Origin of the sequence: Micromonospora sp. NPDC048830 (genome assembly GCF_043198215.1) — a bacterium.
In the GTDB taxonomy this organism is placed as follows: domain Bacteria; phylum Actinomycetota; class Actinomycetes; order Mycobacteriales; family Micromonosporaceae; genus Micromonospora.
On the sequence record NZ_JBICUP010000045.1, the window covers coordinates 1 to 50,671 of the forward strand.

A 50,671-nucleotide genomic window follows, 5' to 3' on the forward strand; every position below is an offset into this window, starting at 1 on the left:
GACCCTGCCCCACAGCAACGGCCCGATCGAAGGGACCAACACCAAGATCAAGTTCCTGAAGCGGCAGATGTACGGCCGAGCCGGCTTCGCGCTCCCACGACAACGAATCCTGCTCGCATAGACCAGTCACCCCGACCACCGTTTCTGTGCCAGAGCCGAAAATGGCTCTGGCACGGTCTTGGTGATCGCGAATGGTCGATCTCAGTCGGCGAGCAGGATGCGGCGGCGGAGTAGGTCGTGGTTTGCGCGGCCGTACATTTGCCGTTTGAGCATTTTGATGCGGTTCACGGCGCCTTCGGCAGCGCCTGAGCTCCATACCATGCTCAGGCCGGCCTTGACCGCGTCCCAGTCCTTGCGCAGTCCGCTGGCGAATGAGCGGATCTCGGCGATTTTGCCCTGTTCGGCCTGCTCGACCCACGCGGTCAGGCGTTCGCCGCCGCGGGTGCGCACGAGGTCGGTGAATCCGCGGGCCAGGTCACGGATGGCGGCCAAATCGGGACACAGGCCGCACAGCCGCTCCAGTTCCGCTTGGTGTTCGTCGGTGAGCTTGTCGACCGGGCGCATGATCCAGCCGGTGATGTCCCGGGTTGGCGGGGCCGGTGGCGGCACCGGTGCTGGTTCGTTGCGGCCGCGGATGCTGATCAGGTAGCGGCGCAGCGTCCGCTCGCCACCTTTGTAGCCACGCGCCCGGATTTCGGCCAGGAGCTGGTTGGTGCCGGGGACTCCTTCGGCGCAGCGTTGCTGCAGGTAGGGCTTGAACGGGTCGAGGATGCTATCCCGGACGGTGCCGTTCGGGCCGAGCAGCGTCTCGGGATCGGCGGCGCCGGCGTAGCGGCGCACGGTCTTGGGATCCAACCCCAGCCGGCGGGCGATCGTATACACGCCCAGGCCCTGCTCGCGTAGGGCGTGGACCTCGGCGTGCCGGGCCCGGGTGCGCTGCACCCGTAGCCCGTCGGGCGCCGCCGGCACGGCGGCCGGGGTGGGGTTGGCCTGAGCCGGTGCCTCGGGCGGGGGTTGCAGGCAGCGGCGGTGATGGGCGACGGCCTTGTTCACCGCGTCGGACAGGTTGTGCAGCAGGTGCCAGCGATCTGCCACTTGGATGGCGGCGGGCGCGCCGCGGGCGGCGCCTTCGGCGTAGCAGCCGGCCCGGTCCCGGCAGATCACCTCGATCCCGGGATGGGCGTTGAGCCAGGCGGCCAGGGAGTCGGCGGACCGGTCATCGAGCACGTCGATCACCTGGTGGGTGGCCATGTTGACCAGCACCGTGCCGTACGTGTGGCCACGGCGCCAGGCGAAGTCGTCGACGCCCAACACGACCGGCGCAGGTGTGGGCGGCTCGGGCAGGGCGCGGACCAGGCGCAGCAACGTCATCCGGCCCACCTGCGGCCCGAGACGGCCGGTCAGCCGGGCGCCGGCCCGTCCGCCCAACGCCAGGGCAACGGCCTCCAGCATCCGGCGGGCCAGGGCGCTGTGGCGGCCGTGTCGCACGGTCAGCCCGTCGACCTGCTCGGCGAAGATCCTGCGCACGCAGCCGGCGAAGGTGCAGAAGAAGCGCCGTACCCGCAGGTGGAGCACGGTCTCCCGGCCCGCGACCGCACCGTCGAGCAGCCGCCGCTCATACCGGCTATGCACCCGCCGCGACACGCTGGAGCAGGCCGGGCATCTGGCCGCGGCGCTGTTGGTCTCGGCATGGACCCGCACCGTCGAGCCCTTGGCCAACACGTTCGTGATCCGCAGCCCGGCCAGGTGCGGGAAGAAGACCGCTAGAAGCTCCACTATAGACACAAAGCAGGATCTACCATCAACGATCCGCGATCACCAAGACCGTGCCAGAGCCACTTCGTCCTGACCCTTGACAGCTGTCTGTCCGGTCTGTCGTATGCCGGTCATGGGAGTTGCCCTATCCGATCACACTCGGTACATCACGATGCGTCGTTGTGTGGCTGGGGAGGATGACGTGGATCTGGGCTTGCTCGCGCAGCTGGGTACGACCGGCGCGTTGGTGTTGGTGCAGGCGGCCGCGACGGATGTGTGGCAGCTGGCCCGGGCAGGGTTCACCCGGCTGCTCGGCCGTGGCGACCGGGAACGTGAAGCCGTCGCCGAACGGCGGCTGGACGCCCTGGCCGCCGAGGTGGAACAGGCGCTTCCGGCGCAGCGTGACGAGGTACGCCGCCGGCTGCTGCCGGCCTGGCAGACCCGCCTGGGGGATCTGATGGAGGAAGACCCGGCCGCGGCCGACGCCCTCCAGGTCTTGCGTGACGAGTTGCTGGCGCGGCTGCCCGCCCCGCAGCAGCAGTGGGTACAGAACATCACCGCTTCCGCGCCCCGCGCCACCGCCCAGGGGGCGATGTTCGGCAACATCATCAACCACCCGAACCCGGCCACGGACCCGGGTGACCGGGCGGACGGTGACGGGTCGCTGCGGTGAACATCGCGTCGGGCGCCCCAATCCACCAGAACGTCACGGCGGTCGCCGGCACCGCTTACGGGGTGATCGGCGCTGATCTACATGTGTTCGGCGATGGCACACCGCTGTATCTGTTGGAGGAACATCGCCCTCCAGAGGCACTGGACCGGGCGTGGTTGCGGGAGCTGCCGTCTCGGATGCTCAACGCCCGTACCGGTGTGGTCACTTTCACCGGCCGTGACCGCGAGCGCGACGAACTGCGCACCTGGCGCGAATCGGAGCCCAGGCTGGCGGTGCGGTGGCTGCACGCCCCGGGCGGGCAGGGCAAGACCCGCCTGGCCGACCACGTCGCCGCCCACGCTACCGCCAACGGATGGAAGGCGGTCATGGCCGTGCCCGACGTTGGTACGGCCGGGCCGTTGCCGGGCAGCCAGGACCTGCGCCTGGACGGCCACCGGGGGGTGCTGCTGATCGTCGACTACGCCGACCGGTGGCCCTTGTCCGCCCTGATCTGGCTGCTGCGTAACTCGCTGCTACACCAGCCCGGGAAGCCGGCGCGGGTGATGCTGCTGGCCCGCGGCACCGCGGCGTGGCCGGCACTACGCGCCACCCTGGAAGACCACCGGGTGCGGGCCAGCACCTCCGAGCAGTATCTGGACCCGTTGGCCGCCGACAACAACGACGGCGGTCGGTCGGCGATGTTCACCGCCGCCCGGGATGCTTTCGCCGCCATCTACCAGATCCCCGACCCCGCTTTCGTCGCCCCACCCATCAGCCTGGACCGTCCCGAGTTCGGGCTCACCCTCACCGTGCACGTCGCCGCGCTGGTCGCCGTTGACGCCCACGCCACCGGTAACCAGCCGGCCACCGACCCCGACCAGCTGACCCGCTACCTACTCGACCGCGAACGTGAGCACTGGGCCCGTCTGTACGAGAGCCACACCCGCGGGCTGGACCACCACACCCCCGACAGCGTCATGGCCCGCACTGTGTTCACCGCCGCCCTCACCGGCCCCCTGGCCCACCCCGAGGCCACCACACTGCTGCGCCGGGTAGAGCAGGAGTTGCCAGCGGAGCGGATCCTCACCGACCACAGCCGCTGCTACCCACCCACCGACCGCGACCGGGCCACCGTCCTCGAACCGCTGTACCCCGACCGGCTCGCCGAAGACTTCATCGCCCACACCCTGCCCGGCCCCAACCACCCCGCCGAACCATGGGCACCCACCCGGCTGGACGAGCTACTACAGCCCCCACCGCCGTCGTCGAAGCGGCGCTGGTGGCAACGTGACCCGTCCGCGCTGCTGGCGGGCCCGGTCTACCTGGCCCGAGTGATCACCTTCCTCGCCGCTGCGGCGGCCCGTTGGCCCCATGTCGGTCCTGTGCACCTCTATCCGCTGTTGCTGGCCCGCCCACGGCTCGCGCTCAACACCGGCGCCGCCGCTGTCACCGCTCTGACCGCGATACCCACCATCGACATCGCTGTCCTCGAAGCCATCGAAGCTCTGCTGCCGAAGGATGGTCATCGACATGTTGACCTCGATATCGCCGCTTGCGCCATCACGGACCGGCTTACCCCCATCCGCCTCGCCACCAACAGCGACCCCGCCGAACACGCCCACCTGCACGCCCTGCATGCAGTGCGGCTAGCCAATGCAGGCCGCCAGGAGGAGGCTCTGGCCCCAGCCCAGGAAGCCGTGACCATCCACCGGCGGCTGGCCGAAGCCAACCCGGACACCCACCTACCCAGGCTCGCGGGCTCGTTGAACAACCTCGCCAACTACCTGTCCGAGTTGGGTCGGCGGGAGGAGGCTCTGGCCCCAGCCCAGGAAGCCGTGACCATCCACCGGCGGCTGGCCGAAGCCAACCCGGACACCCACCTACCCAGGCTCGCGATGTCGTTGGACACCCTCGGCAACGTCCTGTCGAAGTTGGGTCGGCGAAGGGAAGCTGCAACCTCGGCCGAGGAAGCCGTGACCATCTACTGGGAGCTCATCGAAGCCGGCTCAGCATCCCACGGCCCCGACGTCGCAAGATCGTTGAGCAATTTCGGTTCCCGCCTGTCGGAGTTGGGCCAGTGGGAGCAGGCACTTCCTCTGGCCGAGGTAGCCACCCACCTGTACCGGCGGTTGGCTAAGGACGACCCGGCCACCTACCTGCCCGAACTGGGCATGTCGTTAAGCAACCTCGGCCTCATCCTGTCGGAGTTGGGCCGGCAGAAGAAGGCTCTGGCCCCGACTGAAGAAGCCGTCACCATCCGCCGGCGGCTGGCCAAATCCAACCCAGACGCCCACCTACCCGACCTCGCGGCGTCGTTGAACAATCTCGGTCTCCTTCTATCAAGGCTGCGGCGGGACGAAAAAGCTCTGGCTATGACTGAAGAAGCCGTCACCATCCGCCGACGGCTGGCCGAATCCAACCCAGACGCCCACCTACCCGTCCTCGCGAGGTCGTTGAGCAACCTCGGCCCCCGCCTGGCGATACTGGGCCGGCACCAGGAAGCCCTGAGCTCAGCGGAGGAAGCCATTGGCCTGTTCCGGCGGCTGGCCGAAGCATATCCAGCCGCCCACCTGCCCGAACTCACGCAGTCACTGCACGCCTATGTATTGATTTCGATATTGACAGGCGCCAAACTAACGAAGGCGCTCACAGCCATACACCAGGCGATCTCTCTTTACCAACTGGCTGAGCAACAATCCAAGGCGCCCAGCGAGGACCTGTGGTCGAAGTACCACACCCTCGCAGATGACCTTGATCGCTCCGGTCGCCCCGGCGAGGCCGCTGCCCTACGCCAGCAGCTCCGCCGAATTGGCCAGCAACGAAGACGGTGACCTGAAAGCTTCGTACTAGACGTGCAGTTGTCTTCGCGGAAGGTCCCTTCTGTGAAGGCAACCGTACGATGAACCGGTGACCGCACCTGCGCGACCAGCAACGCCGCCTGAACCGACCCGGCCGGATCGGCGCAGATTGCCTTCACGAAAGGTTGTGCCGCTGCCGATCGGTGGTCTCGCTGCCCCGGACGCGATCGAGGCATGGGCCAGCCGCTACCTCGACGCTGCCGTCCGCGGCGTCCGCTCGGCCGAGGTCGCCGATAAGATCGCCCTGCACCTGGCCCGGTTCCGCGACCACTTCCACGCCACCCACGGCCACGACCGGCTGTCCGCCGTCGTCCAGCGCGAGGTGATCGCCTGGCGCACTCACCTCACCACCGCCCGGGACGCCGACGGGCTCGGCTTGGCCCCAACGACGGTCAACACTCACCTCGCCTCGCTGTCCGGGTTCACCACCTGGGTGTGCACCCACGACCCGGCCGCCCTGCCGCTTGGCAACCCGTGCGCGAAGGTCGGCGACCTGCCGCTGCCCCCGCTCGAACCCCGTGCTCTGACCCCCGGCCAGGTCCGCACGCTGAAGAACCTGCTCGACCGGCTGCCCCGCTTGCATCAGCACAAGGGCCGCCGCCGCAGCGCGGTCGGCGAGCTGCACGGCCACGCCAGGCCGCTACGCGACTGCGCGATCGTGCGCACCCTGCTCGGCACCGGCCTGCGCCGAGAAGAGCTGGTCAACCTCGACCTGGACCAGCTCACCCCGAACACCCCGGACGCACTGCGCGCGGCGAAGAAGGCGAAGATCAGCGGTGTCCAGGGCAAGGGCGGCACCAGCCGCACCGTGTTCCTCGGCGCCGACGGCCGCACCGCCCTGGCCGACTACCTGGAACACGAGCGTCCCGTCGACGCCGGGCCGGCCGCGGCCGCGCTGTTCCTGTCCGCCGCCTCGATCGGCTCCCGACGCCCCGACGGCCGTCTATCCCCGCGCTCGATCAACCTGATCTGCGAGCAGATCGGCCGGTGGCACGACGCCGAGCACACCGACCCGGCCCGACACATCAGCCCGCTACGGCCCCACGACCTGCGCCACTCGTTCGCCTTCGCGCTCGCTGCGGCCACCGGCAGCGACGCCTACGAGCTCGAACGCCGGCTCGGCCATCAGTCCCAGCGCTACATCCACCGCTACACCAACCCGCCCGAGGACATCGCCGCTGGCTACGTCGAACAGATGTGATCGCCGCCGTTTGCGGCTGGTGACACGGTTCTTACCGACACCCCGATAGGCGTGCGTGAGAGCGTCCCGCAGGTGACCCATCCGCGACGACGTGATCGGCAACGGGCCACCCGCGGTCCCCTTGACCGGCTCGGAGCCCAGGCCCAGGTCCAACTCGCCCTGGCCAGCGGCCAGCCGCTGCCGGGCGACCGCCCGCAAGACCTCCAGCTCAGCATCGTCGTGCGCCGACCCGATGTGCTCGATGTCCCGCGACCCACGCCGTGAGGAGTACACGATCTGCACCGCCCTCGCGCCCGACGCGGTCTTCACCGTGCGCACATACGGAGACATCAGCCCACCCTACGACCCTCCGATTAGTGCGCAGATCCGCTCACGACGAACCAAGAACCCGCTGGTCAACGCGACAACCCCGCCCGAGACCCATGATCGTGAGCCAAAGTCAGGTCAGACCGATGCGCGGACTCCGCACCGACCGCACCGCGCAAACGATCATCGCCGGCCATGCCGTCGTTCAGAACCCCCGACGCGGACACTACGAACTCGCCGCTGACGTCCCGCCCGGTCTGCGGGTGACCGCCGCGTTACGGAACTGGCCCGAGTCATCTGACAGTGCCCGGTGACGCGGCTCGGCGTGTCCACCGATCCGCCAACGCAACAGCGCCCCCAGGGCTGATATCAGCATCTGCCGCACCACTTACCGGCAGCAACCCACGAGCCGGACTCGCAGGCCCCTCATCAGTACGCGTGGGGACATCTACCGGCGAGCTGTGTCGGCGTCGACCATTCCAGTCGTCTCCTTCGTGGTAGCTCGTCTCCATACCAGCGGCACTGCAGGCTTGCGCACCGCGGCGGGGCGCGACCCTGCAGTACCGCCGATGTCCGGACAGAACGGAGGACTCAAATGTCGGTGACGCGCAGGCCGGCGTGCGCTCTGTAGCGTCGGTTGATGCTGATCAGGTTGGCGGTGAACGCCTCGACCTGGTGCGAGTTGCGCAGCCGGCCGCCGTAGATGCCCCGCATGCCGGGAATCGTGGCGGCGAGTTGCTGGACGAGCTCGGTGGCGTCGCGGTCGTCACCGAGCACCAGCACGTCACCGTCGACGAACTCGACCGTCGGGTCGTCAAGCAGTGCGGCGCTGACATGGTGAAAGGCCGCGACGACCCGGCTCTCGGGCAGCAGGGCCGCGGCCTGCTCAGCCGCCGAGCCCTCCGGTACGCGATGCGCGAACGCACCCTTGCCGTCGAACCCGAGCGGGTTGACGCAGTCCACGACCAGCTTCCCCGCCAAGACCGGCGCCAGCTCGCTGAGGAGTTCCCCATGTCCCTCCCACGGCACCGCCACGATGACGATCTCGCCGATACGAGCCGCCTCGTGGTTGGCCGCTCCCTCCACCTGCCCGCCCGTCGCGGACGCGAGTTCCTTCGCGGCTGCCTGCGCCCGCTCGGCGTTGCGGCTGCCGAGCACTACCGGCAGGCCGGCGGCGGCGAACCGGCGCGCCAGCCCACGCCCCTGCGGACCGGTGCCGCCAAGGACGGCTACGGTCCGGATTCCCAGATTCGTCAACGCATATCTCCGAGGATGTAGTCAGGATGTGGTCAGGACAGGTCGGCCAGCGCGGTGCTGTGGTCGGGATGGGTCAGCATCTCGGTGTAGCCGGCCTTGATCTCCCAGGTCACCGGGCCGAACGCGCCTGAGAGAGGTACCCGACCGTCGACGCTGCCGACCGGGATGACCCCGCCCGCAGTGGAGGACAGGAAGACTTCGTCCGCGGCGTAGATATCGGTGAGGGTGAGCCGGTCGCGGCGCAGTGGAATGTTCTTCTCCTGAGCGATGAGGCCGACCGCGTGCTGGGTCACACCTTGCAGGGCGGACGCGGTCCATGGGGTTCGCAGCGAACCGCCGTCGACGACGAAGACATTATAGGCGGTCGCCTCTGCCACCTCGCCCTGATCGTCGAGCAGGAGCGCGTCGTCGCACCCCGACTCGATCGCCTCAATCTTTGCCAAGATCGAGTTGAGGTAGTTCAAGCTCTTGACCTTCGCGTCCACGGACCCCGGGGGCAGCCGGCGGATCGCGGACGTCTTCAGCCGCACTCCGGCGGCCTCCGCGTCTGCGCCGACCAGACTGACCAGCGGCTCGGCGAAGATGATGATGTTCGGCGTGAGGCCGCGGGGATCCATCAGCGGCGTGACGCCTTGGCCCCGGGTGACGACGACCTTGACGAAGGAGCTCTCCAGCGCGTTGGCCGTGACGGTCTCCGCGATCGCCCGAGCCCATCGGTCAGCCGGCCAGTCGACGTCGATGTGCAACGCACGCAACGACCGTTCTAGGCGCTGCAGATGCTCGTACAACTTAAACACCCGGCCCGCGGTCACCTGGACGGTCTCGAAGCAGCCGTCACCGTACAGCAGTCCGTGGTCCAGGACCGAGATGGCTGCCTCGGCCCGCCCGACCAGCTTACCGTTCACGTTGATGTACGGAGCTGCCACGCTTCCCGTGTTATTCACGAATGCTCTCCCTCGTCATGCCGAAGTTCCGACCGGTTGCGCCAACCGCTGCCCGGCCACCACGATGCTGTTCACGTTCGGTACGGCGGCGGCCTGCAGCGACGGCGCCGCCGGCATCCGCAGATCGTTGACGCCGAGCCGGACCGGCGGCACCTCGAGTGCCGCACCGGCTTCGACCACTCGCGACACCACCTCGGCGCCGAAGCCACTGGACACGTTGGCCTCATGCACCACCAGCAGGCGCCCGGTCCTGCCCACGCTCTCGGCGACCGTGGTCGTGTCGAAGGGCCGCAGCCAGCGCAGGTCGATCACCTCGGCCTCGACACCGGCGGCCGCGAGTTCCTGCGCCGCCACGAGCACCTGGTGCTGGATCGCGCCCCAGGTCACGACGGTGATGTCACCCCCTCGTCGCCGGACAGCGGCCTTCCGGTCGCCAGTCACCGCGCCGTCGAGCCGGACGTCGGCGCGCAGCGTGTGGTATAGGCCACGGTTCTCGACGACCACCACCGGGTCATCGCAGCGGACGGCGTCGAGCAGGATGTCGTAGGCGTCCTGCGGGGTGGCCGGCATCGCGACCAGCACGCCCGGGATGTGCGCGAAGAATGCCTCCAGACACTGTGAGTGCTGGGCGCATGAGCCCGGCAGGGCGCCCTGCTGCGTGCGGATCGTGAGCGGGGCGGTCAGCTCACCGCGCGAGACGTACCGCGTGTTGGCGATCTGGTTGACCAACTGGTCGAGGGCGACCAGGAAGAAATCCGCCCACATGATCTCCACGATCGGCCGGCGGCCCATCATTGCCGCGCCGAGAGCACCGCCCAGGATCACCGACTCCGAGATCGGGGTGTCGAAGACGCGCTCGCCGAACTGCCGTCGCAGCCCCTTGGTCACCCCGAACACACCACCGGGCTTCGCCACGTCCTCACCGAACAACAGCGACTCGGGGAACTCATCCAACGCCCGCCGGAGTGCCCGGTTGACTGCTTCGGCGTAGCTGAGCTCCTTCACACGCACATCAGGCATACAAATGCTCCTTCAACAAAGTGGCGTCGGCCGGCGGGTCCGCCATCGCCGCACCGACCGCCGCTGACACGTCAACCTGTGCCTGGGTGTGCACGTCGCTCGCAAGCTGCGCCGGGGCACCGAGTGCGAGCAACTGCCGTTCGATCACCCGCACCGGCTCGAACTCCTGGATCCGATCGACCTCGCCGGCCGGCCGGTACAGCTGGGCATCGCCGATGTAGTGGCCGACCAGGCGCTGGGTCATGGCCTCCAGCAGGACCGGTCCCCGGCCCTCCCGGCACCGGGCGATCGCCGCGGCGACGTTACGGCGGACCTCGCTGACGTCATTGCCGTCGAACCGCCAGCCGGCCATCGCGTACGCCTGCGCCCGCTTGTACAGCTCGGCATCCCGTGTCGTGTCCCGGATCGGTGTCATCTCCGAGTAGAGGTTGTTCTCGACCAGAAAGATCACCGGCAACGACAGCGCGGCGGCGAAGTTCATCGCCTCGTGCACAGCGCCCTGGTTCATCGCGCCGTCGCCGAAGACCGAGACGATCACCCGGTCCGTACCGTCGAAGCGGCCGGCCATGGCGGCACCCGCGGCGATCGGCGCGCCCGCCCCCACGATGGAGTTCTCCCCCATGAACCCGTACCGGGAGGCGCTGAAGTAAGCCGATCCTCCCCGGCCGCCGTTGATGCCGGTCTCCCGGCCCAGCAACTCGCTGAAGAGCGGGTGGAGCGGCACCCCGCAGGCCAGCGCCCAGCCGTGGCCGCGGTAGGTGGCGAACACCCGGTCGGTGGGCAGGTTCAGCTCGGCACACGTCCCAACGGCGATGGCCTCCTGCCCGTTGCACAGGTGCACCGAGCCCACCACGTCGCCGGCCAGCCGCAGCCGGGTCACCTCTTCCTCGAACATGCGGATGCGCCAGATGGCACCCAGCGCCAGCGAAAGCTCCTTGATCTGCGCGTCACTCATCGGACCGCCCTCCATTTACCATCGACACATCAAGCCTGGGCACAAGCTCCGCGGCGATCAGGTCGAGCTGCCGCGGCTCGTCGTAGACCGGGTTGAGGACGATCAGGTCGGCCCCCGCGTCCCTGATGCGGGCCAACTGCTCCGCGCAGTCGTCGGCCGTGCCGTACAGCCCAACCCGCTCGGTTAGCTCGTCCGGATCGGCTAGCCCCGCCCAGTGCGCCCGGAACCAGGCACGCAGGCGGACAAACGCCTGCTCCCGGGTGGGCTCCACGGCCATGTAGACCTTCTTCGCGACGGTGAACGACTCGCGTCCGCCCGGTGGGAGCAGTCCTACAAGCACCTTCACCAGTTCGCGGAACTCCGCCTCCGACGCGCCACCCGCGCTGATCCAGCCGCTGCCGATCCGCACGGTCCGCTGCAGGGCGGCGTTGCTCCGCGCGGCGAACCAGAGCGGAGGATGCGGCTTCTGGACCGGCTTGGGCTCCATCGCCGCTCCGTCGAGGACACAGTCCACTCCAGAGTAGGTGACGCTGGACTGAGTCCATAGTGCACGGCACACATCCACCACCTGTTCGAGCCGGCGCACCCGGCGGCTGAGCGGCACTCCGGAGGCGTCGTAGAGGGCCGCCATGTCACCAAGTCCCAGCCCGACCGTCAGCCGGCCGCCGCTGAGCTGGTCAATCGAGGCGAGCTGTTTGGCGAAGACCACCGGATTCCGGACCGGTGCGATGAACGCACCGGCGCAGAGCCGGATCCGGGAGGTCAGCGCGGCCACGTAGGCGAGGTTGACCATCGGCTCGAAGCTCGTGTCGCGGCCGAGAATCTGCTCCTGCACCCAGAGACTGTCGAAGCCGAACGACTCGGCCTGCCGGACGAAGGCGCTCAGAGCGGTCACCGTGGCCTGCGGCTCGGTGTAGGACTGCGGCACCGCGATGCCTAGCCGCAACTCACTCATTGACGGTCCACAACTCGTCGCGCGGCAGCGACGAAAGGATCTCGTATCCGTCCTCGGTGACCCGCACGATCTCCTCGACGCAGAAAAAGCCGTACTTCTCCACGTCGTAGAGCCACGGCTCGATCGCAAAGACCATGCCCGGTTCGAGAACCTTTGAGTCGTACGGGGTCAGGATCGGCGGCTCGTGCACGTCGAGCCCGATGCCGTGACCCATCATGTCGAGCGTCTTGCCGTACCCGTAGTCCTGCAGGACCTTGTGACCGGCGTGGAACAGCTCGTTCGAGGTGGCGCCTGGGCGGGTCGCTGCCAGGACCGCCTCGTGGGCGCGGACGACGGCATCGTACATCGATCTGTGCTGGTCCAGCGGTTTGCCGACATGAGCGACGTAGGCCACGTCGGTGGAGTACGTGTGCCGGCGCAGCCCGACGTCCATGAGGAGCATCTCGCCCGGCTCGATGGGGCGGGCGACGGGTAGCGAGTCCGCGCAGGGGTATCGGGGCAGCCCGGCGCGGATGTTCATGAAGGCCGGACCGTCGGCACCACGCTGGCTGCCGCGTTCGATCACCCAGCCGGCGATGTCCTCTTCGGTGACACCGATTGCGAGGCGGGATTTGGCGTACTGCAGCGCGTCGTCGGTCACCGCGGTGATGAATCGCATCCGCTCGATCTCGAGGTCCGACTTGATCGTCCGGCAGCCCCAGATGACGTTCGCACCGCTACGGAAGTCGGCAGAGAACAGCGTGTCCCGCATGTGGTGGTAGTCGAGCAGGTTCCAGCCCGAGGTGAGATTCTCACCGGCCTCCAGGCCGATGGCTCCGGTAGCGCACTTGAGATCGGTAATGGTGGCCACCACTTGCCGGGCGAAGCCGCGGGGCTGCGCGTGCGGCTCCGTGAAGTGCACGCGGCGAGCCATCCACGAGCTCCGCGACGCGGTGCCCTCGAAGAAATCGGGGACGATCAGCACCGGCTCGCCGGTCGCCGGAATCAGCACCGCGCCGCAGGCGAACGTTCTGATCGGCCAGTGGCCGGTGAGCAGCCCGGAAAAGTACTCCACGTTCTCCCGCTGCGTCATGACCAGGAGGTCCAGCCCCTCCTGGCGCATCAGCTCCTGGGCCCAGGCCGTGCGGCGCTGGTACTCCTCCGGCGGGAAGTCGGCGTACGGCGGGGCGGTGGGGTTGTTCTGGGTGAGCAGCATGGTCCTCCTTTGATCGTGGCGGGGCTCAGGCGTTCCCGCACAGCGACGCGAGGGCGTCCAGGACGTCGTCGTGGTGTGCCGGATCGGCTCCGGCGTCGATCGCGGCCACCGAGATTCCGGCCTCGGCGAACCGCAGCAGGCTGCGCGCGCAGTCCTCTCTGGTCCCTGCGACGCAGTACTCGTCGACCATCTCGTCGGGAATCAGGGGCCGCGCGTCCTCGCCGCGGCGCACGAGTTCGGCCACCCGGCGCAACTGTTCCCGGTCCATGTCGCTCCAATCGGTGAACAACGCCGACAGGAACGCGACCTCGGCCCAGCGGGCGATGAAGTAGATCAGCAGGTCCTTCATGCGCGCCCGCGCTCGATCGCCGTCGGTGTCAACCGCCATCGGCAGGTAGGCGACCACCGGCGGTGGCTCCTCCCGGCCGGCTTGCTTCGCCGCGGTCCGGACGGCCTCGGTCGACCAGGCCGCCTGGCTGCGGGAGCACATGATACTCAGGATGACACCGTCCATTGTGGCACCCGCCTGGGCGAGCGCCTTGGGGCCGACGGCGGCGACGTAGAACGGCGGCAGCTTCGAGGGTGGTTCGCCGGTCAGCGTGAGGCCGCGCGAGACATGCGGGGGCCCGTCCTGGTCGAGTTCCACACCGCGCAGCAACGCCCGGACCGCATCGACGCTGTGGCGGACGGTGGCCACGGGTGGCAGCGAGTCGAAGCCGAGCTTGGCGACGCGCTCGTTCACCCCGGCACCGATGCCCAGCAGCACTCGGTCACCGGCGAGGTCCAGTAGCGACCGGACCTCCATCGCGAGCGCGGCGGGGTGGCGAAGCTGCGGGGCGATGACCCCGAAGCCGATCTGCGCCCGTTCGGTGTGGGCGGCGACCGCCCCCGCGAGCGAGAACGCACCGCGGTAGAACAGATCCTCCGACAGCCAGATGGAGTTCACTCCAGCCTGCTCGGCCTTCTTTGCCAGCCGCAGCGCCGACGCGGCGCTGCCGTGGTTGGCGATGTGCAGCCCCAGGCGGGGTAATCCGTACACTCGTCATCCTCCTGAAACGTGTGAGGTCGCTCAACAGGGCAGCTGGCGCGCCCGGCGGTTCGTCCACAGCCGGGTCGCCAACGCGCCGAGCACGGCGCCGACCAGCAGGGGCGTCTGATTGGTCCGGACCCAGCCGGCGACCTGGCCGCGAACGATGGCGAGCGGGTCGATCGCGGCGGCCGGCTCCTGCTGACCGTCGCCGGACAGCACCGGGTCCGGCGTCACCGTGCCCGGCGACCCGGCTGCGGGGCCGGCAAGCGGCTGCACCGCCGCGGCCGAGGCGCCTACCAAGCCGCCCTCGACGCGCAGGGCACCGACCCGGCCGACGTTCTCGACGAACTCCTGGATCAGTTTGTCCGCGACACCCTGGACCGCGTTCCCGCCGATCTGGGCCACCAAGCCGCGCAGGCGCAGGTCGGTGACGAGTTCGACGCTGCTCACGTCCTGGCGCACCGCGTTGACCGTCACGGCAAAGGTGACATCCACTCCGCCGTGCCCGCCCGCGTCCCTTCCGCTCGCGCGAATCACGATCCGGCAGGCCGCCTCGTCGCGCTCGAGCACCGTGGCCGTCCCCTGATACCGGGTTGTGATGGGGCCGACCTTGATGGTCGCTTCACCGGTGTACTCGTTGCCGAAGCCGTCGATGATCCGGGCGCCGGGAAGGCATCCGGCGACCCTTTCGGGGCTGCTGACGAAGGTGAAGACGTCAGCGGCCGGCGCGGCCATCTCCACGACGTGCTTGAGCTGCATCATTTCTCGCTTTCTGCGTTGCGGGCGTCGCGGACGTTCTGCACGGCGCGGACGATTTCCCGGCATCCCGTGCACCGGCACAGGTTCGATGCCACCATTTCCTGGATCTCGTCGTCCGTCGGGTTTTCTCGCGTGCGCAGGAACCAGGTCGACAGCATGAGGAACCCTGGCGTGCAGAATCCACATTGAACGCCGTGCTGCGCGATGAACTCCTGTTGCAGATCGCTGAGCTGTCCTGCCTCCGCGAGCGACTCGACCGTCTCCACCCGGCGGTCGTCGGCCTGCACCGCGAGAATGAGACACGAACGCACCGGCTCGCCATCGACGAGCACCGTGCACACACCGCAGATTCCCTGTTCGCAGGTGATGTGGGTGCCGGTCAGACCGAACTCTTCGCGCAGGACGTCGCCGAGCGGCCGCCGTGGTTCCACCACCACGTCACGTGTGGTCCCGTTGACGTTGAGGCGAATCAGGTGCTCCTCAGCCATTGCGGGCCTCCTTCTTCAGGTCGTCGCGGGCGGCAAGCAACGCGCGTTTCACCAGCACGCCGACCAGGTGACGGCGGTACTCGGCGCTGGCGTAGATGGTGGATGCCGGCTCGATCAGCGTCGACACCTGCCAGGCCGCGTCCTCGATCAGGGCTTCGTCGAGGAGCGCACCGGTGAGCAGGGTCTCCAACTGCTCCAGTCGTACAGGTACGGAGGCAACACCACCGAGCGCAACCCGCGCATGCGTGCAGACGCCGCCCTCCGCGGCGAGGACCACTGCGGCCGAAGCGATGGCAAAGTCACCGTAGGAACGGGTGAACTCGATGAACCGGCTGACCCCGGGCGGCGGATCGATCTCGATGCCGGTGACCATCTCGTCCGGGTCGAGGGCGGTGGCGAGGAAGCCGTGGAAGAAGGCCGCCGCGGGGATGCGACGTTCACCGCGGGAGCTGCGGGCGACGATCGTGGCGTCCAGCAGCCGGGCGACCAGGCACCACTCCGCGGAGGCGTCCGCGTGGGCGACGCTGCCGCCGATCGTACCGCGGGTGCGGATCGGCAGATGCCCGATGTGTGCGGCGGCCTCGCCGAGCACCGGAAGGAGTGAGCGCGCCGGCTCGCCCACCGGCCCGGCCTCCAGGTCGGCGTGGGTGGTGAGCGCGCCGATGGCCACCCGGGAACCGTCGATCCGCACCCCGCGTAGCCCGGAAATCCGGCCGATGTCCACCAGGAGTCGCGGTCTGGCCAGCCGCAGGTGCATCATCGGCACCAGGCTCTGCCCGCCGGCGAGCAGCTTGGCCCCGTCGCCCTCGGCGCTCAGCACCGCCAGGGCATGCTCGACGTCGTCGACGCGGATGTAGTCGTGCGCGGCGGACCTCACAGCGCCAGCCCTTGGGCCGCGACGAGCACGGAGGACTGTGCCGCCGCCCAGACCCGGTCCGGTCGTAACGGCAGATGGTTCATGGGCGCCTGCAACGCGTCGGAGACCGCGTTGGCAAGTGCCGCCGCCGGGCCGACCGTTCCGGCTTCCCCGCAGCCCTTCGCACCCAGTGGTTGGAAGGGTGAGGGCTTCTCCTGGTGGCTAATCTCGACCGTGGGTATCTCCATGGCGGTCGGGATCAGGTAGTCCATCATCGTGCTCGTGGTGAGCTGACCCGCGTCGTCGTAGACGAGTTCCTCGAGCAGCGCACCACCGAACCCCTGGGCCGCACCGCCGTGAATCTGCCCGTCGACGATCTGCGGGTTGATGACAGTGCCGCAGTCGTGCACGACGAGGTACCGCTTGATCTCGATCGCGCCGGTCTCCCGGTCGACCTCTACCATGGCGAGGTGGACCCCGCTGCCGAAGGCGGTCATGGTCGGTGACGGCTCGTAGAACGATTGCACCTCGAGGGCCGGTGGCGTGTCCAGGGTGGCGCGGTGACGCCTCGCCGCCTCGACACTGAGTTTGGCGAAGGTCAGCTCGTGCGACGGGTTTCCCTTGACCTGCACGCGACCGTCCCGCAGGAGGAGATCGTCGGGATTGGCCGCCTCCAAAAGATCTGCGGCTACCTCACGGATCCTCGTTGCCAGCTCCGCTGCCGCCTTACGCGTCGCAACGGCTGCGGCGAGTGCGCTACGGCTGCCGATGGATCCGCGATTGCTGTGCGGCACGAGATCGGTGTCGCCGGCGACGACCGTGACATCCTCCGGGCGCAAGCCGAGTTCGTCGGCGCACACCTGGGCCAGCGCGGTGCGGATGCCCTGCTCGATGTGCGAGGCACCACTGTAAGCGACGACAGAGCCGTCCTGACCGACCCGGACCAGCACCCCTTCCCGGCCGCCGACCTGGTCGCCGCGCGCGGCCAGCCCTTTGAACGACCCGGTGCCGGTGGCCTCGGTGTACAGGGCGATGCCGACGCCAACCAGCCGGCCGGCGGCGCGCGCCACCGTCTGCTCGGTTCGCATCGACCGGTAGTCCGCGTTGGTGAGGACCGTGTCGAGCAACCGGGGCAGGTCGGCGCTGTCCATCGTCACCCCGCTGGGCAGCCGGTGCGGGAACTCCTCGGCGGTGAGCAGGTTGCGCCGCCGGATCTCCGCCGGATCCAGATCCAGCCGGGCGGCGGCGGTGTCGATCAGCCGCTCCAGGACGAAGGTCGCCTGCGGTTGCCCGAAGCCTCGGTACCCGCCGGAACGGACCTTGTTGGTGAATGCACACCGCAGGTCGATGTCCACCTTGTCGATGCGGTAGCCGCCGGTCATGTAGTTCGCCGTGTACGACGACGGGCCGATCCCCGAGTAGCCTACGAAGGCACCGATGTCGGAGACGAGCAAGTCGCGCAGCGCGAGGATGCGGCCGTCCTCCGACAGCGCGAGCGCAGCCCGGTGATACTGCTGCCTGGCGTGCACCGTGCTGAGGAACGACTCCGCCCGGTCCTCGATGAACGACACCGGGCGCCCGAGCCGCTGCGCGGCCCAGGCGACGAGCAGGTCTTCGGGGTAGACGTCGTAGTAGACCCCGAACGTCCCGCCCATGTCAGGCGCCACCACCCGCACCTGCTCCACCGCGAGGCTGAGCAGCTCAGCGAGGTGATCGCGGACCATGTGCGGGTGCTGGACGGTGGCCCAGACGGTGAGACGCTGACCCGCCGGGTCCGGCTGCGCAACGAACCCCCGGCGCTCCATCGGGACACCCGTCTGCCGGTGGATCGAGAGATCCGCCTCCACGATGACCGGCGCTGTCGCGAAGGCCTCGTCCACCCCTGGTGAGCGGATCTGCATCTGGAAGGCGAGGTTGGACTCGATGCCCGGCTGCACCCGCGGGCTGCCCGGGGCCAGCGCGTCGAAGGCGTTGGTGACGGCCGGTAGCTCCTCATACTCGATCTCGACCAGCTCTGCCGCGTCCTCGGCCAGTTCGCGACTGGTGGCGACGACGGCCACCACCGGCTGGCCGACGTAGGCCACGTGCTCCGCCGCGAGCGCCGGATAGTGCGGGATCGTCTGCCCCGGTGAGCGCCAGGCCACCGGCACCGGGCCGTTGCGGTCCCCCAGGTCGGTGGCGGTGAAGACAGCGACGACCCCCTGCGCGGCCCGTGACTGCTCGGTCCGCACCTCGAGCACTCGGGCGTTGGCGTACGTCGCCCGGACGAAAGCGACGTGCAGGGCGCCGTCGACACGAAGGTCTCCCAAGTAGCGGCCGAGCCCCTGGACGAGCCGGACGTCCTCGCTGCGGGGGATGCTCCGGCCCACCGAACGCTCACCGGCGAGTACCGTCTCCCAGCCGTCCGGCCGGTCTGTCATTGTCACGATCCGTACCTCATTTCTTCGCCCGCCGCGGACTTGATGCGAGTGGCCCGCGGCGCCTAGCCCGTGCCCAGGTACCGGAAGCCGAGCGCCTCGACACTCAGGAAGTCGTCCGGCGCGCCCGAGCCGACGATCCGGCCCGACTCGATGACGAGGACGCGGCCGGCGCCCTCGATCGAGGGACCGACCATCTCTGCTCGATGAGCAGGGCCGACACGCCACGGGCGCGGATCGCCTCGTTCGAGGCGTAGAGGTCGTTGACGACGACGGGTGCAAGGCCCAGCCACGGCTCGTCGAAGGTGATGAGACTGGGTTCGGCCATCAGCGCCCGCGCCACGGCCAGCATTTGCTGCTCCCCACCGCTGAGGCTGCCGGAGAGCCGGCAGGACAGTGCCGCCAGCTTCGGGAAGACCTCCTTGATGAAGCCGGGCGTCTCGACGCCGGCTTGCCCACGGGCCGCGTCGAGCGCGATCGCCAGGTTCTCCGGCCACCGCCGAGACCGTATAGACATTTCGCTTCATTAGCGCCCTTGCATTTGTCGAGTCGTACTGTGGAAGCCCAACCGGGCTCACCGCTCTCCGGCGGTATACGCCAAGTTCGGCTGTCCGGCCGACCTTGGCGTCGCGGATGTTGGTCGTCCTACTCGCGTGAGCGGGTCAGCGGGTCGGGCCCGTCCGAGATGTTCATGGGCACTCGCTGGGCACGTCGTCCGTGGAGCCCTGAGAGCCCCGAGCCTAACGACGCGCCCTGCCGGGTTCATTGGCCATGACGTACAACTTGGCAACGTGCCGCACCACTTGGGCCAACTGATTCGGCGGTGTGCGCGGAAACCAGTTCCCGCACCTCCAGCGCGAGCCACAGTTCGAGCCGGTCACGGGCGTCTTCCAGGCTCCGCCCGGTCACCTGCTCGACGCGCAGCAGCCGCTGGCGCAGCGTGTGCCGGTGCACACCCAAGCAGACGGCCGCCGCCTCGGCGCTCCCCGTGTGTGCCAGGAACTCGCGCAGCGCCGGCAGGAGATGGGCACGGCGCGCCTGCTGGTCATGGGCGTCCAGCGGGGCGAGGATCGCGTCGGCGAAGGCCGACAGCGTGGACGGATCGCCGAGCTCGAGCAGTGCGCGGTAGCTGTGCACACTGGTCAGCTCGAGCACCGGCACGCCTTGGGCCTGTGCCGCCGCCGCTGCCCGGCGCGCCTGCCTGATGCTGAGCGTGACATTCCCCAGCGAAACGGTGCCACCGATTCCGGCGTGCCGGCCGGCGACGATCTCGGCGAGTCGCTCGTTGAGCTCGGGCGGCGGATCGAAGGCGAGTGCCACCACCTCGCCGTTTCGGTGTTGTGCCAGCACCGGGTGGCGCGCCGGCAGCATCACGTACTCCAGCAGTTCCACCAGCTCGCCGGGTGGTGGGTTGGCTCCCGTCCCGTCGGCGCCGGACTCGATGACGACCGCCTTGACCTGCTTCGCCCGGATACCCCGGTGAGCCAGCCGGGCCGCCGCCTCGGCATCGGGCACCGGGCCCTTCATGAGCCACTCCAGCAGCAGCACCCGTTGCTGGCGCGCAGCCTCGTGTACCGCATAGCCGCGCTCGAGCTCCAGCGAGAGCAACGACGCGGCGCTGGCCAGGAGGATCCGGTCGTAGGGGTCGAACACTCCGGCCTTGCCCGCCAACAGGAACCCCCGGACCCGGCCGGCCACGCCGAGCGGCAGGATGACCGAACTCACCGCCACGTCCACGAGCGCGGTCGCACTGCGCAGTCCTCGCGTACGGGCGTCCCGCAGTTGGGGCAGCAGCGGCTGGAGCCGGCGCCGGGCTTCCGCCGACGAGGCTGCCAGTTCGTCGCCGCGCACGTCGCACACCACGCACCAGATCCGCGTCGCCGCCGACAGAGCACCGACGATGCCGCTCACGCCGCCGGGCGAGACCACCGATGCCGTCAGCGCGCGCTGGGCGTCGAAGGCCCGCCGCATCGGTTCGTTGCGCTCCTCCTCCAAGGCGTGCGCAACCGCCCGGATGATGGCCTCGAGCGGTACGGCCTCGGGCACGTGAACGAGTGGCAACTCAAATTCGTCGGCCGCCTGGATCAGCGCGGCGGGAACCTCCTGGTGCGTGACGCATGCTCCGGTGCTCAGCCCGAGGGCGGCGACGTTCGATTCGGCGAGCTGACGGATGTAGGTCCGGGTGCTCGCCGCATTCGCAAAAAGTTGGATTCCCGTGGTGAGGAGCAGTTCGCCGCCTTCCAACCACGGCGCCGGTTCCTGAAGCTCACTGACATGTGCCCACCGCACCGTCCGGTCGAGTCCGGCAAGGCCCGCAATTACCGTGAGCTCGAGTCCACGTGTCTCAACGATGCTACGAAGGGTGACTGCCATCCGTGTATTCGACTCTTCCCCGAACGTTAACGCAAGATTGCCGGCGGCGCGTTTTCCCTTGTCACACCGCTTGTACCGGGTAGACCAGTTCCGCCCGACAACCCGTGATCACCCGGACATATCCCCGAAATATGTCATTTACGACGTCTTGCCCTGTATCCACCAATAGTGGGCGACTACCGAGCGTAATAAGCTTTTCTTCGGGACAGACGACAAGAATGCCCTGACGGCCGACCCGGCTCAGGACAGATGGGCTGATCTGCTGGTTTCCCCGGCCAAAAAGAAAGCCCTGCCCGCCGATCGGCGAAACCACCACGACCGATCGATTATCGATCAGCTGGAGCACTTCCTGCTCGGACAGGTCCGTTCCGAGGAGGCGCCCGTCGGCCACCACGTCCACGCCCAGCAGCGACCCCTGCAGGCCGAGTGCGCGGCTGACGGCCGCGGTCGTCATGCCGGGTCCCAGGACGTAGCGCCGTCCCGGTTCCATCCGCTCGACAACCTCCCGGGCTGCGCCTTCCAGCGAACCGGCGGACCGCACCGCGGAGCCGACCTTCCGGGCCTGGACCTTCTCGGGCAGGTACGGCACCGTCAGCACGCCGAACACCGCCGAGGCCAGAACGCCGGCGCGTCGGGCATCCTCGTCGAGGTCGACGACCTCGCGCTCGGCGAGGCTAACCCGGCGGCCGCCGGCCATGGCGATGACGATCTCGGCGCACGCCCGCGGGGACACACCGAAGACCGCCGAGTGCATCTTCACGCCGGACGGCACACCGAGCGCCGGGAAACCTGTGCCGACGGCCGCGCAGACGTCCCGGGCCGTGCCGTCCCCGCCGACGAAGAGCAGGATGTCCACCCCGGCGCCCTGCAGTGCGCGTGCGGCGGCCCGGGTGTCCTGCGCAGACGTCTCCCGGCCTGCCGGAGGGCGCCACACGACCTCCGGGCACAGCCCTTGGCGGAGGAGCACCTGCTCACCCATCGCGCCGCCCACCGTCACCAGAGGTGGCAGCGGATCGAGGCACGCCAGCCGGGCGAGGACAGCCCCGGCCCGGTCGGCGGCCGGCGACACCGCGCCGCGGGCCAGCGCCTGCCGCCGGACCGCAGCGCTGTCGCTGCCGTGCAGGCCCACCCGCCCGCCGAGACCGGCCATCGGATTGACGATCAGCCCGATGCGCAACGTTCTACCGATGGCGCGCCTTCTCCCGAACGGACCGCTGCGGCCGATCCCCTCCCGGGGACCACCGGGGCGGCTGCGGCATCTGCTCACCGAGGTACTTGCGCCGGTACGCACGCCACGTGATCGCCCAGGTCTCCGGGTCGCCCATCGCGTCGTGGTCGATCTGGTGGATAGTGCTCGCGTGCGGAGCGCCGTGGATCACCTCGGGGCGGGTGCGCGCCTCCTCGGCGACGGTGCGCATGATCGCGGCGTACTCGTCGATGTCCGCCTTGGAGTAGGACTCCGACGGCTCCAGCGTCGCTGGCTCGGGCACCACATAGGGGTGGTGGCTGGTCCAGTAGTGGACACCGAAGTCGGCGGCCCGTTCGCCGATCTGCGCCGAATGGATTCCGGTCTCCTCGGTGAGCTGCTGCCAGCTGTAACGAGCCTGCTCGATGCGACGCCGGCCATCGGCGTACGGCGCGGTGACGCCCGGAATCTCCAGCATCTTCCGCATCAGGTAGTTGTTGTTCAGCACCGCGGTCTCTGCGACCTGCCGCAACCCCTCCGAACCCAGGCTCATGATCCAGGCGTACGCGCGCAGCAGGTTCGGCGTGACACCGTGGAAAGGCCGTACCTTCCCGATCGACATGGGCCGGTCGTGGTCCAGGTAATACCGGGTGCCGTCGAACTCCACGGTGGGCCGCGGCAGGAACGGCGCGAGCTCTTCGGTGACACCGCACGCCCCGGCAGCCGGGCCGCCACATGCGTGCGGTGTGGAGAAGGTCTTGTGCAGGTTGAAGTGGCACATGTCAAAGCCGGCCTCACGGGCCCGGGTGATGCCGAGCAGACCGTTGGCGTTCGCCTGGTCGTAGATAGCCAGGCCGCCCACGTCCCGCACGACCCGCACGAAGTCCGCGATCCTCGGGTTGAAGATCCCGGTGTCCTCCGGGTTCGTGATGAGCAGGGCGGCCGTACGCTCCGAGACGGCCTGCTTGAGCGCCTCGATGTCCGGGTACCCGTTGACGTCCGGAAAGAGGGTGATCACCTTGTACCCGGCGGTCTTCGCACACGCCGCGTTCGAGGGGTGCGAGAAGATCGTCGTGATGACCTCGTCGCGCTGCTCGGCCTCACCACGCGAAGCATGGTATGCCTGCATCATCCGGATATTGGTGTAGATCGCCGCCGACCCGGAGCCTGGTTGGAGGCTGAACCGGTCGAGGCCAGAAATTGCGCAGAGCATCCGCTCCAGGCGGTGGATGACCTCGAGCATCCCCTGCACGGTCGACTCGTCCTGCAGCGGGTGGAGGTCTGCGACCTTCGAGGAACGTACGAAGCTGTCGTTGACTTTCGGGCTGTACTTCATCGTGCATGTGCCCTGCCCGATGTCGATGTTGAGATCGACCCCGAGCGTCTCCTGCGACAACCGCAGATAGTGTCGCAACACATGCATCTGGGACAGCTCGGGCAGCGTCGGTGGCGCCGTGCGCCGCAACCCGGCCGGCAGCTCCGCCCGCGCCCCGACCGCCTGCGCAAGCTCCGGCTCCGCGAGCGGCGGCAGCACGCCGCGCTCGCCCGACGTACCCTGCTGGAAGATCATCGACTCGTCCCACCGGGCCTGGTGGAACCGCCGCAACTCCGGCTTGTCGAAAAGCTGCTCTCCGCTCATCGCAGTATGTCCTTCAGAGCCTCACCGAGACGATCGATATCGACCATCCGGGTCGTTTCGGTCACGCAGTACAGCGCGCTCTGCCCGAGCGCGGAGAAGTCACAGCTGAGGTCCTTGCCGCCGAAGATGCCCTGGGCGAGCAGCCCCGCGTTGAGCTCGGCCACGGTTACACCCGGCCGCTCGATCCGGACGACGAACTCGCGGAAGTGACTGCCCGCCACGAACGGGACAGTGAGGCCCGGCACTCGCGACACGACGTCCATCGCGTACCGCGTCCGGGCCAGAATCGTCTCCCCCAGCTCCGCCATACCCCGCGGGCCCATCAGGGCCAGATAGCTACCGGCCGTGATGCCCCACAGCGCAGCGGCCGTCCCGACCCACTCGTTCGCCTCCTCACGAACCGCCAACGACGTGCGCTCATAGGCGACGTCGGTAAACCCCAACTCGCCGGGTACCGCCGTCGGCGCCAGACCGAGCAACCGGGACGGAAGCTCCATCACCAGAATCGGGTCGTCATGCAGCGCGAGGTAGCCACCGTGCCCGCCCCCGAACTGCAGATGGATGCCAAGCGACTGAATGTCGCCGCAGACGATGTCCGCGCCGTACGACGCCGGGGGCGCGAGCACGCCGAGACTGATCGGGTCACAACTGACGACAAAAAGCGCGTGGTGCGCGTGCGCGATCTCGCCGATCGCGGCGAGTTCCGACTCAACCATCCCGAAGTGGTTCGGGACCTCGACGTAGACCGCAGCCACGTCGGCACCCATGGCTGTAGCGAGTTCGTCAACCAGCGCGGAGCCGCCGGGGCCGTCGGGCGACAGCGGCTCGAGGTCGAGGGCGGGGCGCGCATAGTCGCGGATCTTGGCCATCTTGTCCGGGTCGACTGGGCCCAGGACGAGCACGCGGCGACGGCCAGTGGCCCGACCGGCGACCCGCAACGCGGTGGCGCTGGCCTGGAAGCCGTCGTACGTGGGGACCGTGACGACGTCCATTTCGAGCATTTCGCCCATCATGCTGGTGTACTCGAACAACGCCTGGAACTTGCCGTGGTCTTCATACGTCTCACCGGCATAGGCGGTCAGGAACTCCGCACGACCGTTGATCTCGTCGCACACTGTCGGGACAAAGTGGTCGTAGCATCCCGCGCCGAGGAAGCTCAGGTATTCCCGGATGGTCGTGTTGCGGTTGAGCAGCCCGTGGACGTGCCGGGCGAGATCCGCCTCCGCCGGCAGCGGCGCTGGGAGGTCCAGCGACTCCGTCATCCGCAGGGCTTGCGGGATCTCCGTGTAGAGGTCCTCCACCGTCTCGGCCCGCACCGCGGCCAGCATCTCCGTTCGGACGGCGGCTGCGCTGTTGGGGATGTAGGGGTGAACTCGTTGTGTTCGGTTCACAAGCGAACTCCTGTCGGCACCTTGTCTTTCGCCCCGCAAGGGCGTCAATCACCGGCGTTCCGTACCGGCGCTGGGAAGCCCGTACAACTCGCCCGGGTCGATCGACCCGCCAGCCAACGGACGACAGCGACGCTCAGCACTCGATGACGTTGACGCCCGAGCCGCCGCGCGCGGGCTCCTTGTAGTAGTGCAGGACAGCCGAGACGATGCCGGCCGCACCGTTGGTCGCGACGATTCCGACCATCAACCGCCTCAGACTGAACTGGTCGACGGCGGCCAGCGCCTTGGCCAGCCGGATCGGGCTGGTGACCCCGGCCAGGTAGGACAGGGCCACCAGCGGCTCGCAGCTCGGATCAGTGCCAACGAGCTGTTCTGGCATCCACAGGCGTGCAGACCGCCGGAGCTGGCCAGCTCGGCATGGCTCAGGCGTCCACCATGCGAAGTTCGTTTCGCGGAATGCTGGACAGGGTCTCCAACCCATCCTCGGTGACGTGCACAATTTCTTCCACGCAGAACAGACCGATGCGGCTTGTGTCGTAGAGCCAAGGCTCCATGGCGAACAGCATCCCTGGCTCGATGATGCGTTCATCGTACGGGGAGATGATGGGCGGCTCGTGGACATCCATCCCGATGCCATGCCCCATCATGTCGATGTACTTGCCGGAGCCGAAGTCCGCCAGAACCTTCCGGCCGATCTCGTAGACGTCCTTGGCGCGTACGCCGGGCCTGAGCGCCGCCAACATCGCCTCGTGCGAACGGATGACGGCGTCGTAGAAGCGTCGGTGCTCGTCGGGTGCCTTGCCGATGTGGGCGACGTAGGCGACGTCGGTCTGGTAAAGGCGCTTCTGCAGGCCTACGTCGACCAACAGCATGTCACCGAGCTCGACCGGCCGATCCACGGGCAGCGAGTCGGCACACGGGTAGCGGGGTAGCCCAGCCCGGATGTTGAGGAATGACGCGCCGTCCGCGCCGAGTTCGGCACCGGTCCGTGTGATCCACGAGGCGACCTCGATCTCGGTCGTGCCTTCATGGGTGTGGTCGAAGGCCCGGAGGATACCCTGATCCGTCATATGAACGATCTCGCGCATCCGGTCGACCTCGGCTGCCGACTTGATCGCGCGGCAGCCCCAGATCACATCCTGGGCGCTGCGGAACTCGGCGGCGGGCAAACCGTCTCGGACGGCATGGTAGTCGGCGAGATTCCAGCCGCCGGCGAGGTTGTCACCCATCTCGATGCCGATGACACCGGTGCTGCTGCCCAGTTTGCGGATGCCGTCGATCACGAAATCGGCGAATCCCCGGGGGCGGGCATGGCACTCCGGGAACATCACCATGTTGGTGATCCATGAGCTACGGGTGGCGTTGCCGACGAAAAAGTCCGGGATCACCAGGATCGGGTCGGCGTTCCGGTGTAGCAGCACGGCACCGGTCGCGAAGGTCTTCGACCCCCAGTGTCCGGTCAGGAACCCGGAGAAGTACTCGACGTTCTCCTGCTGGTTCAGTAGCAGAACGTCGATCCCGTGCTGGCGCATCAGCAGTTGTGCGCGCTGCACTCGTGCCTGGTACTCGACGGTGGGAAAGTCCGAGTACGGGGGATCGAGGACCATGCCAGTTGCTGTCATGTCAACTCCTGAGCGGTGTGGTGGGCAGGACGGGCTCGTGCCGGTGCTGCGATCAGTGTGGTGAGGGCTCGAAGGACCGACCCGATCTCCGGTTCAGAGGCCATCTCCTCACCGCGATCAAGGCTGACCGAGGTCAACCCGGCGGACTCCAGCGAGCGCAAAAGGTTGGCAACCTCCTCTGGCCTGCCGGCGGGACAGTGGGCCAGGGCGACCTCGTCGGGGAGGGCGAGCGCGACCGGTGTGCCGCGGTGCAGCCGGTCCGTGAGCGCGTCGAACTCCTCGTCGGTCAACAACCCGGCCGTCCGTGAACAGGGAACGCAACGCGGGGTCGCCGGCCCACCGGACCGAGCCGTGGTTCGATGCGTGACAATCGACGACTAGCATTTCCACTCATTTTCCACTCATGGCGGCGTCGACGATCTCGTTCGTGACCGCTTCCGACACGTCCACATGCCTCTTGGTGACCTTGGCGGAGAGCAGATCTGCCTCCTCGGCCTGCCAAGCGTCCAAGTCCTGCGTGCCGAGCGAGCCATTGGCCGCCTTCACGTACGGCTCCGAGAGCTTCCACCGCGCCACGATCATGTCTGCCTTGACATCCGGGTAGGCCTTGGCCATCAGCTGGCCGGCTTCGTCGGGGTGATCAAGGGTGTACTGAAGGCCCTTGAGTGTCGCCCGCATCCAGCGGATCAACAGCTCCTTATTCTTCTTGACAGTGTCGGCTCGAACGAAGTAGCCGGTGGACGGCCAGCCGACACCGGCGTCGGCGAAGCTGAGGGTGTTGAGGTCGTCCTTGTATTCCAACGGTGCGAGGTTGGCGACGAACACGCACGCGACGTCGATCTCGCCGCTCGGCAGGGACTTGAGGTCGGCCCCTGGAGGCAGGTTGACAAACCTGACCGCGTCGGGGTTGACGCGCTTGTTCTTGAACGCCGCCAGCATCGCGGCATACGTGGAGCTGGTGAAGGAGATGCTGATCTTCTTACCCTTCAGGTCACTCCAGTCCTTGATTCCGCTCTGCTTCATCGAAGCCAACACCGTGGAGTTGCGCTGGAACTGGGTGCCGATGTTGACCAGATCCATGCCATTGGAGCGGGAGGAGATGACCGTGGAGGCCTCGCCGGTGCCGATCAGCACGTCACCGTTGGCGACCAGCTTGGCAGCCGTGGCACTGCCGTCACCGACTTGGTCCTGCAGGTCGATCTTCTCCTCGCGGTAGAAGCCTTTTTCCTTGGCCACCATGATGGGCAGCGCGACGTCGTCGGGGATCCACGAGTGCCGCAGTTTGACGACGGTCATTCCGTTGACGCCGGTCTCAGGCTCCGAGCCGGACCCGCAGGCGGCCGTGGTAAGGGCCAGGATACCGACAGCAGCGCTGGCCGCGATCTTCTTGAATTGCAACATGAGCTCCTTCCGTGCGCGGGTACGGGAGTATTGCTCCCAGCTCGCTGGCCAGGCGGAGAGGGAGAAGGTTGGACGGGTCGGCGTCACATCGACTGGCCAGTGACCGACTCGTGGGGTTGGTGTGGCAGAGACAGCCGCTCCAGCACTCTGACCACCATGAACAGCACGATGCCCATGAGGGTGATCATGACCAGCCCGGCGAAGGTTTCGGCTGTCCGCAGCTGGCTGTTGGCCTGCAGGATCTGGTAGCCCAGGCCCTCAGATGAGCCGACCCATTCACCCACCAGGGCACCGACCACTGCCAGGGTGATACCGACCTGCAGGCCGCCGAAGATGTGCGGAAGGGCGGTGGGCAGTTCGACCATGCGGAAGATCTGCAGTCGCGTCGCCGATACCGAAGCCATCAGTTGGCGAAGCCGTGTGTCGACGCCCTTGATTCCGGTGACCGTGTTGATCAAAACCGGGAACAGGCAGATCAGCGCCGTGATGGCCACCTTGGGGGTGAGCCCGGCGCCAAACCACACCAGAAACAGCGGCGCCAAGGCGAGCTTGGGAACGGTCTGGGTAATGACGACGGCCGGGTAGACCAGGCGCTCGACAAGGGGTGAGTAAGCGATCGCGATACCGCCGAGCAGGCCGATCAACGAGCCCAGCACGAAGCCGACGGTGGTTTCCACGAAGGTGACCCACGTATGGTGCAGCAACAGTGCCCAGCCGTCGACCATTGCCGCAGCGATCGCGGTCGGGGGCGGGAGGATGTAGGCCGCTACCAACTCCAGCCGGCAGATAAGCTCCCACAGGGCGAGCAGCAACAGATAGAACACGGCGGTCACCGGTGTGCCCATCCGGCGACGGTTCACGAACTCACGGGAGGCCCGGGAGGCCTCGGCGTCGGGCGGAGTGTGAGTGATCGTCATGCGTCCAACATCCTTCGCAGTTCGCGGACGTACTGGTGGTACCGCGGGTCGTCGCGTTGGTCGGTGGTGCGCGGCCGGGGCAGCTCGATCGGCACCACCTCGGCGATCCGGCCGGGCCGGGCGGAGAAGACCAGCACGACGTCGGAGAGCAGCACCGCCTCCTCGATACTGTGCGTCACGAACAGCACCGTGCTGCGCTCGGCGGTCCAGATGCGCAGAAGCTCGAAACCCATACGGTCACGGGTGATCAGATCCAACGCACCGAACGGCTCGTCCATGAGTAGCACGCCCGGCTGGAAGGACAGAGCCCTTGCGATGGAACAGCGTTGCTGCATCCCGCCGGAGACCTGATCCGGGTAGTGGCCCAGGAAGTCGCCAAGCCCGACCAGCTCGAGCAGTTGCCGACCGCGTTCCCGGCGCTCGGCCTTACCGACGCCAAGGACCTCCAGCGGCATGGTCACGTTGGCCAGCAGGGTCCGCCACGACAGCAGAGTCGCCTCTTGGAAGACAAAGCCGTAGGCGTGCTGCTTGCGAGCTGCGGTGGTGCTCTGGCCATCGATGGTGATGGTGCCGGTGCTCGGCTCCAGCAGGCCGGCCACCATGCGCATCACGGTGGTCTTACCGCAGCCTGACGGCCCGATCAGAGACACGAACTTTCCGGGTTCGGCAATGAAGGTCGCGTCTTCCACGGCATGCGTGATCCGCCCACCGGTGCGGAACGTCTTTCCGACCGACGAGACCACGACCTTCTTGCCGAAGCCGGCGTCGCCACCGCTATGGGCTGTTGGGGTATCTTTCCCGGGTGACGTGACCTGGGTTGAGGATCGCGATTGATGCACGAGACGACCTCTCTGCGTAGCGGAAATCTCTGTCCCGGCGTAGTCCCCCCCCGACAACGACTGCGGCTCGGTCCGGACGGGTCATCCGCGGAACCGTGAAATGGTCTGCCGAGACTAACGTCGGCCCTCCCCGCTTTCATTGGCCAGGACGTACAACTTGACAACTCAGCGCACCACTTGGGCCAACTGGCTCACCTCTGTGCTCCGAACCAGTTCCCGCACCTTGAACGCGAGCCACAGTTCGAGTCGGTTCCGCGCGTCGTCCAGGCTCGGGTCCGTCGTTGAAACGGTATAACTAGGAACAAAAGGGCCGCCGATATGGGAGATATGAAGACCGCTTTAACGGTCATGACGGACGCTTGACACACTGGCGGCGGCGGTCCAGGCCGGCCGTTGGCGGCACAGGCCCGGGCGCAGGGGCTGGGTCTGCTGGACCGCGACGGCTGCTGCGGCAGTTGACCAAGCATTCCCGGAAGCCAAGCTGGACGCGGAGATGGACGAGCACCTGGGCTACGGCAAGCACGACCCAGCCGAGCGAGGAGGGCGGCTGTCAGCGCGGGGCTCGATGCCGGCTGATGCCGACGGCGATCGACTCGATCCGGGCCAGGTCGACCGCCAGGCCCAGGCCGGGTCCGGGCGCTGGGGAAACGTATCCCTCCCTCGCAATGATCGGCGGATCGACGACATCGTGTGCGAAGTACTTGTCGGAGCCGGAGAGGTCGCTCGGGTAGTCGAAGGCGGGGTCGCACGCGAAGGCGATGTTGGCCGCACGGCCCACTCCGAACTCGTGCATGCCGCCGCACCAGACGCCGACGCCGTTGCCGGCGCATTGCCGGGCGAGGGCCAGCGCGGGCGTCAGGCCGCCCACGCGGGAAACCTTGATGTTGACCACCTGTGCCGCGTCCAGCGCGAGCATTGTCTCCAGGTCGGCAGCGTCCTCAACGGACTCATCGAGGCACAGCGGTGTCGCGATCCGCTGCCGCAGGCGGGCGTGGGACACGAAATCCCGGCCGGAGTACGGCTGTTCCACCATGGCCAGCCCCAGCCCGTCCAACTGGCGCATCACCTCGTCGGACTCGGCTCCCGGCCGGTAGGCGCCGTTGGCGTCGACGTGCAGCAGGAGGTCGGGGTACGCGCACCGCACCGCCCGGACCGGTTCGACGTCCCAGCCGGGCCTGATCTTGAGTTTCACCCGGTGGTATCCCTCGTCGAGATAGCCGCCGACGCGCTCGACCAGGCGCCGGCTGGACTCCTCGATGCCGACCGAGACGCCGACCGGGATCGTCCTCGGCGACGTACCGAGAGCCACCGTGAGCGGTACTCCGTCGCGTCTGGCCGACATGTCCCACGCCGCGCCGTCGAACCCCGCCTTCGCCGCCGGGTGCCCGGCGATCCCCGACCACTGCGCGTTCAGTTCGCTGGGATGCCGCCACTCCTGGTCGAGCACTGTGGGGGCGAGGAACTCCGTGGCGACGGCCCAGGCGGTCGAGACGTACTCCGAGGAGAACCACGGTCCGTTACCGCACGCGATCTCGCCCCAGCCGTCGAGGCCCGACTCGTCGTGGAAACGGACGAGGATGTGCTCAATCGCGTCCTTGCGGTGGGAGCTGGTCTCGAAGGTCGACCTTAGCGGCAGCCTGACCCGATAGAGATCTATGCCGATGACCCTCACCCGTGTGCCTCCGGCGTCACCGTCATTCCAGGTACGTGTCGAGCGCCTGGTGCAGACGCTCCCGTTCGGCGAGCCTACGCCGCGCGCCCTTCGCGCTCGCCGTGGTCAGCGTCGTGAGCAGGTGGATGACCGCGGCGACGGCGGTCGGTGAGTCCGCGTAGGAGGCGCTCACGGTGGGTACGACGACGACCTCATGCGCGAACCGGGCGATCGGCGCGTCTGGAGCATCAGTGATCCCGATCACGAGTCCGCCCTGTGCCGCGAACTCCTCCGCGACCGTCACCGTGCGGCGCTGGTACCGGCGGAAGGAGAAGGCGACGAGGACGTCGGTGGGGCGCACGTCGAGGAGCACGTCGAGGGAGCGGACGGTGACCTCGTCGACCAGCAGCACCTGGCCGAGGCCGGCGGCGAGGTCCCAGGCGAGCAGCGTGGCGTGGGCGAGGCTCTTGCCCGCGCCGATGATGAAGCGGCGCCTTGTGCTGACGATGCCGCTCGCGGCCCGCACGAGCGAGTCGTCCTCGCCCAGGTGGTCGAAGGTCCGCTGGAGGTTCCGCAATTCGGCGTCGAGCACCCGAGCCCGCAGGTTCGCGGCGGACATGTTCATCTGTAGCCGTGCCGCATAGCGGTCCTTTGGGCTGATCAGGCTACGGTTGTCCGACTCCGTGCTCTGGATTTGCGTCTCGTCGAGAGTCAATGTCGTCCTTCGGTCATCGCGGCGCCCGCAGGGAGACGATAGCGTCAGCGCCCCGTGGCGGGGTCTTTACTGTGTCGCAGGGACGAAGTGTGCCAGGAGGGGCATCACCTCGGTGAGGTTGAGTTTCCCCGCGACCGGGATCGGGGCCAGCGCGATCTCGTCCACGCCGGCGGTCGTGTACGCGAGGAGGCGCTCTCGGCATGACGCGACGGTGCCGTAGGCGACGAAACGCCCGACGACCTCCGGCCCCAGCCGCAGCCGCAGGTCGTCGACCGGGCGGCCCAGCAGCGGCTCGATCTCCTCCCAGAGTCCGCTTTGGGCAAGGGTGGGTGCCACCCGGCCGGACGCGAGCCGGGCGGCGACGAGTTCCCGCGCGTTGCCATAGGCGACCTCCTCGTCGTCGTGGACGCTGGTGTAAACGAACGCCGTGATCGGCAGGTCCACGCCCCGTTTGGCGAGCGCGGGCGCGATCTCTTGGCGTACCCAGGAAACGTATGCGGGCGAGGAGAGCGCCGAGAGGATGAGCCCGTCCGACTCCCGTGCCGCCATCCGCAGCATCCCGGGGGACTCGGCGGCCACCCAGAGGCGCGGGGGTCTCGTCGCGGGATAGTCCAGCCGTACACCGTCGAGGTTGTCGAACTCGTCCCGCCAGCGTGTCTCCGCGCCGCAGAGCAGCGAGCGCAGGAGCCGGACGCGGTCGGTCAACGACCCGATGGCCTTGTCGGGCCGGCGGCCCAGGGCGTCGAGGGCCCGCAGGCTGCCTAGCCCGATGCCGGCCTCGAATCTGCCCGGGAACATCGCGTCGAGGGTGGCGATCTCCATGGCGAAGGTGGCGGGACTTCGCACGTACGGGGATGCGATGCCGAGGCCGACCTCGATGCCGCCGGTCGCCGTGAGCACGGCTCCGGCGGTGGAGAAGGCGCCCTTACGGAAGTAGTCCTCGGTGATCCAGAGTCTGGAGTAGCGGGATCGTTCGGCGAACCGGGCGACCGCGAGGGTCTGGTCGGGCGGGACCGCGCTGCTCAGCATCAGCGACATCCGGGGGGCGCGCTTCTCCATCATCGTCCGCGCGCTCTCAGGCCGGCCGGTCGAGGGTGAAGGTGTAGGTGATCGGCTCCCCGTACGGGTTGCCGCCGAGACCCCGGTCGGTCAGTGTGTCACCGAAGGCCGGGCGCGGCTCCTGGAAGGGCTGGAGCGGTCCGGAGTGGAAGTGCCACATCTTCCACTCTGGCACGCCCTCGCCGTTGTCGCGGTGGTAGATCTCGGTCGCCTTGCTGCCGAAGGTCTGGTCGACGTCGGGGATTTCCCAGTGCCGTTCGGTCTGGACGGGGGCGACGCGCCGGTAGGTGAGTTCGCTGATGACCCAGGCGGTGTCGGCGCGCGCCTCGATGCGCAGGACGGCCACGGTCTGCGTCAGACGGGGCGGGATGCCGGTGTCGATGAAGTGCTGCCAGAGCTTGGTCACCTCGTCGACGCCGAAGTAAGTGAAGCTGTTGCGGTTGAACATCGACAAGGCGTTGCCTGAGGGGAAGCACTCGCGCATGGCCGGGACGTCGAGCCCGACGTTCGCCTTCCACCACTGCTTGTGCAGGGCCAGCACCTGCCGCTTGTCGTACTCGATGGTGTCCATTCCCATGGGGTTTCTCTGGCCTTTCTGTTGGCTTCCTGTGTCTGTCACTGCTGCCTCTCCTTCAGGTCCCGGCCGGACGGCGGTCGGGCCAGCGGTATTGCCGTTCGAGCCGCCGGCCCAGCCTCAGAAGTGAAGCCTCGGAGAACGGGCCGCCGACGAGTTGGACGCCGAGCGGGGCGTCGCGCGAGTCGGTGTGGGTCGGTAGCGAGATCGCCGGCAGCCCGGCGACGTTGACCCATCCCGTGAACGCCCCGACCGCCTTGAGAGTCGGTTGCCCCTGGTCGGGGTTGTTGTGTTCGTGAGTAACCACGCCGTGCGGCGGGGTGCGGACCGCGCTCGTCGGCGTCAGTAGGACGGCGAAGTCCTCAACCCAGGGGCGCACCAGGTCGCGGGTCAGCCGCTTCATCTCGGCCACGGCGCGCACGTAGTCCCGTACCGACATGTCCTCGATGTGGCGCAGGCGCGCCCGTACGCCCGGCTGCATCGGCTGACTGAGGTCGTAGTCGAGCAGGTGGCTGCCGGCGGGGCCGACGAAGCGGCGGTAGAGGTCGATCGCCTGGCTCTGCGCGATCGTCGGCGATACCTCGACAATCTCGTGCCCGTCCCGGGCGAGCCGGTCCGCGACCTCGCGGGTCGCCGCCACGCACTCCTCGTCCACCTCGATGTCACCGGGCGCCCGCAGGAGCAGTGCGATCCGCAGCGGCGGCGGATCGTCGCGGAGGGCCCGCCGATAGTCCGGCGGCGGGGTCGCGGTCACCGTCCACGCATACGGGTCGGGAGCGGCGACGAAGTCCAGGATCGCGGCGGTGTCGGCAATGGTCCGGGTCAGTACGCCGTCGACGGACGAGCCCTCCCAGTTCGGTGTCCGCTGCGGGAGCAGTCCGCGGGTGGGTTTGAGGCCGACGAGGCCGCAGGCGGACGCGGGAAGGCGGATCGAGCCGGCACCGTCCGTGGCGGTCGCCGCCGGCACCATGCCCGCGGCGATCGCCGCCGCCGACCCGCCGCTCGACCCGGCCGGGCTCACCTCCGGGTGCCACGGGTTGCGGGTGACGCCGTGCTTGATGCTCTCGGTCGTCGGCGTCGCCGCCAGCTCGGACGAGGCGGTCCGGCCGATCGGGGTGAAGCCGGCGGCGAGCAGCCGCTCGACGAAGATGTCGCCACGCACCTGTGGCGCGGCCGAGACGGCCAGCGACGACTTCGTGTTCGGCTGTCCCGCGACATTCTGGACGTCCTTGATCGCGATCGGCACGCCGAAGAATGGCGGGAGGTCGCGGCGGTCTGCCAGGTCCCTGGTTGCGCGCTCGGCACGGTCGAGGAACGCCTCGTCCAGCCAGACGATCGCGTTGAGGCGGTCGTTGAGCCGGTCCACACGGTCGCGGTAGAACCGTGCCACCTCCAGCGGCGTCACCCTCCGCTCCCGGATGCGGCGGGCGACCTCCGTTGCCGGGGCGAGCGGGTCAAGCGGCTCAGCCACGGTCGTTTCCTGCCCGGGGGTCGAGCAGTTCGGCGAGGAGCGCGGCGACAAGGGCGATGCGGTCGACGAAGCGGTCGCGGCTGACCCGCTCCTCGCGGGTATGCGCGCCGCCACCGACCGCGCCGAGCCCGTCCAGCGTGGGGATGTCCAGCGCGGCGGTGAGGTTGCCGTCCGAGCCACCGCCGACCGAGACCTGCTTGAGCTCGGGCAGGTCGAGTGAGCGGTTCACCCGCCGCGCGGTCTCGTAGAGTGCCGCGGACGTCCGCGCCGTCATCGGGGGGCGGTTCGGCCCGCCCACCAGCTCGATGCCGCACCCAATGGGGGACGGCTCTGCCACCAGCCGCCGTAGCGCATTGTCGACACGCTGCTGTTCGTCGGGGTCGGCGGCGCGCACGTCGAGAGAGATCTCGGCGAGGTCGGGAACGGTATTCCTGGACGTGCCCGCCGTGACGAGGGTCGGTGTCACGGTGGTTCCCCGTGCCGGGTCGGACAGCCGCGCTGCCGCGATGGTCAGGCGGGAGGCTTCCAGCGCCGAGTTCACGCCTCGTTCCGGCTCTAGGCCCGCATGGGACGCCTTGCCGTGCACGCGGAGCACGTAGTGTGCGGTACCTTTGCGGGCGGTCTTCAGCGCGCCGTCCGCTCCGGCACCCTCGAAGACGAGCGCGGCCCGGCAGCCTTCCGCCTCCATCTCGATCAGCGCCCGCGACCCGCCGGACCCGAGCTCCTCGTCGGCAGTGGAGAGCAGGCAGATCCCGTCGAGCGCGCGGTCGCCGGCCACCTCCCGGAGCACCGCCAGCGCGTGCACCGCGATGACGATCCCCGCCTTCATGTCGAAGCTTCCCGGTCCGCGGATTAGGCCGTCCTCCTGTGAGAAGGGGAAGTCCACGAGCGTGCCCAGGGGCCAGACCGTGTCGAAGTGGGTGAGCATCAGGACACGGTTGGGCGAGCCACCCCACCGCCACCGCAGGTGCGGCAGTGCCTCGCCTCGCGACTCGGACCGGCGACCAACGCGGGTGAGGACGAGGCCCTCGATGTAATCGGCGCACTCGTGGAGCGCGGCCGGGACCGCCGACGGGGACTCGCACTCGACTAGCAACTTCAGGTCGTCGAGCATCTGCGGCAGACGGCGCGCCGCGGCTGACAAAAGGCGTGCCGGCCGGGGCCGGGACAGTGTGGGCACGTATCAGTCCTTCTTTACGCAGGCCAGCAGCCGGCCACCGGCGACCTCGACGAGACGGGGATCGACGGCCGCGCACTCCGGGCCGGCGAGTGGGCACCGCCCTTGGAAGGCGCACCCCGTGGGGATGGCCGAAGGGCTGGGCGTCTCGCCCCGCATCGGGGTAATCTCCCACGGTTCGTTCGGCGTCACCCGCGGTTCGGATTCGAGCAGGCCGCTGGTGTACGGGTGCATCGGGTTGCGAAAAATCTCGGCGGTGGGTCCTACCTCGACGATGCGCCCCAGGTACATCACAGCGACGCGGTGCGCGATTCGGCGCACGCTGGCCAGGTCGTGGGAGATGAAGACATAGGTCATTTTCCGTTCGGCCTGCAGGCGCTGCAGGAGCGACAGCACTCGCGACCGCACCGACTGGTCCAGGCTTGCGGTGGGCTCGTCGAGCACGACGAGCTGGGGGCGGGTGATCAGGGCGCGGGCGATGGCCACGCGTTGCGCCTGCCCGCCGGAGAGGTCGCGCGGTCGCCGGGTCAGGTACTCGTCACCGAGCCCGACCTCGGCGAGCGCGGAAACGACCCGATTGTGGGCGGCACCGCGCCGCATGCGGTGCATCCGGGCCAGTGGCTCGGCGACGATGCGCTCGACCGTCCACATCTGGTCGAGTGACTGGTCGGAGTGCTGGAACACCATCTGCACGAGGTGGCGCAGCCTGGGGTCGCGGGCGATGGCGCCGACGTCATGCCCGGCCATGCGCACGCGACCGGTGGTGGGCGCCTCGAGCCCGGCGATCGCTCGGGCGGTCGACGACTTTCCGCATCCGGACTCGCCGACCAGGGCGATCGTCTCCCCCGGCTCGGCGGCAAAGCTCACCCCGCGTACGGCGGGGACGCGGCGCCGGCCGTTCGCATAGGTGATGACGAGGTCGTCGACCTCAAGCAGTGGGCTCACGACACACCCCGGTGGTGGCAGTTGACGGTCCGCGTCCCGCTCCGGCGTACAGGTGGGGGCTCACGGTGGCACAGGTCCGTGCTGAACGGGCACCGCTTCGCGAAGCGGCAGCCGGCAAGCGAGAAGTCCACCGAGGCCTCCGTCACCCGGTCGCTGATGTCGTCGGCGCTCGGGACGTGGTCTTCGAGGCTTTCGAGTAGGAAGCGGGTGTAGGGGTGCACGGGGTCGTGAAAGATGTCCTGCGTCGGGCCCACCTCCATCACCTGGCCGCCGTAGAGGATGATCACCTGGTCGCACATGCTGTTCACGACGGCGAGGTCGTGGGTGACCATGAGGACTGCCCGGTCGCCGTCGGCCATCAGCTCCTTGAGCAGCAGCAGGATCTGCGCCTGGATGGTGACGTCGAGACCGGTCGTGGGTTCGTCGGCGATCAGCACGGGTGCCTGGACAGAGAGGGCCATCGCGATGACGACCCGCTGGCACATTCCTCCGGAGAGCTGGTGCGGGTAGGCGCGCTCGACCCGCAGCGGATCGGATATGCCCACCTTGCGCAGCAGCTCCCGGGACTCGTCCCGGGCCTGGACCTTCCCCATCCGGCGGCGTTGCCGCAGCACGCGTACCATCTGTTTGCCGATCCGCATAGTCGGGTTCAGGGCGGCCCGCGGGTTCTGGGACACGAGCGCGATCAGGTCCCGTGCGGCGGTGTCGTAGGAGCGTGACGCGCCGTGGAAGACCGGCCGACCCGCCACCTCCGCCGTCCCGGCGGAAACCTCGATGCCGTTTGGCAGTAGTCCCATGAGGGCCAGCGAGAACATCGACTTGCCGGAGCCGGACTCGCCGACCAGGCCGACAATGGAACCGCGCTCGATGGAGACGGTGACGTCGCGCAGCAGCGTCCGCCCGGTCCGGGCGATCCGGAGATCGAGGTCGTAAACCGCGAGAAGACTCATGAGTTCTTCCATTTCGAGAGCCCGTCGCCGATCAGCTGGAAGGCCAGCACCGCGATGAGCATGAACAGGCCGGGGAAGAACGCGGGCCACCATTTGCCGGTGAGGATCTCGCTGTAGCCCTCCGAGATCATCGTGCCCCACTCGGCGGTGGGTGGCTGGACGCCGACGCCGAGGAAGGACAGGGCCGCGATGTCCAGGATTGCCCATCCGGCGGTGACGGTGGTCTGGATGAGCGGCGCCCCGATCGTGTTGGGCATGATGTGCCCGAAGATGATGGCGCCGCTTCCGCTGCCGGCCAGCTTGCTGGCGGGGATGTAGTCGAGTTCCCGTTCGGACAGTGCTCGGGCCCGGGACAGCCGGACGAAGTGGGGCATCGATCCGATCGTGACGCCGATCGCCATGAACACCAGGCTGTTGCCGGTGAAGGCAACGACCATGAGGGCGAGTACGAAGCCGGGGAAGGCCAGCAGCGCGTCGGTGAAGCGCATGACCACCTCGTCAACGATGCCGCCGAGGTAGCCGGCGACGGCGCCCAGCAGCGAGCCGAGCAGCATCGCGGCGACGGCGACTCCGATGCCGAGCACGAGGTCGAGGCGGAACGCGGCGACCGTACGGGCGAGCAGGTCGCGGCCGTACCGGTCGGTGCCGAACAGATGGTCGGGGCCCGGTGGCAGCAGCGACTGACCGGTCGCCGTCGCGTTCGGGTCGGGCAGCAGCAGCGGGCCGACCAAGCCGATCAGCACGAGGATCGCCAGCAGCAGCAGCCCGAGCCGCAGTCCGAGGTCGCCGTGACCATGCAGCCGAGCCAGCCGGCGTGGTCGCGCGGAGGCGGGCACCGTGGCGGTCGTCATCCTGCTCTCCTCAGGTCGATGCGCGGGTCCGAGACGACGTACAGGAGGTCGACGACGAGGTTGATAAGCACGTAGCTGACGCCGACGACGATCACGAAGCCCTGCACGACGTCCAGGTCGCTCTGCGAGATCGCGGTGCTCAGGTACCGCCCGATTCCGGGCCACGAGAAGATCTGCTCGACGATGATGTTGCCGGCGATGAGATGCCCAGCAACGAATCCCATCGATGTGACGATCGTCGGCAGCGCGTTGCGGAAGCCCTCCTGCAGCAGGATGTGCCGGCGCCCCAGGTTCAGGCCACGCGCGGCCCGCGTGTGGCTCGCGCTGAGGGCGTCAATCATCGCCGTACGAGTGATCCGGGCGAGCGCGATCGAGCTGAGCGTCCCTAGCAGGAGCGCCGGCAGCGCGAGCTGGGCGAGCGCCGACGTGGCCAGGGCAGCGTCGCCGGCGATGAGCGCGTCGATGGTCAGGAAGCCAGTGTGGCGCGGCGGCGCGCTCGTGCCGAGTGGCAACCGTCCCACCGGGCTCGGGAAGAGGCCCAGGGAGTAGACGAGGACGAAGATGGCCATGAGGGCGAGCCAGAAGCTGGGCATCGAGCCTCCCACCGCGGTGAAGCCGCGTGCCGCCGCGTCCGGCCACCGCCCTGCCTTGGCGGCGGCGACCATTCCGATGGTGACGCCGATCAGCACGGCGACGACGAACGCCAGCAGGCTCAGTTCCAACGTGGCGGGAAGGAACGTCAGCAGGTCCGCGGAGACCGGGTTGCCCGTCCGTACCGACGTGCCCAAATCCCCGTACAGCAGGCCGCCGACGTAGTGAAAGAACTGCTCGTACAGCGGAAGGTCCAGACCGTGCTCGGCGCGAATCCTCGCGATCAGCTCCGGCGTGGCGTCGTTACCGGCACGGATGACTGCGGGGTCGCCGGGCAGCACCCGGGAGGCGAAGAACACGAGCACCGCCATGACCGCGATGGTGATCGCGCTCGACAGCAGGCGTCGCAGGAGATACCTGGTCAAGAGATTGCGCTCCACGGCTTGCCCGGTCGCCGGGCCGGCCCACGTCGGCCGGCCTGGCGAAACCAGGACATCATTTACGGGACAGGTACTTCAGACGGAGCAGCAGGTCGTCGGCGAGCGTGATGCCGTCCACGTCGGACCGCGTCACGACGGACATGTTCTTGGTGAACAGGCCGACGAACGACGCCTCGTCGATCACGATCCGCTGCGCCTCGGCCGACAGCTGGTCGCGCGTGGCGCGGTCGCTCTCGGCAATCCCCCGCAGGACGAGCTTGTCGAACTGCGCGTTGGCGAAGCCGGTCCGGTTGGTCGCCCGGCCCGTCAGCAGCAGGGCACGCATCTGGAAGAACGGATCCTGCACCCACGAGGCCCAGTTCGCGACGAAGAACCCGAGTTCCTGAGCCTTGCTCCGGGTCTCGAAGTCGGCATCGGCCAGCTGCTTGATCTGGACCTTGATGCCGGCCTGGGCGAGCGCCGACTGGATGTGGACGGCCGAGTCCACCGAGATCGGGTCGGCCGAGGAGATCGAGAGGTCGAAGGTCAGGTCACGCACCCCCGCCTGCGCGAGAAGCTGCTTGGCCCGCTCGGCGTTCGTCTCGTACTGCGTTGCCTTCTCCGACGGCGCGGTACTGGTCGTCATGTTGTGCGGGACCACGCCGTACGCCGGGTTCGCCTGGCCGAGCACGACCTCCTGCATTAGTTCTTCGTACGGAACGGCGGCGGCCACCGCCTGGCGGACGAGCTTGTTGTCGAAGGGCGCCACCTTGGGGTTGATGCCCAGGTAGTAGAGCGTGTTGCTGGGCATGCTGTGCACGGTCAGCCCGGCCTCCGAGGACGCCTCCTTCACCAGCCGAGGCGACAGGTCGAGCGCCACGTCGATGTCGCCGTTCTTCAACGCGAGGTAGCGCTGGTCCTCGTCGGCCATGGTGAGAACGGTGAGCTGTTCCGGGTAGACGTCGCCCGCGTGCACGTACTTGGGGTTCTTGACGAGCTTGACGCTCTCGCCGGCCTTCCACGACTCCAGCGTGAACGGGCCGGACGGTGTCGCGTTCTTGAGGAAGAACTCGGTGGCGGCGCCGTTCGCACCCGCGTTTGCCAAGCCCTTGTCCGAGCTCAGGATACCGAAGGTGCTCAGGGCGAGGAACGCGTTGACGGCCGGCGCCGGTGAGTCGAGCGTGACCCGGACGGTCGACGGGTCAACCGCGACGATCTGCTTCTCGGCATCACTGATGTGCATGAAGACCGTGCTGGAGCCGCTGACGTAGGAGGCTTCCGAGAGCGTTCGCCTCATCGTGTAGACAACGTCGTCGGCGGTGAGCGACGAGCCGTCGGCGAAGGTCAGCCCGTCGGCCAGCCTGAAAGTGAGCACCTTGCCATCGGCGGAGGTCTCGTAGTTTTTGACGATGCCGTTGACGTACTCGTCCGTGCCATCCAGGTAGCCGTCCGCTACGGGGACCATCTTTTGTTCGATCAGGTTGGCGTACAGGTTTGCCACAACCATCTGGGCGGTCATCGTCTTGGTCTGGACGGGGTCGAGCCCGTCCACCTCGCCGGCGCCGATGATGAAGCTGTGCGACCGCCCGCTGGAGTCGCCGCGCGACCCGCCCTGGCATCCGCTCATCGCGACAAGGCCGGTGAGCGCAGCCGCCACGAGCGGCGTGATGTGCTTTCGTCTCATGTGCTAAGGGTCTCCATCTGTCCGTTCCGGCCAAGCTGGACGGTCGTTGGGGGTGGGACGTCCGGGTAGGCCACCAGGAGCGCGCGGAGTCCACCCGGGGGAAGCCGGAGCCGGCCAGCGCGTTCGAGCGCGTCGGCGAGCTGTTCGTACGGCGGGTGCAGCGCGATGGCCCGCGCGAAACAGGCGGCCGCCAGCGCGTCGCGCCCGACACGCGCCGCCACGACACCGCGCCAGAAGGTGGGTTCCGGGTCATCGCCGAAGACCTGCTGCGCCTCGGCCAGGTCGTCGAGGATTCCCGGTGCGTTGGTGTCGTCGATCGGAGCGGCCCCGGTGCCGACGATCCGCCCCGGAGAGAGGACACCGGCGGTGAGCCTGGCGTGCGCCGCCGACAGCGTCACCAGGCGGGTGAGCTCCTCAATCGGGGCCAGGTGATGGTCGACGCGCAGGTCCAGGCGGGTGCCCGGCTGCGGCCACCGGGTCCGTTCCGGCCCCACGACCTTGAGCGCCGCGGACATCATGCCGCGCAGGTCGCCGCCAGCCGTTTGCGCGGCGGAGAGGGCGGCGAGCAGGCGCTGTTCGATCGGGCCGGAAGTATCCCGGTACGCGTCGACCATGTCCTGCCAGTGAGGGCCGGAGAGCGTGTTGCCCGCCGCGGCCACGCCGGCACCTATCCGGTGACCGGCGTACCGAATGCATCCAGAGCCGGTATGCGCGGCGGCCTCGCCGCTTGGGTCGATAACCATGACCTGCCGCAGCTCGCGGTTCTCGTCACCGGCCATCAGCCGTCGCAGGACGTCTGCGGGGCCGGCGCCGGGGTTCGAGACCGCGTCGAGAGCGAGCGGCCCATGGCCGGCATCCCCGAACGCCTGCGACGCGACCGCCCCGGTTCCAGGCAGGACGGTGAGGCAGCGGCGACCGACGGCGAAGAAGTGCGACTGCACGGCCGCGCCGATCTCACCGGTCGCCGGGTCGACGGCCACGATCGAGAACGTCACCGCACTCTCCTCCAACTCGCGTCACGCAACATCCCGAAATGACAGAGTCTTGCTGGCATTATCGAGGCGGGCTCGCAAACTTATGGTACGTAAGTTACTGGAGGAGGTGCGGCGTGCGCAAGAGCCCGTGTCCGGAACGTGACCCCCCACCGGCCGGGATTTGCCGCCCACCCAGGAGAGCCGGTAACCCCTACGCGGTAGTGCTAGCTCTCGCTGTCAGAGAGGAGAGACGCCGTCCCACCCCCTGCTCGGCCACGGCGGCGTGCCCGGCTCCGGGCGCAGCGAGGCCACGATCACGGGGCCCCGGCAATCCAGCTCGAGGCGACCGGCCGTCGACCACCATCACCCGCTGTCAAGGGTCAGGACGAAGTTTTTCCGCGTCCGCTAGCACCCGCGCCAGCGACGGACAGCCCGCGCGTGGCGTCAATGATCCGGCTCCGGTCGTGGCAACCGAGGGTCGCTTCGTCGAACGCGGACAGAGACCAGCTCGGGGCCGGGTGTGTCGGGGCCGCTGCGCAGCGGGAGGGTCGACCCGTTCGCGACCGATTCGCGTAGCACCGGCTGGTGGCCAATGCGGGGCCGCCAGCCAGTGATCCCCAGGCGAACATGCCTCCTACCATGCCCGGAACCGGAACCGCGTCGATCAACAGCGACCAAACCTGCCGGACCGAAGAAGCCAGCGTCAGGCCCGAATCGACCGGCCCGACTCGGCGGATCGAGACCGCCCATGTCGCCCAGACCCCCACGGTCCCGCGGATCACGCGGATCCGGCACCGCGGCCAGCCGTGCCATCAGCGACACCGCGACCTGTTGCGAGTCCCCGGCGAGTTCCGCCTTCCACAACGCCAGATCAGCAAGCTGGTCAATCACCGCAGGGATCGGGGAAGAACCCGGCACGAGCACGACTCCTAACATGATCTTCTGGCCTAGGAACCGAAAGATCATCAGAAGTCGCGTGCTCGCCTGCTACCTAACCCCCCCACGCAGGCGATTTCGTCACGTAGCCGGACAAGAAAAGACAACGACGGGGCCGGCGCAAACGTTATGGCGAAACAGCCGGAACCCGTACCAATCCGACAACCTACTTGCACTCCGCCCAGAACGGGCATATCTCTACCTTGCGAACGCCGCGGCCCAGACCCAACCTCACCCGTTACAGGTGATGTGCGATGACCACCCCGTCAGCTATAACGGGATAATGCAGCAAAAAGGCAGGCGGGACGGTATAGAGGATGCTATAACCGATTTTCTCGAGCGACTGGGCCGAAACGAGATACCTGCGGCCGAGTATTTGCCGCGCCGAGTGCGCGGCACCATTCGCCTCGACCTGGAGAGCGACTCGAAAACCGACCACTGGTTTATCACGTTAGATAAGGGGAAAATACGGGTATCACGCGACGACCACCAACCGGATGCTGTCATTCGCGGCCCCCGACCGCTGTTCGACGGACTAGCCACAGGCGAAAAGCAATTCTTCGCACTGTTTTTTCGGAACAAGATGATCGTCGAGGGCTCTCTGGGTCTGGTGGATATTCTCGCCCAACTCTTCCCTGGCCCCCCCTCCGCGCATCACCCGCGTGACTTCGTCCGCAAAACCCGCGAAAGGAGCCGCGAGAAATGAACGAGAAAAGTGTCGCCATCCTCGACGGAAACACGTTCGTCGTCAGCGATGAGCGCGGAGACATTATCCCCTCCCCAGCCTATCCGTCGGGGCTCTTTTCATTTGACACCCGCTTTCTGTCGACCTGGGTCCTCAGCATCAACGGCAGCCGGCTCAACGCGCTTTCAAGGGATGACATGCAATATTTTGAGACGCGGTATTTCCTCGTCCCCGGCGAGCCTACCCACTACGTCGATGCAAAAGTATCAGTCATCCGCGAACAATCGATATCGGTAGAATTCACAGAGCGGCTGACTGTCCTCAACCACGACGTCAAGCCCGCGCGTTTTACCATACGGGTGGACATGGGCAGCGACTTCGCCGACCTGTTCGAGATCAAGGATGTGCGGAAGAAGCGCGGGACGACGTCGGTGCGCAGGGAGGATAACCGCCTGTGCTTCAGCTACGAACGAGAAGAGTTCCGTCGAGACACGTTCGTTTCCAGTTCCGCGCCGGCGCGCCTTGACGACGGCGGAATGACCTTCGACATCCACCTGGAACCGCGCGAATCCTGGCAGACCGAGCTGCACGTGCAACCAGTGGTCCATGGCGCCCACGGAGGTGTGGGCAATTCCCGAACCGTCTGGGCCGCATATCAGAGAAGGCCTAAACAAAAACTGCGCCAGGACCTGGAACGCTGGCTGAAAGAGATGCCGGAGCTCGTCTGCGACTTCGCGCCACTGCAGACGGCGTACGAGCGAAGCCTGGTCGATCTGGCGGCCCTGCGGTATTCGACGCTGTCCAATCCGAACCCCATATTGACTGCGGGGCTGCCCTGGTTCATGACCATTTTCGGCCGGGACAGCCTCTTCATCAGCCTACAGACGCTGCCGTTTGCGCCGAAACTGGCGCGGCCCATCCTGCGGTTGTTGGCACTTGTGCAGGGCCGGAAGCTTGACGACTTTCGCGAGGAAGAGCCGGGGAAGATCTTACACGAGGTGCGATACGGTGAAACGTCAGCTTTTGAGGAGCATCCCCACAGCCCCTACTACGGCTCGGCCGACTCCACGCCCCTATATATTATTCTGCTTGACGAGTACGAGCGGTGGACCGGTGACGCGAACCTGGTGCGATTGTACGAACGCGACGCCCGGGCCGCCCTGCGATGGATCGACGAATACGGTGACCTGCTGGGTAACGGCTACGTCTCGTACCAGCGGCGCAACACCAAAAACGGATTGGAAAACCAGTGCTGGAAGGACTCCTGGGATTCGATTTCCTACCGCGACGGCAGGCTCCCGGACCTACCCAGAGCGACCTGCGAACTACAGGGCTACGCCTACGACGCCAAGGTACGCGGCGCGCGGTTGGCCCGCGAGTTCTGGAACGACCCAGATTACGCCGACCGCCTGGAACGGGACGCGGCGCAACTCAAGGAGCGTTTCAACCGCGACTTCTGGGTAGCTGACGGGGAGTATTATGCGCTCGCCCTCGATCCCGAGGGAAAGCCGGTCGACGCGCTGTCGTCCAACATGGGGCACCTGCTGTGGAGCGGGATCGTGGAGCCGGCACGCGCAAAGAAGGTGGCCGAGCATCTGCTCGGGCCGAGCATGTTCTCGGGCTGGGGCGTACGCACCCTCGCTGAGAGCGAAGCCCGGTACAACCCGGTCGGGTACCACGTGGGCACGGTGTGGCCGTTCGACAATTCGATCATTGCGTGGGGACTCTGGCGCTACGGCCTCCGGGAAGAGGCCGGACGCATAGCCGAAGCCGTCATCGAAGCCTCCGAGTATTTTGGCGGTCGCCTACCCGAGGCCTTCGCCGGCTACGATCGGGCGTTGACCGAATACCCCGTCGAGTACCCGACAGCGTGCAGCCCGCAGGGCTGGTCGGCTGGGGCCACCTTGCTGTTTCTCCGTACGATGCTCGGCCTCAACCCGCACGAAGATCACCTCGCCGTGGAACCACACCTGCCGCCCTCGATGAACCGGATCGAGCTGCTCGGCATCCCCGGTCGCTGGGGGCGTGCCGACGCCTTCGGCCGCCGGGTCAGTGCCCGCCCAAAACAACGCCTCCGACTCCTTAGTGGTCCGCTCCGTAAGTCCTTCGGGGGTTGACGGTTTGGTCCTCGCGTGCGGTCGCGGTCAGGGTGTGATGGGGCCGATCTGGATGTCGCCGCCGAGGCAGGCAGTCGGTCGCCGCCGGATGCTGCAGTCTGATCAAGAGTGGGGACGCCGACAGCGCACTCATCCCGGCTCTCGGCGGTCCACCCGCCCGCCGCGTCCTTGACGGCAACCCGCGAGCGGGCCAACAGTACTGGCTGCGGGTCTGGGGCACCCGTGGCCTGCTGTGGGCTTGGGACGGACGCTGCCTTGGATGCCGTCATCATCGCCCTTCGCGATCCGGCGTGGCGGATCCGAGAGTTGGCCGCAAGGGTCGTTGCTTGGCACCACCTCGGCGACACACTCCGGCGGTGCTCGACCTGCGGGACGACCCAGCGCCGCGTGTTCGGGCAGCCGCTACTCGGGCGATCGCGATTCTGACTCAAGCTGGTGCGTAAACATTTTTAGCCGCTGACAGGCCAACATAGGTGGCTGTCGCTCGGCCATGCTCAACTCCCGAGTCGCCAGCCTGCTCAAGATCCGCCTCGGCGTTGTAACGGTCGGTCAGCAAGAGGTGCCTCTACACCTGCCTCATCCAGACACGCCCGGAACCTCCCAGACTTGACGGGACGTGGAGGATGCTCGTCGGACGAGCAGCCACCGAGCAGCCACACGTCCACAATGGACAGGCAATCAAAAAGCCTGACCCGCGTTTTCGCAGGTCAGGCTCTTGTGATCTTGTGCGCCCGAAGGGACTCGAACCCCTAACCTTCTGATCCGTAGTCAGATGCTCTATCCGTTGAGCTACGGGCGCTTGTTGCTCGGCCAGTCTACACACCCGGCTTTCGCGCGGAGACTCCGGGATTCGAACCCGGGAGGGGCTTTAAGACCCCAACCGCATTAGCAGTGCGGCGCCATAGACCAGACTAGGCGAAGTCTCCCCGGTGGCCCGGAGACCACCGCGCCCGAGGATACAGCCCCGGACCCGCCCGGAGCAAAGCGACTACCGGTACGGCTCCCGCCGACCTCCACCGACCGGCCCGGCCCGACCGGCCCGCCGGACCTGGGTGCGGCCGTTTTCGCGCTGTGCGTATCGCGGATCCGGACTACGCTCCATCGACATGGACGAGCAGCCGCCGAGCGTCCCGCCCCGCCTCGAGCCTGCTGAGAGAGCGCCGCGACGTCGTTCCGCCCGCCCGACCTTCACACCGCCCGCGATGCCGGAGTCCGCTCCGGCGCCCGCCGAGCAGACGGCTCCCGGAGACAGGCCGCCACGTCCTCGCCGGGCCAGGCCCGCGCCGGCCGTACTGTTCCAGCCGCCGGCCCCGGACCAGCCGGTGTCCTCGCCGCCGCCCGGCGACGCCGCGCTCAGCCTAGCGGCCCCGCCTGCCCCCGCGGCCTGGCTACCGCCCGTCCCGCCGGCTGCGGCCGACCAGCCCAAGGGTGGCCTGTCGTCCCAGCCGTCGGTCTCGGCGGGGCGCGCCGCCGTCCGGGAAGGTGATGCCGCCGCCCGGAAAGGTGATTTGGAACACGATCAGGCGAACGCGCCAAGCACGGCCGCGCCGGCCCAGCCCGACGGGGCAGCGGCGGGTGGCCGGCACGAGTCCGGGCCCGACGACCCCGACGAGCCCGTGACGGGCGTCACTGAGGTCGCGCCGGCTGGGCGGGAGACCAGCGCGGTACCGGCCGTGGTGGCCGGGGAGGCTGCAGCGGCGGGCTCTGTCACGAGTACCACTGCGAAGCGGGCGACACCGGTCGGGGAGGCCGCGAAGGCGACACCGGCCCGGAAGACGGCCACGCCGCGGAAAACCACCACGCCACAGCAGGCCGCCGCGCCACAGCAGGCCGCCGCGCAGCGGACGGCCGCAGGCCCAGCGAAGACCAGCGCGCCGCGGAAGACCGCCGGCGCCGGCCGGCCGAAGAAGGCCGCGGCCGGAACAGAGCCGACGCCCTCGCCCGTCGCCGCGAACGCGGTGCCGCACACCGGGAGCGGGACAGGGCCGGCGGCCACCCCGCAGGCCCCGGCCGATACCGCGGCGACCCGTCGGGACCGGGTGGCCCCGCAGGCCCCGGCCGATACCGCGGCGACCCGTCGGGACCGGGTGGCCCCGTCGGCGCGTACCGATGAACGGTATCTGCGGGCGGCGGCCACGCGGCTGCTCGACCACCCCGGCTTCGCCCCGGAGTTGCTCGCCCTGGCCGCGGTACGGGCGCTCGGACCGTCGGCCCGGGACTGGGCGGCGGGCCACCTGGCCGCCTACCCGGGCGCCTCGGCGGACGGGCTGGCGCGGCTCGCCACCCGACGGTTCGTGCGGCTGGCGGGGGCGGGCGGGGCGACCGCGGCGCTCGCCGGCGTGTTCGCGCCGGTGGCCGAGCTGGCGGCGGTGCTCTGGACGCAGGCCAACCTGGTGCTGCACCTGGCGGCCGCGTACGGCCGGGATCCGCTCGACCGGGACCGGGCGGTGGAGCTGCTGGTGCTGACCCGGGTGCATCCCGACGCGGAGAGCGCCCGGTCGGCGCTGGCGGCGGCGGAGGCGGCGAGCGGGCCCGGGGAGCAACCGTGGCCGCGGGCGGCCGAGGCGGCCTGGCGGTTGGCGGCGCCGTTGGCCGCGCAGGCCGGCGGGTGGTTGGGGCTCCGGTTGGCGTCCCGGCTGGTGCCGGGGGCGGCGGCGCTGGCCGCGGCGGCGGGCGACTCCGCCGCGGCGGAGCGGCTGGCGGCTCGGGCGGTCGCCGCCTACCGGCCGCCCCGGGCCCGGTCCGCCCACCAGCTTTGATCGACTCCGTGGCGGCGACATGGCGGTATTCGAGCCGCACCGATACCGCCACGGCGGCGACATGGCGGACCCCGACAACCCGGCGCGGCATCCGCGCCCCCCGGCGCGCGGTCAGAGCCAGCCGAACCAGGACCTCGGCAGCAGGGCGTAGCCGACGAAGGCCACCACGTCGAGCAGGGTGTGCGCGACGACCAGCGGCATCACGCGGCGGGTGCGCAGGTAGAACAGGCCGAACACCACGCCCATCACGGCGTTGCCGACGAGCGCGCCGAAGCCCTGGTAGAGGTGGTAGGAGCCGCGCAGCAGGGCGCTCGCGGCGAGCACGGCGCCGACCCGCCAGTCGAGCTGCCGCAGGCGGGTGACCAGGTAGCCGACCACGATCACCTCCTCCAGCACGGCGTTCTGCGCGGCGGCGAGGAGCAGCACCGGCACGGCCCACCAGACGTCGGGCAGGGCGGCCGGGACGACGGTGGCGTTGACGCCGAGCTGCGCGGCGACCCAGAACAGCGCCAGCCCGGGCAGGCCGATCAGCGCCGCGAGGCCGGCGCCGCGGGCCAGGTCCGACCCGGGCCGGCGCAGGTCCACCCCGAGGGTCCGCGCCGGGTCGCCGGGATCCCGCGCCAACAGGTGTACGGCGAGCAGCACCGGCAGCAGCGCGAACGCGATGCCGAGCAGCTGGTACGTCAGGTCCAGCCAGGGGCGGCTGGACTGGGAGGTGTTCAGGGTGGCGGTCTGCTTCGACAGCGGCCCCTCGGCGGTCAGCTTCGCGACGATCGACACCGACGCGTACACCGCCGACTTTCCGAGCGACAGCCCGAGCACCAGCATCGTCTCCGCGCCGAGGATCCGGCGGGACACCGAACGGGTGAGCTCCTCAACGGTCACGGCACCACTGTGCCCGACGCGCCGGCCGTCCGGACACGACCGCCTGATGCCGTCCGGACACGACCGCCTGATGCCGCCTGGACACGACCGCCTGATGCCGCCCGGGCAGGACTAGCGGCAACGCCGCTCGGTTAAGGTCCGGCGGGTGTTTCGCAATGGTTTGTGATGATGTCGATCGCGATGGTGGCTTTGTAGCTATGCCGGTCTACGTT

At 68.4% G+C, this 50,671-nt stretch carries 43 protein-coding genes, 2 tRNA genes and 1 pseudogene; 7 read left to right on the plus strand and 39 right to left on the minus strand.

The genetic code is table 11. The features are described from left to right. The coding region (locus ACGFIZ_RS28045; protein ID WP_393424341.1) for a transposase at positions 1 to 121 on the plus strand (121 nt) is incomplete at its 5' end. Between the two features lie 80 nt (positions 122 to 201). On the opposite strand, the gene ACGFIZ_RS28050 is transcribed toward ACGFIZ_RS28045, so the two are convergent. After that, positions 202 to 1,776: an ISL3 family transposase gene (locus ACGFIZ_RS28050; RefSeq protein ID WP_393424221.1), complete on the minus strand. Its 1,575-nt coding sequence runs from the start codon at positions 1,774 to 1,776 to the stop codon at positions 202 to 204. A 181-nt stretch (positions 1,777 to 1,957) separates the two neighbouring features. On the opposite strand from ACGFIZ_RS28050, the gene ACGFIZ_RS28055 reads away from it, so the two are divergent. The 3 genes from ACGFIZ_RS28055 to ACGFIZ_RS28065 all read left to right on the plus strand — a co-directional run bounded on the left by ACGFIZ_RS28055 (position 1,958) and on the right by ACGFIZ_RS28065 (position 6,466). Continuing rightward, positions 1,958 to 2,428: a hypothetical protein gene (locus ACGFIZ_RS28055; protein WP_393424224.1), complete on the plus strand. Its 471-nt coding sequence runs from the start codon at positions 1,958 to 1,960 to the stop codon at positions 2,426 to 2,428. Next, the gene (locus ACGFIZ_RS28060; RefSeq protein WP_393424227.1) at positions 2,425 to 5,238 is read left to right on the plus strand and encodes a tetratricopeptide repeat protein; all 2,814 of its coding nucleotides are present in this window, start codon (positions 2,425 to 2,427) and stop codon (positions 5,236 to 5,238) included. The genes ACGFIZ_RS28055 and ACGFIZ_RS28060 overlap by 4 nt, the downstream gene beginning before the upstream one ends. A gap of 154 nt (positions 5,239 to 5,392) precedes the next feature. After that, positions 5,393 to 6,466 (plus strand): tyrosine-type recombinase/integrase, encoded by a 1,074-nt coding sequence (locus ACGFIZ_RS28065; protein WP_393424230.1) that lies wholly within the window; start codon positions 5,393 to 5,395, stop codon positions 6,464 to 6,466. 33 nt (positions 6,467 to 6,499) lie between these two features. Here the strand turns inward: ACGFIZ_RS28065 and ACGFIZ_RS28070 are convergent. The 35 genes and pseudogenes from ACGFIZ_RS28070 to ACGFIZ_RS28240 form a co-directional block, all read right to left on the minus strand. Beyond that, a pseudogene (locus ACGFIZ_RS28070) lies at positions 6,500 to 6,748 on the minus strand (IS1634 family transposase); the annotation flags it as partial. 615 nt (positions 6,749 to 7,363) lie between these two features. Continuing rightward, positions 7,364 to 8,029 carry an NADPH-dependent F420 reductase gene (npdG, locus tag ACGFIZ_RS28075; protein ID WP_393424233.1) on the minus strand — a complete coding sequence of 222 codons (666 nt, stop codon included), beginning with the start codon at positions 8,027 to 8,029 and terminating at the stop codon, positions 7,364 to 7,366. A 32-nt stretch (positions 8,030 to 8,061) separates the two neighbouring features. Next, entirely contained in the window at positions 8,062 to 8,955 is an 894-nt protein-coding gene (locus ACGFIZ_RS28080) for an aminotransferase class IV (protein WP_393424236.1), read from the minus strand. Between the two features lie 33 nt (positions 8,956 to 8,988). Next, positions 8,989 to 9,993: an alpha-ketoacid dehydrogenase subunit beta gene (locus tag ACGFIZ_RS28085; protein WP_393424239.1), complete on the minus strand. Its 1,005-nt coding sequence runs from the start codon at positions 9,991 to 9,993 to the stop codon at positions 8,989 to 8,991. After that, positions 9,986 to 10,948 carry a thiamine pyrophosphate-dependent dehydrogenase E1 component subunit alpha gene (locus ACGFIZ_RS28090; protein ID WP_393424242.1) on the minus strand — a complete coding sequence of 321 codons (963 nt, stop codon included), beginning with the start codon at positions 10,946 to 10,948 and terminating at the stop codon, positions 9,986 to 9,988. Before ACGFIZ_RS28090 ends, ACGFIZ_RS28085 begins: the two co-directional genes overlap by 8 nt. Next, positions 10,941 to 11,903 carry an LLM class flavin-dependent oxidoreductase gene (locus ACGFIZ_RS28095; RefSeq protein ID WP_393424245.1) on the minus strand — a complete coding sequence of 321 codons (963 nt, stop codon included), beginning with the start codon at positions 11,901 to 11,903 and terminating at the stop codon, positions 10,941 to 10,943. Before ACGFIZ_RS28095 ends, ACGFIZ_RS28090 begins: the two co-directional genes overlap by 8 nt. Then, positions 11,896 to 13,098, minus strand: a complete 1,203-nt coding sequence (locus ACGFIZ_RS28100; protein WP_393424248.1) for a M24 family metallopeptidase — start codon at positions 13,096 to 13,098, stop codon at positions 11,896 to 11,898. The genes ACGFIZ_RS28095 and ACGFIZ_RS28100 overlap by 8 nt, the downstream gene beginning before the upstream one ends. A gap of 25 nt (positions 13,099 to 13,123) precedes the next feature. Beyond that, the gene (locus tag ACGFIZ_RS28105) at positions 13,124 to 14,137 is read right to left on the minus strand and encodes an LLM class flavin-dependent oxidoreductase (protein ID WP_393424251.1); all 1,014 of its coding nucleotides are present in this window, start codon (positions 14,135 to 14,137) and stop codon (positions 13,124 to 13,126) included. 30 nt (positions 14,138 to 14,167) lie between these two features. Continuing rightward, positions 14,168 to 14,863, minus strand: coding sequence for an SRPBCC domain-containing protein (locus ACGFIZ_RS28110; RefSeq protein ID WP_393424254.1), 696 nt, complete (start codon positions 14,861 to 14,863; stop codon positions 14,168 to 14,170). A 23-nt stretch (positions 14,864 to 14,886) separates the two neighbouring features. Continuing rightward, on the minus strand, positions 14,887 to 15,375 hold the full coding sequence (locus ACGFIZ_RS28115; RefSeq protein ID WP_393424257.1) for a (2Fe-2S)-binding protein: 489 nt from the start codon (positions 15,373 to 15,375) through the stop codon (positions 14,887 to 14,889). Then, positions 15,368 to 16,252, minus strand: a complete 885-nt coding sequence (locus tag ACGFIZ_RS28120) for an FAD binding domain-containing protein (RefSeq protein WP_393424260.1) — start codon at positions 16,250 to 16,252, stop codon at positions 15,368 to 15,370. The genes ACGFIZ_RS28115 and ACGFIZ_RS28120 overlap by 8 nt, the downstream gene beginning before the upstream one ends. Next, the gene (locus ACGFIZ_RS28125; protein ID WP_393424344.1) at positions 16,249 to 18,651 is read right to left on the minus strand and encodes a xanthine dehydrogenase family protein molybdopterin-binding subunit; all 2,403 of its coding nucleotides are present in this window, start codon (positions 18,649 to 18,651) and stop codon (positions 16,249 to 16,251) included. Before ACGFIZ_RS28125 ends, ACGFIZ_RS28120 begins: the two co-directional genes overlap by 4 nt. 103 nt (positions 18,652 to 18,754) lie before the next feature. Next, positions 18,755 to 19,165, minus strand: coding sequence for an ATP-binding cassette domain-containing protein (locus ACGFIZ_RS28130; RefSeq protein ID WP_393424263.1), 411 nt, complete (start codon positions 19,163 to 19,165; stop codon positions 18,755 to 18,757). A gap of 245 nt (positions 19,166 to 19,410) precedes the next feature. Beyond that, positions 19,411 to 21,021, minus strand: coding sequence for a PucR family transcriptional regulator (locus ACGFIZ_RS28135; protein ID WP_393424266.1), 1,611 nt, complete (start codon positions 21,019 to 21,021; stop codon positions 19,411 to 19,413). A gap of 61 nt (positions 21,022 to 21,082) precedes the next feature. Then, the gene (locus ACGFIZ_RS28140) at positions 21,083 to 22,198 is read right to left on the minus strand and encodes an ATP-NAD kinase family protein (RefSeq protein WP_393424269.1); all 1,116 of its coding nucleotides are present in this window, start codon (positions 22,196 to 22,198) and stop codon (positions 21,083 to 21,085) included. A 4-nt stretch (positions 22,199 to 22,202) separates the two neighbouring features. Further along, a complete protein-coding gene (gene gcvPB, locus ACGFIZ_RS28145) occupies positions 22,203 to 23,846 on the minus strand; it encodes an aminomethyl-transferring glycine dehydrogenase subunit GcvPB (protein ID WP_393424272.1) in 1,644 nt (547 codons plus the stop codon). Beyond that, positions 23,843 to 25,237, minus strand: coding sequence for an aminomethyl-transferring glycine dehydrogenase subunit GcvPA (gene gcvPA / locus ACGFIZ_RS28150; protein WP_393424275.1), 1,395 nt, complete (start codon positions 25,235 to 25,237; stop codon positions 23,843 to 23,845). Before gcvPA ends, gcvPB begins: the two co-directional genes overlap by 4 nt. 133 nt (positions 25,238 to 25,370) lie before the next feature. Beyond that, positions 25,371 to 25,616, minus strand: coding sequence for a hypothetical protein (locus ACGFIZ_RS28155; protein ID WP_393424278.1), 246 nt, complete (start codon positions 25,614 to 25,616; stop codon positions 25,371 to 25,373). Positions 25,617 to 25,659: 43 nt separating this feature from the next. After that, positions 25,660 to 26,859, minus strand: coding sequence for a M24 family metallopeptidase (locus ACGFIZ_RS28160; protein WP_393424281.1), 1,200 nt, complete (start codon positions 26,857 to 26,859; stop codon positions 25,660 to 25,662). Beyond that, the gene (locus tag ACGFIZ_RS28165) at positions 26,856 to 27,149 is read right to left on the minus strand and encodes a hypothetical protein (RefSeq protein ID WP_393424284.1); all 294 of its coding nucleotides are present in this window, start codon (positions 27,147 to 27,149) and stop codon (positions 26,856 to 26,858) included. Before ACGFIZ_RS28165 ends, ACGFIZ_RS28160 begins: the two co-directional genes overlap by 4 nt. 100 nt (positions 27,150 to 27,249) lie before the next feature. Beyond that, positions 27,250 to 28,260 (minus strand): ABC transporter substrate-binding protein, encoded by a 1,011-nt coding sequence (locus ACGFIZ_RS28170; RefSeq protein WP_393424287.1) that lies wholly within the window; start codon positions 28,258 to 28,260, stop codon positions 27,250 to 27,252. Between the two features lie 83 nt (positions 28,261 to 28,343). Continuing rightward, the gene (locus tag ACGFIZ_RS28175; protein ID WP_393424290.1) at positions 28,344 to 29,177 is read right to left on the minus strand and encodes an ABC transporter permease; all 834 of its coding nucleotides are present in this window, start codon (positions 29,175 to 29,177) and stop codon (positions 28,344 to 28,346) included. Then, a complete protein-coding gene (locus tag ACGFIZ_RS28180) occupies positions 29,174 to 30,016 on the minus strand; it encodes an ABC transporter ATP-binding protein (RefSeq protein ID WP_393424293.1) in 843 nt (280 codons plus the stop codon). The genes ACGFIZ_RS28175 and ACGFIZ_RS28180 overlap by 4 nt, the downstream gene beginning before the upstream one ends. A 550-nt stretch (positions 30,017 to 30,566) precedes the next feature. After that, positions 30,567 to 31,688: an o-succinylbenzoate synthase gene (gene menC, locus ACGFIZ_RS28185; protein WP_393424296.1), complete on the minus strand. Its 1,122-nt coding sequence runs from the start codon at positions 31,686 to 31,688 to the stop codon at positions 30,567 to 30,569. 22 nt (positions 31,689 to 31,710) lie between these two features. Beyond that, positions 31,711 to 32,382 (minus strand): MurR/RpiR family transcriptional regulator, encoded by a 672-nt coding sequence (locus ACGFIZ_RS28190; protein ID WP_393424299.1) that lies wholly within the window; start codon positions 32,380 to 32,382, stop codon positions 31,711 to 31,713. Positions 32,383 to 32,448: 66 nt separating this feature from the next. Continuing rightward, positions 32,449 to 33,444: an LLM class flavin-dependent oxidoreductase gene (locus tag ACGFIZ_RS28195; protein ID WP_393424302.1), complete on the minus strand. Its 996-nt coding sequence runs from the start codon at positions 33,442 to 33,444 to the stop codon at positions 32,449 to 32,451. A gap of 13 nt (positions 33,445 to 33,457) precedes the next feature. Beyond that, positions 33,458 to 34,018, minus strand: coding sequence for a hypothetical protein (locus ACGFIZ_RS28200; protein WP_393424305.1), 561 nt, complete (start codon positions 34,016 to 34,018; stop codon positions 33,458 to 33,460). Between the two features lie 55 nt (positions 34,019 to 34,073). Continuing rightward, positions 34,074 to 35,486, minus strand: a complete 1,413-nt coding sequence (locus ACGFIZ_RS28205) for an amidase (RefSeq protein ID WP_393424308.1) — start codon at positions 35,484 to 35,486, stop codon at positions 34,074 to 34,076. Further along, positions 35,479 to 36,600, minus strand: coding sequence for a M20 family metallopeptidase (locus tag ACGFIZ_RS28210; RefSeq protein ID WP_393424311.1), 1,122 nt, complete (start codon positions 36,598 to 36,600; stop codon positions 35,479 to 35,481). Before ACGFIZ_RS28210 ends, ACGFIZ_RS28205 begins: the two co-directional genes overlap by 8 nt. A 69-nt stretch (positions 36,601 to 36,669) precedes the next feature. Beyond that, complete coding sequence (locus tag ACGFIZ_RS28215; RefSeq protein ID WP_393424314.1) at positions 36,670 to 37,530, minus strand: oligopeptide/dipeptide ABC transporter ATP-binding protein; 861 nt, start codon at positions 37,528 to 37,530, stop codon at positions 36,670 to 36,672. 74 nt (positions 37,531 to 37,604) lie between these two features. Further along, complete coding sequence (locus ACGFIZ_RS28220) at positions 37,605 to 38,558, minus strand: ABC transporter ATP-binding protein (protein WP_393424317.1); 954 nt, start codon at positions 38,556 to 38,558, stop codon at positions 37,605 to 37,607. Then, positions 38,555 to 39,409: an ABC transporter permease gene (locus tag ACGFIZ_RS28225; RefSeq protein ID WP_393424320.1), complete on the minus strand. Its 855-nt coding sequence runs from the start codon at positions 39,407 to 39,409 to the stop codon at positions 38,555 to 38,557. The genes ACGFIZ_RS28220 and ACGFIZ_RS28225 overlap by 4 nt, the downstream gene beginning before the upstream one ends. Next, a complete protein-coding gene (locus tag ACGFIZ_RS28230) occupies positions 39,406 to 40,425 on the minus strand; it encodes an ABC transporter permease (protein ID WP_393424323.1) in 1,020 nt (339 codons plus the stop codon). The genes ACGFIZ_RS28225 and ACGFIZ_RS28230 overlap by 4 nt, the downstream gene beginning before the upstream one ends. 70 nt (positions 40,426 to 40,495) lie before the next feature. After that, positions 40,496 to 42,103 (minus strand): ABC transporter substrate-binding protein, encoded by a 1,608-nt coding sequence (locus ACGFIZ_RS28235; protein WP_393424326.1) that lies wholly within the window; start codon positions 42,101 to 42,103, stop codon positions 40,496 to 40,498. Then, the gene (locus ACGFIZ_RS28240; RefSeq protein WP_393424329.1) at positions 42,100 to 43,098 is read right to left on the minus strand and encodes a DUF1028 domain-containing protein; all 999 of its coding nucleotides are present in this window, start codon (positions 43,096 to 43,098) and stop codon (positions 42,100 to 42,102) included. The genes ACGFIZ_RS28235 and ACGFIZ_RS28240 overlap by 4 nt, the downstream gene beginning before the upstream one ends. Before the next feature lie 1,198 nt (positions 43,099 to 44,296). Here ACGFIZ_RS28240 and ACGFIZ_RS28245 point away from each other — a divergent pair. Both ACGFIZ_RS28245 and ACGFIZ_RS28250 read left to right on the plus strand, forming a co-directional pair. Then, on the plus strand, positions 44,297 to 44,719 hold the full coding sequence (locus ACGFIZ_RS28245; RefSeq protein ID WP_393424332.1) for an SCP2 sterol-binding domain-containing protein: 423 nt from the start codon (positions 44,297 to 44,299) through the stop codon (positions 44,717 to 44,719). Beyond that, a complete protein-coding gene (locus ACGFIZ_RS28250; RefSeq protein ID WP_393424335.1) occupies positions 44,716 to 46,815 on the plus strand; it encodes a glycogen debranching N-terminal domain-containing protein in 2,100 nt (699 codons plus the stop codon). The genes ACGFIZ_RS28245 and ACGFIZ_RS28250 overlap by 4 nt, the downstream gene beginning before the upstream one ends. Positions 46,816 to 47,541: 726 nt before the next feature. Here the strand turns inward: ACGFIZ_RS28250 and ACGFIZ_RS28255 are convergent. Both ACGFIZ_RS28255 and ACGFIZ_RS28260 read right to left on the minus strand, forming a co-directional pair. Next, a tRNA-Arg gene (locus ACGFIZ_RS28255) sits at positions 47,542 to 47,614 on the minus strand. A 36-nt stretch (positions 47,615 to 47,650) separates the two neighbouring features. Continuing rightward, positions 47,651 to 47,741 (minus strand) — tRNA-Ser (locus ACGFIZ_RS28260). Positions 47,742 to 48,431: 690 nt separating this feature from the next. Between ACGFIZ_RS28260 and ACGFIZ_RS28265 the strand changes: the two genes are divergently transcribed. Then, a complete protein-coding gene (locus ACGFIZ_RS28265) occupies positions 48,432 to 49,574 on the plus strand; it encodes a hypothetical protein (RefSeq protein WP_393424338.1) in 1,143 nt (380 codons plus the stop codon). Positions 49,575 to 49,685: 111 nt separating this feature from the next. On the opposite strand, the gene ACGFIZ_RS28270 is transcribed toward ACGFIZ_RS28265, so the two are convergent. Further along, complete coding sequence (locus tag ACGFIZ_RS28270; RefSeq protein WP_393424347.1) at positions 49,686 to 50,402, minus strand: CPBP family intramembrane glutamic endopeptidase; 717 nt, start codon at positions 50,400 to 50,402, stop codon at positions 49,686 to 49,688. Between the last annotated feature and the right edge of the window lie 269 nt (positions 50,403 to 50,671).

Coding starts and splice junctions, on each gene's coding strand:
- ACGFIZ_RS28090 (WP_393424242.1), bottom strand. CDS start 10,948: ATGAGTGACGCGCAGATCAAGGAGCTTTCGCTGGCGCTGGGTGCCATC.
- ACGFIZ_RS28225 (WP_393424320.1), bottom strand. CDS start 39,409: ATGACGACCGCCACGGTGCCCGCCTCCGCGCGACCACGCCGGCTGGCT.
- ACGFIZ_RS28175 (WP_393424290.1), bottom strand. CDS start 29,177: ATGACGATCACTCACACTCCGCCCGACGCCGAGGCCTCCCGGGCCTCC.
- ACGFIZ_RS28100 (WP_393424248.1), bottom strand. CDS start 13,098: ATGCTGCTCACCCAGAACAACCCCACCGCCCCGCCGTACGCCGACTTC.
- ACGFIZ_RS28245 (WP_393424332.1), top strand. CDS start 44,297: ATGCAGCAAAAAGGCAGGCGGGACGGTATAGAGGATGCTATAACCGAT.
- ACGFIZ_RS28135 (WP_393424266.1), bottom strand. CDS start 21,021: ATGGCAGTCACCCTTCGTAGCATCGTTGAGACACGTGGACTCGAGCTC.
- ACGFIZ_RS28270 (WP_393424347.1), bottom strand. CDS start 50,402: ATGCTGGTGCTCGGGCTGTCGCTCGGAAAGTCGGCGGTGTACGCGTCG.
- ACGFIZ_RS28125 (WP_393424344.1), bottom strand. CDS start 18,651: ATGACAGACCGGCCGGACGGCTGGGAGACGGTACTCGCCGGTGAGCGT.
- ACGFIZ_RS28195 (WP_393424302.1), bottom strand. CDS start 33,444: ATGATGGAGAAGCGCGCCCCCCGGATGTCGCTGATGCTGAGCAGCGCG.
- ACGFIZ_RS28130 (WP_393424263.1), bottom strand. CDS start 19,165: ATGTCTATACGGTCTCGGCGGTGGCCGGAGAACCTGGCGATCGCGCTC.
- ACGFIZ_RS28170 (WP_393424287.1), bottom strand. CDS start 28,260: ATGTTGCAATTCAAGAAGATCGCGGCCAGCGCTGCTGTCGGTATCCTG.
- ACGFIZ_RS28115 (WP_393424257.1), bottom strand. CDS start 15,375: ATGGCTGAGGAGCACCTGATTCGCCTCAACGTCAACGGGACCACACGT.
- ACGFIZ_RS28095 (WP_393424245.1), bottom strand. CDS start 11,903: ATGAGTGAGTTGCGGCTAGGCATCGCGGTGCCGCAGTCCTACACCGAG.
- ACGFIZ_RS28200 (WP_393424305.1), bottom strand. CDS start 34,018: ATGGGAATGGACACCATCGAGTACGACAAGCGGCAGGTGCTGGCCCTG.
- ACGFIZ_RS28155 (WP_393424278.1), bottom strand. CDS start 25,616: ATGCCAGAACAGCTCGTTGGCACTGATCCGAGCTGCGAGCCGCTGGTG.
- ACGFIZ_RS28210 (WP_393424311.1), bottom strand. CDS start 36,600: ATGCTCGACGACCTGAAGTTGCTAGTCGAGTGCGAGTCCCCGTCGGCG.
- ACGFIZ_RS28085 (WP_393424239.1), bottom strand. CDS start 9,993: ATGCCTGATGTGCGTGTGAAGGAGCTCAGCTACGCCGAAGCAGTCAAC.
- gcvPB (WP_393424272.1), bottom strand. CDS start 23,846: ATGAGCGGAGAGCAGCTTTTCGACAAGCCGGAGTTGCGGCGGTTCCAC.
- ACGFIZ_RS28250 (WP_393424335.1), top strand. CDS start 44,716: ATGAACGAGAAAAGTGTCGCCATCCTCGACGGAAACACGTTCGTCGTC.
- ACGFIZ_RS28220 (WP_393424317.1), bottom strand. CDS start 38,558: ATGAGTCTTCTCGCGGTTTACGACCTCGATCTCCGGATCGCCCGGACC.
- ACGFIZ_RS28235 (WP_393424326.1), bottom strand. CDS start 42,103: ATGAGACGAAAGCACATCACGCCGCTCGTGGCGGCTGCGCTCACCGGC.
- ACGFIZ_RS28110 (WP_393424254.1), bottom strand. CDS start 14,863: ATGGCCGCGCCGGCCGCTGACGTCTTCACCTTCGTCAGCAGCCCCGAA.
- ACGFIZ_RS28160 (WP_393424281.1), bottom strand. CDS start 26,859: ATGACAGCAACTGGCATGGTCCTCGATCCCCCGTACTCGGACTTTCCC.